The 57671-nt window shown below is 67.5% G+C and carries 51 protein-coding genes and 1 rRNA gene (1 of these 52 running past the window's edge); 23 read left to right on the top strand and 29 right to left on the bottom strand.

Features of this window, described 5'->3' with window-relative positions:
* On the top strand, positions 1–1488 hold the 3' portion of the coding sequence (locus tag ACFU4Z_RS21240) for a DEAD/DEAH box helicase (RefSeq protein WP_379065534.1). Its footprint begins 336 nt before the window's first position; only the last 1488 of its 1824 coding nucleotides appear in the window; its start codon lies beyond the left edge, outside the window; the stop codon is at positions 1486–1488.
* A complete protein-coding gene (locus ACFU4Z_RS21235) occupies positions 1488–2042 on the top strand; it encodes an SWIM zinc finger family protein (RefSeq protein WP_379065532.1) in 555 nt (184 codons plus the stop codon). The genes ACFU4Z_RS21240 and ACFU4Z_RS21235 overlap by 1 nt, the downstream gene beginning before the upstream one ends.
* An 82-nt stretch (positions 2043–2124) precedes the next feature.
* Here the strand turns inward: ACFU4Z_RS21235 and ACFU4Z_RS21230 are convergent, their stop codons facing one another.
* Positions 2125–2700 carry a class I SAM-dependent methyltransferase gene (locus ACFU4Z_RS21230; protein WP_379065530.1) on the bottom strand — a complete coding sequence of 192 codons (576 nt, stop codon included), beginning with the start codon at positions 2698–2700 and terminating at the stop codon, positions 2125–2127.
* Between the two features lie 54 nt (positions 2701–2754).
* On the opposite strand from ACFU4Z_RS21230, the gene ACFU4Z_RS21225 reads away from it, so the two are divergent.
* Positions 2755–3540 (top strand): AraC family transcriptional regulator, encoded by a 786-nt coding sequence (locus ACFU4Z_RS21225; RefSeq protein ID WP_379065528.1) that lies wholly within the window; start codon positions 2755–2757, stop codon positions 3538–3540.
* On the opposite strand, the gene ACFU4Z_RS21220 is transcribed toward ACFU4Z_RS21225, so the two are convergent.
* A complete protein-coding gene (locus tag ACFU4Z_RS21220; protein WP_379065526.1) occupies positions 3541–4281 on the bottom strand; it encodes an SDR family NAD(P)-dependent oxidoreductase in 741 nt (246 codons plus the stop codon).
* A 107-nt stretch (positions 4282–4388) separates the two neighbouring features.
* On the opposite strand from ACFU4Z_RS21220, the gene ACFU4Z_RS21215 reads away from it, so the two are divergent.
* Positions 4389–5006, top strand: coding sequence for a TetR/AcrR family transcriptional regulator (locus ACFU4Z_RS21215; protein WP_379065524.1), 618 nt, complete (start codon positions 4389–4391; stop codon positions 5004–5006).
* Positions 5007–5018: 12 nt separating this feature from the next.
* Here ACFU4Z_RS21215 and ACFU4Z_RS21210 read toward each other — a convergent pair whose 3' ends face one another.
* Together ACFU4Z_RS21210 and ACFU4Z_RS21205 are read right to left on the bottom strand one after the other, a co-directional pair.
* Complete coding sequence (locus ACFU4Z_RS21210; protein ID WP_379065522.1) at positions 5019–5264, bottom strand: hypothetical protein; 246 nt, start codon at positions 5262–5264, stop codon at positions 5019–5021.
* Positions 5265–5270: 6 nt separating this feature from the next.
* Positions 5271–7022: a DEAD/DEAH box helicase gene (locus ACFU4Z_RS21205; RefSeq protein WP_379065959.1), complete on the bottom strand. Its 1752-nt coding sequence runs from the start codon at positions 7020–7022 to the stop codon at positions 5271–5273.
* Positions 7023–7211: 189 nt separating this feature from the next.
* Between ACFU4Z_RS21205 and ACFU4Z_RS21200 the strand changes: the two genes are divergently transcribed.
* On the top strand, positions 7212–8480 hold the full coding sequence (locus tag ACFU4Z_RS21200; RefSeq protein ID WP_379065520.1) for a YihY/virulence factor BrkB family protein: 1269 nt from the start codon (positions 7212–7214) through the stop codon (positions 8478–8480).
* Here ACFU4Z_RS21200 and ACFU4Z_RS21195 read toward each other — a convergent pair.
* Positions 8453–8689 carry a DUF3039 domain-containing protein gene (locus tag ACFU4Z_RS21195; protein ID WP_328403537.1) on the bottom strand — a complete coding sequence of 79 codons (237 nt, stop codon included), beginning with the start codon at positions 8687–8689 and terminating at the stop codon, positions 8453–8455. The two genes, ACFU4Z_RS21200 and ACFU4Z_RS21195, sit on opposite strands and share 28 nt — an antisense overlap.
* Positions 8690–8796: 107 nt before the next feature.
* Between ACFU4Z_RS21195 and ACFU4Z_RS21190 the strand changes: the two genes are divergently transcribed.
* On the top strand, positions 8797–9213 hold the full coding sequence (locus ACFU4Z_RS21190; RefSeq protein WP_379065517.1) for a DUF3099 domain-containing protein: 417 nt from the start codon (positions 8797–8799) through the stop codon (positions 9211–9213).
* 17 nt (positions 9214–9230) lie between these two features.
* Here the strand turns inward: ACFU4Z_RS21190 and ACFU4Z_RS21185 are convergent, their stop codons facing one another.
* Positions 9231–10487, bottom strand: a complete 1257-nt coding sequence (locus tag ACFU4Z_RS21185) for an MFS transporter (protein WP_379065957.1) — start codon at positions 10485–10487, stop codon at positions 9231–9233.
* Between the two features lie 293 nt (positions 10488–10780).
* On the opposite strand from ACFU4Z_RS21185, the gene ACFU4Z_RS21180 reads away from it, so the two are divergent.
* From ACFU4Z_RS21180 to ACFU4Z_RS21170, 3 genes are all read left to right on the top strand, one after another.
* Positions 10781–11521 carry a VOC family protein gene (locus ACFU4Z_RS21180; RefSeq protein WP_379065515.1) on the top strand — a complete coding sequence of 247 codons (741 nt, stop codon included), beginning with the start codon at positions 10781–10783 and terminating at the stop codon, positions 11519–11521.
* A 99-nt stretch (positions 11522–11620) separates the two neighbouring features.
* Entirely contained in the window at positions 11621–13138 is a 1518-nt protein-coding gene (locus ACFU4Z_RS21175; protein WP_379065513.1) for a methyltransferase, read from the top strand.
* Positions 13139–13329: 191 nt separating this feature from the next.
* A complete protein-coding gene (locus ACFU4Z_RS21170; protein WP_379065511.1) occupies positions 13330–14298 on the top strand; it encodes a sigma-70 family RNA polymerase sigma factor in 969 nt (322 codons plus the stop codon).
* A 195-nt stretch (positions 14299–14493) separates the two neighbouring features.
* Here the strand turns inward: ACFU4Z_RS21170 and ACFU4Z_RS21165 are convergent, their stop codons facing one another.
* Both ACFU4Z_RS21165 and ACFU4Z_RS21160 read right to left on the bottom strand, forming a co-directional pair.
* Positions 14494–17313, bottom strand: coding sequence for a GNAT family N-acetyltransferase (locus ACFU4Z_RS21165; protein WP_379065509.1), 2820 nt, complete (start codon positions 17311–17313; stop codon positions 14494–14496).
* Entirely contained in the window at positions 17306–18532 is a 1227-nt protein-coding gene (locus tag ACFU4Z_RS21160) for an acetoin utilization protein AcuC (protein WP_379065507.1), read from the bottom strand. Before ACFU4Z_RS21160 ends, ACFU4Z_RS21165 begins: the two co-directional genes overlap by 8 nt.
* A 285-nt stretch (positions 18533–18817) precedes the next feature.
* Between ACFU4Z_RS21160 and ACFU4Z_RS21155 the strand changes: the two genes are divergently transcribed.
* Positions 18818–19504: an iron dependent repressor, metal binding and dimerization domain protein gene (locus ACFU4Z_RS21155; RefSeq protein WP_328413207.1), complete on the top strand. Its 687-nt coding sequence runs from the start codon at positions 18818–18820 to the stop codon at positions 19502–19504.
* A gap of 3 nt (positions 19505–19507) precedes the next feature.
* Positions 19508–20488: a UDP-glucose 4-epimerase GalE gene (gene galE, locus ACFU4Z_RS21150; protein WP_379065505.1), complete on the top strand. Its 981-nt coding sequence runs from the start codon at positions 19508–19510 to the stop codon at positions 20486–20488.
* A gap of 190 nt (positions 20489–20678) precedes the next feature.
* On the opposite strand, the gene ACFU4Z_RS21145 is transcribed toward galE, so the two are convergent.
* Together ACFU4Z_RS21145 and ACFU4Z_RS21140 are read right to left on the bottom strand one after the other, a co-directional pair.
* Positions 20679–21881, bottom strand: a complete 1203-nt coding sequence (locus ACFU4Z_RS21145; RefSeq protein WP_379065503.1) for a DUF4192 domain-containing protein — start codon at positions 21879–21881, stop codon at positions 20679–20681.
* A gap of 173 nt (positions 21882–22054) precedes the next feature.
* Positions 22055–22777, bottom strand: coding sequence for a DUF5642 family protein (locus ACFU4Z_RS21140; RefSeq protein WP_379065501.1), 723 nt, complete (start codon positions 22775–22777; stop codon positions 22055–22057).
* A gap of 253 nt (positions 22778–23030) precedes the next feature.
* On the opposite strand from ACFU4Z_RS21140, the gene ACFU4Z_RS21135 reads away from it, so the two are divergent.
* Both ACFU4Z_RS21135 and ACFU4Z_RS21130 read left to right on the top strand, forming a co-directional pair.
* On the top strand, positions 23031–23984 hold the full coding sequence (locus ACFU4Z_RS21135; protein WP_379065499.1) for a PAC2 family protein: 954 nt from the start codon (positions 23031–23033) through the stop codon (positions 23982–23984).
* Between the two features lie 61 nt (positions 23985–24045).
* On the top strand, positions 24046–26544 hold the full coding sequence (locus ACFU4Z_RS21130) for a DEAD/DEAH box helicase (protein ID WP_379065497.1): 2499 nt from the start codon (positions 24046–24048) through the stop codon (positions 26542–26544).
* Here the strand turns inward: ACFU4Z_RS21130 and ACFU4Z_RS21125 are convergent.
* Positions 26525–26671: a hypothetical protein gene (locus ACFU4Z_RS21125; RefSeq protein WP_379065495.1), complete on the bottom strand. Its 147-nt coding sequence runs from the start codon at positions 26669–26671 to the stop codon at positions 26525–26527. The genes ACFU4Z_RS21130 and ACFU4Z_RS21125 overlap by 20 nt on opposite strands.
* Between ACFU4Z_RS21125 and ACFU4Z_RS21120 the strand changes: the two genes are divergently transcribed.
* Both ACFU4Z_RS21120 and speD read left to right on the top strand, forming a co-directional pair.
* On the top strand, positions 26670–27770 hold the full coding sequence (locus tag ACFU4Z_RS21120; protein ID WP_379065493.1) for a type III PLP-dependent enzyme: 1101 nt from the start codon (positions 26670–26672) through the stop codon (positions 27768–27770). The two genes, ACFU4Z_RS21125 and ACFU4Z_RS21120, sit on opposite strands and share 2 nt — an antisense overlap.
* Positions 27771–27778: 8 nt before the next feature.
* A complete protein-coding gene (gene speD / locus ACFU4Z_RS21115; protein WP_379065491.1) occupies positions 27779–28984 on the top strand; it encodes an adenosylmethionine decarboxylase in 1206 nt (401 codons plus the stop codon).
* A gap of 75 nt (positions 28985–29059) precedes the next feature.
* On the opposite strand, the gene ACFU4Z_RS21110 is transcribed toward speD, so the two are convergent.
* Both ACFU4Z_RS21110 and ACFU4Z_RS21105 read right to left on the bottom strand, forming a co-directional pair.
* Positions 29060–30481 (bottom strand): cation:proton antiporter, encoded by a 1422-nt coding sequence (locus tag ACFU4Z_RS21110; protein ID WP_379065489.1) that lies wholly within the window; start codon positions 30479–30481, stop codon positions 29060–29062.
* 203 nt (positions 30482–30684) lie between these two features.
* A complete protein-coding gene (locus ACFU4Z_RS21105) occupies positions 30685–32088 on the bottom strand; it encodes an amidase (protein ID WP_379065487.1) in 1404 nt (467 codons plus the stop codon).
* A gap of 42 nt (positions 32089–32130) precedes the next feature.
* On the opposite strand from ACFU4Z_RS21105, the gene ACFU4Z_RS21100 reads away from it, so the two are divergent.
* Positions 32131–32733 (top strand): TetR/AcrR family transcriptional regulator, encoded by a 603-nt coding sequence (locus ACFU4Z_RS21100; protein WP_379065485.1) that lies wholly within the window; start codon positions 32131–32133, stop codon positions 32731–32733.
* Positions 32734–32788: 55 nt separating this feature from the next.
* Here the strand turns inward: ACFU4Z_RS21100 and ACFU4Z_RS21095 are convergent, their stop codons facing one another.
* The 5 genes from ACFU4Z_RS21095 to ACFU4Z_RS21075 form a co-directional block, all read right to left on the bottom strand.
* Complete coding sequence (locus ACFU4Z_RS21095) at positions 32789–32986, bottom strand: 4-oxalocrotonate tautomerase family protein (RefSeq protein WP_379065483.1); 198 nt, start codon at positions 32984–32986, stop codon at positions 32789–32791.
* Positions 32986–33726 (bottom strand): SDR family NAD(P)-dependent oxidoreductase, encoded by a 741-nt coding sequence (locus ACFU4Z_RS21090; protein ID WP_379065481.1) that lies wholly within the window; start codon positions 33724–33726, stop codon positions 32986–32988. The genes ACFU4Z_RS21095 and ACFU4Z_RS21090 overlap by 1 nt, the downstream gene beginning before the upstream one ends.
* A gap of 89 nt (positions 33727–33815) precedes the next feature.
* On the bottom strand, positions 33816–34406 hold the full coding sequence (locus tag ACFU4Z_RS21085) for a TetR family transcriptional regulator C-terminal domain-containing protein (RefSeq protein ID WP_379065479.1): 591 nt from the start codon (positions 34404–34406) through the stop codon (positions 33816–33818).
* A 122-nt stretch (positions 34407–34528) separates the two neighbouring features.
* Entirely contained in the window at positions 34529–35029 is a 501-nt protein-coding gene (locus ACFU4Z_RS21080) for a gamma-glutamylcyclotransferase family protein (protein WP_379065477.1), read from the bottom strand.
* Complete coding sequence (locus ACFU4Z_RS21075) at positions 35007–35963, bottom strand: hydrogen peroxide-inducible genes activator (protein ID WP_379065475.1); 957 nt, start codon at positions 35961–35963, stop codon at positions 35007–35009. The genes ACFU4Z_RS21080 and ACFU4Z_RS21075 overlap by 23 nt, the downstream gene beginning before the upstream one ends.
* Before the next feature lie 111 nt (positions 35964–36074).
* On the opposite strand from ACFU4Z_RS21075, the gene ACFU4Z_RS21070 reads away from it, so the two are divergent.
* The 4 genes from ACFU4Z_RS21070 to ACFU4Z_RS21055 all read left to right on the top strand — a co-directional run bounded on the left by ACFU4Z_RS21070 (position 36075) and on the right by ACFU4Z_RS21055 (position 39541).
* On the top strand, positions 36075–36662 hold the full coding sequence (locus ACFU4Z_RS21070; RefSeq protein WP_379065473.1) for a peroxiredoxin: 588 nt from the start codon (positions 36075–36077) through the stop codon (positions 36660–36662).
* Between the two features lie 52 nt (positions 36663–36714).
* Positions 36715–37254 carry a carboxymuconolactone decarboxylase family protein gene (locus ACFU4Z_RS21065; RefSeq protein ID WP_379065471.1) on the top strand — a complete coding sequence of 180 codons (540 nt, stop codon included), beginning with the start codon at positions 36715–36717 and terminating at the stop codon, positions 37252–37254.
* Between the two features lie 126 nt (positions 37255–37380).
* A complete protein-coding gene (locus ACFU4Z_RS21060; RefSeq protein WP_379065469.1) occupies positions 37381–38601 on the top strand; it encodes a hypothetical protein in 1221 nt (406 codons plus the stop codon).
* Between the two features lie 238 nt (positions 38602–38839).
* Positions 38840–39541, top strand: a complete 702-nt coding sequence (locus ACFU4Z_RS21055) for a PhzF family phenazine biosynthesis protein (RefSeq protein ID WP_379065467.1) — start codon at positions 38840–38842, stop codon at positions 39539–39541.
* 2 nt (positions 39542–39543) lie between these two features.
* Here the strand turns inward: ACFU4Z_RS21055 and ACFU4Z_RS21050 are convergent, their stop codons facing one another.
* Together ACFU4Z_RS21050 and ACFU4Z_RS21045 are read right to left on the bottom strand one after the other, a co-directional pair.
* Complete coding sequence (locus ACFU4Z_RS21050) at positions 39544–40239, bottom strand: DUF5134 domain-containing protein (RefSeq protein ID WP_379065465.1); 696 nt, start codon at positions 40237–40239, stop codon at positions 39544–39546.
* Positions 40240–40802: 563 nt separating this feature from the next.
* Entirely contained in the window at positions 40803–41840 is a 1038-nt protein-coding gene (locus ACFU4Z_RS21045) for an AraC family transcriptional regulator ligand-binding domain-containing protein (protein ID WP_379065463.1), read from the bottom strand.
* A 208-nt stretch (positions 41841–42048) separates the two neighbouring features.
* Between ACFU4Z_RS21045 and ACFU4Z_RS21040 the strand changes: the two genes are divergently transcribed.
* The gene (locus tag ACFU4Z_RS21040) at positions 42049–42777 is read left to right on the top strand and encodes an SDR family NAD(P)-dependent oxidoreductase (RefSeq protein ID WP_379065461.1); all 729 of its coding nucleotides are present in this window, start codon (positions 42049–42051) and stop codon (positions 42775–42777) included.
* A gap of 16 nt (positions 42778–42793) precedes the next feature.
* Here the strand turns inward: ACFU4Z_RS21040 and ACFU4Z_RS21035 are convergent, their stop codons facing one another.
* The 3 genes from ACFU4Z_RS21035 to ACFU4Z_RS21025 all read right to left on the bottom strand — a co-directional run bounded on the left by ACFU4Z_RS21035 (position 42794) and on the right by ACFU4Z_RS21025 (position 46647).
* Positions 42794–44434 (bottom strand): acyl-CoA synthetase, encoded by a 1641-nt coding sequence (locus ACFU4Z_RS21035; protein WP_379065459.1) that lies wholly within the window; start codon positions 44432–44434, stop codon positions 42794–42796.
* 331 nt (positions 44435–44765) lie between these two features.
* Positions 44766–45989, bottom strand: coding sequence for an aspartate aminotransferase family protein (locus ACFU4Z_RS21030; RefSeq protein WP_379065457.1), 1224 nt, complete (start codon positions 45987–45989; stop codon positions 44766–44768).
* Positions 45990–46017: 28 nt separating this feature from the next.
* Positions 46018–46647 (bottom strand): Pr6Pr family membrane protein, encoded by a 630-nt coding sequence (locus ACFU4Z_RS21025; protein ID WP_379065455.1) that lies wholly within the window; start codon positions 46645–46647, stop codon positions 46018–46020.
* A 374-nt stretch (positions 46648–47021) separates the two neighbouring features.
* Between ACFU4Z_RS21025 and hrpA the strand changes: the two genes are divergently transcribed.
* Positions 47022–51290, top strand: a complete 4269-nt coding sequence (gene hrpA / locus ACFU4Z_RS21020) for an ATP-dependent RNA helicase HrpA (RefSeq protein WP_379065452.1) — start codon at positions 47022–47024, stop codon at positions 51288–51290.
* Between the two features lie 26 nt (positions 51291–51316).
* Here the strand turns inward: hrpA and nrdR are convergent, their stop codons facing one another.
* From nrdR to ACFU4Z_RS21005, 3 genes are all read right to left on the bottom strand, one after another.
* Positions 51317–51793: a transcriptional regulator NrdR gene (gene nrdR, locus ACFU4Z_RS21015; RefSeq protein ID WP_379065449.1), complete on the bottom strand. Its 477-nt coding sequence runs from the start codon at positions 51791–51793 to the stop codon at positions 51317–51319.
* Positions 51794–51942: 149 nt separating this feature from the next.
* Positions 51943–53202, bottom strand: a complete 1260-nt coding sequence (locus tag ACFU4Z_RS21010) for a hypothetical protein (protein WP_379065447.1) — start codon at positions 53200–53202, stop codon at positions 51943–51945.
* Between the two features lie 212 nt (positions 53203–53414).
* Complete coding sequence (locus ACFU4Z_RS21005; RefSeq protein ID WP_379065445.1) at positions 53415–53891, bottom strand: hypothetical protein; 477 nt, start codon at positions 53889–53891, stop codon at positions 53415–53417.
* A 219-nt stretch (positions 53892–54110) separates the two neighbouring features.
* Between ACFU4Z_RS21005 and lexA the strand changes: the two genes are divergently transcribed.
* Positions 54111–54812, top strand: coding sequence for a transcriptional repressor LexA (lexA, locus tag ACFU4Z_RS21000; protein ID WP_379065954.1), 702 nt, complete (start codon positions 54111–54113; stop codon positions 54810–54812).
* A gap of 51 nt (positions 54813–54863) precedes the next feature.
* Here lexA and ACFU4Z_RS20995 read toward each other — a convergent pair whose 3' ends face one another.
* The 3 genes from ACFU4Z_RS20995 to rrf form a co-directional block, all read right to left on the bottom strand.
* Positions 54864–56441 carry a carboxylesterase/lipase family protein gene (locus tag ACFU4Z_RS20995; RefSeq protein WP_379065443.1) on the bottom strand — a complete coding sequence of 526 codons (1578 nt, stop codon included), beginning with the start codon at positions 56439–56441 and terminating at the stop codon, positions 54864–54866.
* 176 nt (positions 56442–56617) lie between these two features.
* Entirely contained in the window at positions 56618–57283 is a 666-nt protein-coding gene (locus tag ACFU4Z_RS20990) for a class I SAM-dependent methyltransferase (protein ID WP_379065441.1), read from the bottom strand.
* A 112-nt stretch (positions 57284–57395) separates the two neighbouring features.
* Positions 57396–57512 (bottom strand): 5S ribosomal RNA (gene rrf, locus ACFU4Z_RS20985).
* Between the last annotated feature and the right edge of the window lie 159 nt (positions 57513–57671).

The raw sequence follows: 57671 nt of genomic DNA, 5'->3' as shown, positions 1-57671 counted from the left end.
GCACACGCCGTCCCCGACGCGGTCGGCACGTCGATCTACGCGGCCGAACGCGCACTGCGCGTGCTACACGAAACCCTTTCCATCGCCGCCGAATTGCGTTCCACGCTGAAGGCGGATCTGCGGCCGTATCAGGCACGTGGGGTCGGCTGGCTGCACGAGACCGTCGCCGCGCACGGTGGCGCGGTGCTGGCCGACGAGATGGGGCTGGGCAAGACGGTGCAGACCATCGGCTTCCTGCTCGGCCGGGCCGCGGCAGGGCCGCAGCTGGTTGTCTGTCCCACCTCGCTGGTCGGCAACTGGGCGCACGAGATCACCCGGTTCGCGCCGCGGCTGCGTCCGGTCGTGTGGCGTGGTGGGGACCTCGCCGCCGAAGCGGGCGTGGTCATCGTCACCGGGTATCCGACGCTGCGCATGCACGGGGGCGCACTGAACGACCGAACCTGGGCGACAGCGGTTTTCGACGAGGCGCAGGCGCTGAAGAATCCGCGCACCCAGATCGCCGAGGCGGCGCGCGCACTCACCGTCGACGGGCGGGTCGCGCTCACCGGAACCCCGGTGGAGAATCATCTGGAGGAATTGTTCGCGCTGCTGAACCTGGTCGCGCCGCGACTGTTCGGGCACCGCACCCAGTTCCGACGCCGGTTCGTGCGGCCGATCCACGAGGGCTCTGCCGCCGCGGCGGCGCGGCTGCGCGATGCGATCGAACCGGTGGTGCTGGCGCGCAAGAAGGCTCAGGTCGCCGCGTCACTGCCGGCGAAGATCCACAGCGATCTGCTGTGCGATCTCACCTCGGAGCAGGAGACGCTCTACGACCAGTTGCTCGATCGGGCGATCGACGACGGATTCGGCCACGGCGCCCAGCGCCAGAGCCGGGTGCTCGCGGCGCTGACCGCACTCAAACAGGTCTGCAATCACCCCGGCCTGATCACCGGGGAACTCGGCGAGCTGGCAGGTCGCTCCGGCAAGCTCGACCTGTGCACCGACATCGTGGCCAACAATCTCGAAACCGGTGATCCGACACTGATATTCACCCAGTATCGGCAGACCGGCGAGCTGCTGGTGCGGCACCTTTCCGAACAGTTCGGGGTGAGCGCGCCGTTCTTCCACGGCGGACTGAACCAGTCGGAGCGAGCGGCGATCGTCTCCGGGTTCCAGGCCGAGGACGGACCGCCGGTCCTGGTGCTGAGCCTGCGTGCGGCGGGCACTGGTCTCACGCTGACCCGCGCCGCCGACGTCATCCACTTCGACCGGTGGTGGAACCCAGCGGTGGAGGCCCAGGCCTCCGATCGGGTGCACCGGATCGGTCAGACCAGGACCGTCACCATCACCACCCTCACCTCGGGCACCACCGTCGAGGAGCACATCGCGGGAATGCACGACCGCAAGTCCGCGCTGTCGGACCTCGGCGATCCGGCAGGTATCGCCGCACTGGCAAAGCTCGACGACGACCAACTGGTCGCGATCCTGCGCCGCAAGAGGGAGAACTGATGGCGGACAACGAATTCGGCTACACCGCCTGGGGCATGGACTGGGTTCGCCTTGCCGAGCCGATACGCCAGACCCGCCCCGAACCACTGCTCCCCCGAGCCCGCAGCATCGCCCGCAACCACGGCGTCCAGGCCACGATCGAGGGCCGCATCGTCCGCGCCGCCATCCATCGCGGCGGCCAGGCCTCGGTCACCCACGTCGAGGTAACGCCGCTACCTCGCGTCGCCGTTACCGCGATCGCCGAGATCATCACCGACCCGACCGTCCTCACCGACGCTATGCACCGGGCACTCGTCACAGCGAGCGCGACCCCGGCGCCCGTGCTCGCAGGCACCGACTGCTCGTGCTCGGCGCGTTCGGCCCGCTGCGTGCACGTCTTGGCGTTGTTCTACGAGATCGCCCGCCGCGTCGACGAGAACCCCCGCCTCGCCCTCGAACTCCAGGGCTATTTCCGGCCGGCGCAGGACGCGGCGGCGACCACTGTGGAAGCACCGCGATGGGTGCCGATCAACACCCTCGACCCTGCCGGCTACTTCGGACCGCACCCGAGCTGACCGGCCGACGTCGCGACCGTGCGTATTGCACTCACTGTCGACGCAGGGTTCCGAAGACCCGCCGGGATGCCGGCGCCGGTCTTCACCGGGTTCCGGGCCGATGGGCACGGAATCGGAAGCTGCCTGCGCCGGTGTCGATCTCGATGTCGGTGAAACCGACCCTGGCGAGGCGCTCGGCGGCGTCTTGCGGGGGTACCGGCAGGCAGGTGTCGCCCAGGTGCATCAGGCGGAAGACTCGGGTGTCGAGTCCATCGCTGCCCGCGAACACACCGCCCGGCCGCAGCACCCGGAACGCCTCGGCGATCAGTGCGTCCTGCTGCCGGACCGTCGGGACGTGGTGCAGCATGGTGAAGCACACCACAGTGTCGAATTCGCCGTCCGGCAGCGGCATTTCAGCGCCGTCGCCCGCGAGGACGGTCATCGCGCTGCCGTGCCGGTCACGCAGGCGATCGGCCAGTGCGGAGTCGATCTCGAGTCCGGTGAGGGTGCTGGTTCGCTCCAGCAGGGCGCGCACGTTCGCACCGTAGCCAGGACCGATCTCCAGTGCGGAGGAACCGAGTTCGAGACCCGACAGCGCCCACGGAACGATCTTCGTCGCACTGGCCCGCTCCCACATCGCCGACCGGCAGAGGATTCGGTGGAAGAAATTCATTGCCATGAGCTCACGCTAGGGGCGGGCGGGCGCGGCCACGACCGGCTACGGTGACACACTGTGTCGCAGAACGGCCAACCTTCGGTCTTCGGCCGATCCCTGGTGCTCCCGGCCACCGCAGGCGACACCGCGATGGTCTTCGGCGCCGGCGTGCTGCCCGCAGGCCACTGGTTCGACACCCACGAGCATGCGCAGCATCAGATCGCCTGGGCCGCACGGGGTGTCCTCGTGGTCGAGATCGGCGACGGCCACTGGGTACTGCCGCCCACCCGGGCACTGTGGATTCCCGGCAACGCCCGGCACCGGACCGGAACCGCCGAGGGGGCCACGATGCACGGCATCTTCGTGGAGCCGGACCGGTGCCCGGTCTCCTTCGGCGCGCCGACCATGTTGCGGGTCACCCGGCTCCTGCACGAATTGTTCGACCATCTCACCGCCCCGGGCACTGCCCCCGCGCCACGCCGCCGCGCGGAGGCAGTGGTTTTCGATCTGCTCGAACCCGTCGAGGTGATCCCGATCGGCGCGCACCCGCCGTCGGACCCACGGGCCAGGCAGGTGGCCGAGGCGCTCACCCGCGATCCGGCCGATGATCGCACCCTCGGCCAGTTCGCCATTCACGTGTCCGCCGCGCCGCGCACGCTGGCCAGACTGTTCGTCGCGGAGACCGGAATGAGCTTCGGCCAGTGGCGAACTCAGATCCGGCTCGCCGCCTCGCTGCCCCCGCTGGCTGCTGGGGTGCCGATCGCGCGGATCGCCGGACGAGTCGGATACTCCACGCCGAGTGCGTATGTCGCGGCGTTCCGGCGCGCGGTCGGCGTATCGCCCGGGCGCTACTTCGCGCGCTGATCAGGAGTTCGTACCGCCGTCGACGGTGAAGAACGCACCGGTGATGCTGCGGCCGGTTTCCCCCGCGAGGAAGGTCACCGTTGCGGCGATGTCGTCGGCGGTGCCGAAGCGGCCGAGCGCGGACAGTTCCCGCTGGTGTGCGGCGTGGTCGCCGTCGGCCGGATTCATGTCCGTGTCGGTCGAGCCCGGCTGCACCAGGTTGACCGTGATGTTGCGCGGACCGAGTTCGCGCGCAAGCGCTTTGGTGAATCCGTTCAGCGCGGACTTGCTGAGGTTGTACAGCGAAAGCCCACCGAACGGCGCATGCTCGGACAAATTGGTGCCGATGCTGATGATGCGTCCGCCGTCGGTCATATGCGCCACCGCGGCCTGTGCGCCGACGAAAGCGGCGCGGGCGTGGATGTTGAGCGCGCGGTCGACCTCCGCCACCGTGAACTCCTCGAACGGTTTGGCCGGGAAGATGCCCGCATTGTTGACCAGCACATCGAGCCCGCCCAGTTCGGCGGCGGTCCGTTCGACGGCGCCCTTGACGTCCTCGGCGTCGGCGCTGTCCGCCCGAATCGCGATGGCCCGGCGACCGAGCGCCTCGATCTCGGCGACCACGGACTTCGCCAGCACATCGGCGCTCTGGTAGGTCACTGCCACATCCGCACCGGCGGCGGCCAGTTGCCGCGCGATCGCGGCGCCGATCCCCCTGCTGCCACCGGTCACCAGCGCCACTTTGCCTGTCAGATCCGACATTGTCGCTCCCTCAATTTCTGTGTCGATCAGTACATAAATAGAAAAGCGCATACCCGGGGCTCGCGTCAAGGGGTATATTTAACGATCGACACAGAAAGGAGACCGCCATGGTGACCCGCGGACGCCCGCGCGCTTTCGACCGCACCGAAGCATTACGACGCGCCATGGAGGTGTTCTGGGAGCACGGCTACGAAGGCTCGTCCATGAGCGACCTCACCTCCGCGATGGGCATCAACTCACCGAGCCTGTACGCCGCGTTCGGCGGTAAGGAAGCGCTGTTCCGCGAGGCCGTCTCGCTGTACGGGCAGACCGAAGGCGGCTACACCGACCGCGCCCTGCGCGAGGAACCCACCGCCCGCGCAGGCATCGAGGCGATGCTGCGCGACAACGCGGTCGCCTACACCGTCGAGGACAAGCCGCACGGCTGCATGGTCGTGCTCGCGGGCTCCACCTACACCACCCGCAACGAGAGCGTGCGCGACTTCCTCATCGACAAGCGACGCGAGACAACCGAAAACATCCGCAGACGGCTCGATCGCGGTGTCGCCGAAGGTGATCTGGCTCCGACTGCCGACACCGCCGCACTGGCCAGCTTCTACACCACAGTGCTCTACGGGCTGTCCATCCAAGCCCGCGACCACGCCGATCTGGCCGAGCTGTCACGGTCGATCGACTGCGCCATGGCCGCCTGGCCCGCCGACGTCTCGGTGCCGAGCGCGCCGTAAGGACGCTCCGATCTACAGGCGCGGGTCGTGCATCAGCCGAAAGCTGTGCAGCGCAGTCGAATCGCCGATCGCGGTGAACTCCCCGCCGACCACCTCGACCGGCGAGATATCGCAGTCGTCCGCGATGTCCTCGACCGACAGCCGCATCGGCCGATCGGCCCGATGCCACGGCGTCACCGCGTACGCGGCATCCTCGACCGCCAGCATCACCCAGAGCGGAATGCGGCCGTCGGGCAGAACTCGGTAGTTGCGTGACACCGAGCGCTACTTTCTTCGCAGCGCCGCGATGCGCTCGACAAGCTGATCCGCCGTAGCCAAAGCCGTTGGCGGGCCGCCACATTCGCGGCGCAGCTCGCCATGGATGACGCCGTGCGGTTTGTTGGTGCGATGGTGGTGCATGGCGACGAGACTGTTGAGCTCGCGACGCAACTCGCCGAGCCGGTCGGCCGTGGCGACTCGCTGCGCCGCGCTGGCAACCTGCGTGCCGAGGTCGGGGGTGCTCGACTCGCCACGCTCGGCGATCTGTCTGGACTGACGATCGCGCAACAGCGCCCGCATCTGATCGGCGTCGAGCAGACCGGGGATGCCGAGATAGTCCGCCTCCTCGGCACTGCCCGCGATGGTGGCTGTGCCGAACGAGGACCCCTCGTAGATCACCTGATCGAGCTCGGCGTCGGCGGCCAGGGCGACGAACGGCTTCTCGTCCTCGCCCGGCTCGTCCTTCTGCTTGTTGGCATCGACCAGCAGCTCGTCGTCGAGGCCGTCCTTCTCCCGATGCGGCTTGCCGATGACGTGGTCGCGCTGCAACTCCAGCTGCGCGGCCAGATCCAGCAGCACCGGGACCGAGGGCAGGAATACGCTCGCGGTCTCACCCGGCTTGCGCGCACGCACGAAGCGGCCGACAGCCTGGGCGAAGTACAGCGGGGTCGAAGCACTCGTGGCGTACACGCCGACCGCGAGGCGCGGCACGTCGACGCCCTCGGACACCATCCGCACCGCGACCATCCACGGCTGGGTGTTATTGCTGAACTCGGCGATCCGCTTGGAGGAGTCGGGATCATCCGACAGCACCACTGCGGGCCGCTCCCCTGAGATGTGTTCCAGCAGCTCGGCGTAATCGCGGGCGCGCTCCTGATCGGTGGCGATCACCAATCCGCCCGCGTCGGGCATACCGGAGGCGCGCTTCTGCCGCAGGCGGGTGTCGGCGGCGCGCAGCACCGCGGAAATCCAGTCGCCCGCCGGGTCCAGCGCGGTACGCCAGGCGCGCGCGGTGTGCTCGGCGCTCAGCGGCTCGCCCAGGCGCGCGGTGTATTCCTCGCCCGCACTGTCGCGCCAGTGCGCCTCGCCGGAGTAGGCGAGGAACACCACCGGCCGCACCACGCCGTCGGCGAGCGCCTCGGCGTAGCCGTAGGCGTGGTCGGCGCGCGAACGCGGGAACCCGCCCTCATCGGGTTCGTAGGTGACGAACGGGATCTGACTGTCGTCGCTGCGGAACGGGGTACCGGTCAGCGCGAGTCTTCGGGTGGCATCGCCATAAGCCTCGGCGGCCGCGTCACCCCAGGTCTTCGCGTCGCCCGCATGGTGGATCTCGTCGAGAATCACCAGGGTCTTGCGGTTTTCGGTGCGCACCCGGTGCCGGGAAGGATGCGAGGCGACCTGCGCGTAGGTGACCACGACACCGTGGTAATCACCGGAGGTGCCGCCCGTCGCGTTGGAGAATCGCGAATCCAGCGCGATGCCGACCCGGTTCGCGGCCTGCGCCCACTGGTGCTTGAGGTGCTCGGTCGGCGCGACGACGGTGATCTGGTCAACGGTGCGGTCGGCGAGCAACTCGGCGGCGACCCGCAGCGCGAAGGTGGTCTTACCCGCGCCGGGGGTGGCCACCGCGAGAAAGTCCCGTGGCTTGGTCGTCAGATATTTGGTCAGTGCGCGACGCTGCCACGCACGCAGCGAACCACCTGAAACCGTGGCGCTCGATGCTCCCGAATCGCTCGGCGTTTCCGCTTCTCCCGCCACAGCGGCGCCCGACCCAGTCACGCAGAAGACCCTACTGGCCCGGTATGGCGTGTCGCCAAACCGACGCGGCCGAGGCGACCGGCATCACATGTCGGCCCTGGAGTTCCCGCCGCGTTCACGTGCCGCACGCCGACACGTTGCACCGCCGAAGCGGTGCCGAACCGACTTGTGCGCGATGCTGTAGAGACCATGACCGACGACAGTGCCCTATCGAGCCCCACCACCGCGATCCACAGCGGCGGCGGCGCGGAACCCGCCGCGGCGGCCCGCTATGTCCGCGGCACGGCCGCCTGGCTGGCGCGCGCGGGCCGGCAGAGCGGCAGGCTCGTCGCCCGCGTCGCGGTGAAGGCATGGAACGATTCCATATTCGCGAAGTCCGCGGCCGCGGCGTTCTGGCAGACGATGTCGCTGGCGCCGCTGCTGCTCGGCGTGCTCGGCAGCCTCGGCTACGTCGGCGAGTGGTTCGGGCCCGACACGGTGGAGATCGTCGAGCAGAAAATCATCGTGTTCAGCCGGGATCTGTTCAGCACGACCGTGGTGTCGGACCTGATCGAACCGACGGTCACCGATGTCCTCGGGCGCGGGCGGGCCGCCTTCGTGTCGGTGGGTTTCGTGTTGTCGCTGTGGGCGGGATCCTCCGCGATGGCGACGTTCGTCGACTCCATCGTCGAGGCGCACGGACAGCAGGATGCCCGGCATCCGGTGTGGCAGCGGATCTTCGCGTTGCTGCTGTATGTGCTGTTCCTGATCGCGGCGGTGTTCATCCTGCCGCTGATCGCACTCGGGCCTACGCTGATCGGGCGGGCGCTGCCGGACTCGTGGCGCGAGCCGGGACTGCGCTTGATCGACGCGTTCTACTACCCGGGTGTCGGCTTGCTGCTGATCATCGGCCTCACCACGCTCTACAAGCTGGCATTGCACCGATCGCTGCCGTGGCACCGGCTCTTCGGCGGAGCCCTGGTCGCCGGTGTGTTCTTCATGGCCGCCAGCGAGGGATTGCGCCGATATCTGTCCTGGGTGACCAGGACCGGTGTCAGCTACGGCGCACTCGCCACCCCGATCGCGTTCCTGCTGTTCACGTTCTTCCTCGCGTTCGCGGTGATCCTCGGCGCGGAATTCAATGCCACGGTCCAGGAGTTCTGGCCTGCCGGCAGCACTCGCATCGACCAGGTGAAGGAGTGGCTGTCCAACCAGATTCTCGGTGATGTGGCAGCCGCCGAGGAGTCGGCAGCCGACGTTCCCACCGCGGACGCCGCGAGCGCCGGGACCGAATCCGCGCCGAATCGCACGGCGGAGACGGAATCCGTGCGCCTGGCGAAAACGCCGAGCCCCGAGACAGCACAAAGCCCCGAGCCGAACCCGGGGCCGCAGGCACCATCGAATTCCCGGACGGCATCGATCACGACGCCGCCGGGTGGGGCCGACTCGACTCAGTCGCCCTTGCGTAGCCCGTCGTAGACCTTCTTGCACTCGGGGCACACCGGCGAACCGGGCTTCGCGGAACGGGTCACCGGGAAGACCTCACCGCACAGTGCGACCACGTGGGTGCCCATGACGGCGCTCTCGGCGATCTTGTTCTTCTTCACATAGTGGAAGAACTTCGGGGTGTCGTCGCCCGTCGTCTCGTCGGTAGTCGTGTCCGGCCGAACCAGAGTCTCGGTACTCACGGATTCCATGATGCCGCATCCGGGCGCGAGTGGCCGAATACGGTCGCGGCAGAAGTCGCTGACCAGGTCATGTGCGGTTGATCGCCGACAGTGGAAGACTCGAGGGTATGCAGCAGTACGGCGATTCCTCCGACGCCGACGACATCGGCCGCGGTGATCGCCCGGACGTGACGGTGCCCACTCCCGAACGCTCCTCCGGCTACTTTCCCGGCAGCGACGACAAGCACCCGGTGCTGATCACCGAGGCCGCACCGTCGCTGGAAGATCAGCATCGCGCCCGTGTCCGCAGGTACACGATCATCATGGCCTTCCGCATCCCCTGCCTGGTGCTGGCCGCGTTCGCCTACAGCGCCTTCAGCAATGCCCTCATCTCGATTCTCATCATCGCCGCATCCATCCCGCTGCCCTGGATCGCGGTGCTGATCGCCAACGATCGCCCGCCGCGCCGCAAAGACGAGCCGAGCCGCTGGGACGAGCGCCGCGCCGCCATCGAATCGCGTCCGCACAAGGCCATCGACAGCTGAGTTCCGCCCGAACGGGACTACCCGGGAATAGCGGCGGCCGTGCGCCGCATTCGCGCTGAGAGCAGTGCCGCGATGCCACAGAGCCCGCCCGCGATATACCAGGCCGTGGTGTAGCTGCCCTGGAGATCGCGGATGACGCCCGCCCCGGTCGCGGCGATCGCCGAACCGATTTGGTGTGCGGCGAACACCCAGCCGAACGCGACCGGACCATCCGTGCCGAACAGCTCGCGGCACAGCATCACCGTCGGCGGCACGGTGGCGATCCAGTCGAGGCCGTAGAAGATGATGAACACCCACATGCTGGGCTGCGTGTGCGGCGAGAACAGCGACGGCAAGATGAGCAGCGACAGTCCGCGCAGGGTGTAGTAGCCGACCAGCAGGTAGCGGGGGTCGACCCGGTCGGTGAGCCAGCCCGAGGCGATAGTGCCCGCGACGTCGAAAATGCCGACCAGCGCGAGCAGGCCCGCCGCCGTGGTGGACGGCATGCCGTGGTCGTGTGCGGCGCTGACGAAGTGGGTGCCGACCAGGCCGTTGGTCGATGCGCCGCAAATCGCGAATCCGCCTGCCAACAGCCAGAATCCGGGTCGGCGCGCGATGGTGGCCAGCACGGTCAGCGCGCGCATCGCACCGCCGGTCGCGGGCGTGCGCAGGCCCACCGAGCTGCCCGCTTCGGCGCCGTAGGCGGAAACGCCTGCGTCACTGGGGAAATCGCGGATGAACAGCCACACCAGCGGCACCACGGCCAACGCGGCGCCTGCGACGATCAGTGACGGCGCCCGCCAGCCGTGATCGTGTGCCACCGCCGACACCAGGGGCAGGAAGATCAGCTGCCCGGTCGCGCCCGCGGCGGTGAGCACTCCGGTGATCAGTCCACGCTGGCGCACGAACCAGCGGCCGGTGATGGTCGCCACGAACGGCATCGACATCGAGCCGACACCGACGCCGACCAACAGACCCCAGGTCAGCACGAGATGCCAGGGCTGTGTCATGAACACCGTCAGCCCGCTGCCCGCCGCGACGAGCAGCAGTGCGCACGCCACCACCCTGCGGATGCCGAAGCGGTCCATCAGCGCGGCGGCGAACGGCGAAATCAGGCCGTACAACAGCATATTCAGCGAGACGGCCGCGCCGATGGTGCCGTGCGACCACCCGAATTCCTCGTGCAGCGGATCCATCAGCACGCTCGGCACCGACCGGAAAGCCGCGGCGCCGAGCAGTGCGACGAACCCCACACCCGCCACGGTCCATGCGGGATGCAGCCACGGCCGGTTCATGGAATCGATATGTCCCTGCGCCGGGGGCGTCTGCAGTTCGGTCACCTGCTGAGCGTGCCGGAATCTCCCTTGGGGAACGAGTGGCCGGGATGCCATTAACCGCCAAGATCGTGCCACCCCGGCGCGACCGGCGCCGCCTCGACAGCGCACCGGCCGCCCTTTACTGTGTGGCGGGGAATTCGAGAGAACGTCGTTGTGGCGTGGCGCACAGTCACGCGACAGGCAAGAGGCGCAGTGCCGCACCAGTGTTCACGCGGTCGTCGGGGTCTACCCCGCAGGACAGAGGAGACAGCATGATTCGGTGGGCCTGGGCCTTCCTCGATCGGCCCGCGCAGCGTTTCGACGACTGCGCGACGTTCTGGTCCACGATCACCGGCACCCAGCTCTCGCCCCGCCGCGGCGCGAACGACGAATTCCTCACGCTCCTACCGGATCCCGCGCTGTTCGCGGCCGCAGGGGTCAAAATGCAGTCGGTCACCGGCCTCGGCGGGGTGCACATCGACTTCGATGTCGACGACATCGCCGCCGCCGTTCGCATCGCGCTCGACCTCGGCGCCGACCTGGTCGCCAACCACCCGGACTATGCCGTCCTGCGCTCGCCGTCGGGCCAGACGTTCTGCTTCACCCCCAGCGGCCGCGCCAAGGGCCAGCCCGCTCCCGCCGTCAGCGCGCCGGACGGCACGCTGACCCGTTTGGACCAGGTCTGCCTGGACATCGGCGCCGCCGATCACGAGGCCGAGTCACACTTCTGGAGCGTCCTGACCGGCTGGGAGCAGCAGCAGGGCAGGCTGCCGGAGTTCTCCCGGCTGCGCGCGAAAAACCGGCTGCCCATCCAGCTGCTGCTGCAGCGCCTCGGTGCGGATCGCCCGACCAGCGCGCATATCGACCTGTCGTCGTCGGATATCAACGCCACCGCCGACTGGCACGAATCCCTCGGCGCGACCCGCATCCAGAATCACGAACACTGGATCGTCATGTCCGACCCCGGCGACGCCACCTACTGCATCACCTCCCGCGACCCGGACGGAGTCTGACGGCGGCTGCGGCACCCGACCGAGTCTCGACGGCAAGCGGATGTGTGACACGGCGAACACCTGGCGAGCGCTGCGCGGTCGCGGTGGCAGAGTACCGATGTGCCTACGAACCAGACGACGACCGGATCGCTGCTCAGCGCGTTGTGCCCGGATCTGCGGACCGCGCTGACCCGTGTCCGCTATGACGCGGACACGCTGCTCGAGGTGCTCGGAGTCGAAGTGCACGCGGCGCTCGGCCGGTCGGAGCCGGTGCCGGTGCGTCGCGCCGCACGGGACGCGGGCGAACTCGGCACCCTGATCCGGTTGCTGTTGCTCGGCGACGCACTGCCCCGGCGGGACGTGGCCGCCGCGCTCGCACCCGTGGATATCGAGCGCGCCGTCGCGGCCGGATTGCTGGACCGGGACGGTGATCTGGTGCGCGCGGCATTGGACCTGCGCCCCCTGGACGTCGGCGTCGGCACCCGGTGGATCCTGTCCGATCTCGACGACTCGATGCGAAGGCGCACACTGACCGAAGAGCATGTGCTCGGCGTCGGCCACGCTTCGCTGTCGCTGCTGCGCGCGACGCCGACCCGCAAGGTCGGTTCGGTACTCGATCTCGGCACCGGCTGTGGCGTGCAGGCCGTGCACGCGACCTCCTATGCCGACCGGGTGACCGCCACCGACGTGAACCCGCGCGCGCTGTGGCTTGCCGACGCGACCGCGGCACTCAACGGCCTCGACATCGAGCTGCTGGAAGGTTCCTGGTTCGAGCCGGTGGCCGGACGCCGCTTCGACCAGGTGGTGGCCAACCCGCCCTTCGTGGTCGGCCCCGCCCGCATCGAGCACACGTACCGCGATTCCGGCCTCGCCCTCGACGGCGCAAGCGAACTGGTGATCTCCCAGGCCCCGGAGTTGCTCGCCCCCGGCGGCACCGCCGCGATGCTCGCGGCGTGGGCGCACGTGGACGGCGAGGACTGGCGGCACCGCGTGTCGTCCTGGCTGCCCGCGCACGGCGTCGACGCCTGGGTGGTGCAGCGCGACGTCGCCGATCCCGCCTTGTATGTGGGCACCTGGCTGCGCGACGCCGGACTCGATCCGCGCGACCCAGCCGCGCAGGCCCGCGCCGAACAGTGGCTCGACGCCTTCACCGCGGCCGATGTCGAGGGCATCGGCTTCGGCTTCGTCTATCTGCACGCCATCGACGGCCCGACCGAGTTGCTCGCCGAGGACCTCACGCATGGCTTCGACGACCCGCTCGGCGACGAGGCGACCAGGTATTTCGAGCGCTCGGCCTGGCTGCGCGCCGCCGCAGGCGACGAAAACCTTGCCTGGTCTTCACGTTTCGCGGTGGATCCGGCGACCGCGCTGGAACGTGTCTATCTGCCGGGAGAGGACGGCTGGGCCCAGCAGGTCGCACGGCTGCACCGCGGCGACGGACCGCGCTGGCAGCACGAGGTTGACGAATCCACCATCGCCCTCGTCGCGGGAATGCGGGCGGATGGGATGCCGTTGTACGAGTTGATCGAACTGCTGGCGGTTGCCACCGGATCCGACGAGGTGACCACGGAGTTCATGGCCGACGCACTCTCGGTGGTGGCCGGATTGGTCCGCCACGGATTGGTGCGACCCGTCTGACCGACGGCCGCACCGGTGGGCGGCGGACGCGCTCGGCAACGAGTGTTCCGATTCCGAATGCTTCTCAGGAACTTCTCAGACGGAAGCGCTGGAAACCGCAGTTCAGAGCGGTTTATCTGGGCGGTAGCGGGGAACTTTCTCATTGTCGGGTCCGTTGTTCGGAGTGAGACACCACCGACAGGAGGCAAGTCATGACCAGCCCCGCCACCACTCGTGTGCGCCCCAGCGATATGGACCTCGACGCCCAGAGCCCCGCCGCCGACCTGGTACGCGTGTACCTGAACGGGATCGGTCGCACGGCACTGCTCACGGCCGCCGACGAGGTCGAGCTGGCCAAGTGCATCGAGGCGGGCCTCTATGCCCAGCATCTGCTGGAGACCGGCAAGCGGCTGTCGGCCACGCGGAAACGCGATCTGGCCATTGTCGTGCGCGAAGGCCAGTCCGCCCGGTCGCATCTGCTCGAGGCCAACCTCCGCCTCGTGGTCTCACTTGCCAAGCGCTACACCGGCCGCGGCATGCCGCTGCTGGACCTGATCCAAGAGGGCAACCTCGGCCTGATCAGGGCGATGGAGAAGTTCGATTACGCCAAGGGCTTCAAGTTCTCCACCTACGCCACCTGGTGGATCCGGCAGGCCATTACCCGCGGTATGGCCGATCAGAGCCGCACCATCCGGCTGCCGGTCCATCTGGTCGAACAGGTCAACAAGCTGGCCAGGATCAAGCGCGAGCTGCACCAGCAGCTCGGCCGCGAGGCCACCGACACCGAGCTCGCCAACGAGTCGGGCATCCCGGTCGAGAAGATCTCCGATCTGCTCGATCACAGCCGCGACCCGGTAAGCCTCGATATGCCGGTCGGCAATGACGAAGAGGCCCCGCTCGGCGATTTCATCGAGGACTCCGAGGCCACCTCGGCCGAGTCCGCGGTCATCGCGGGTCTGCTGCATCACGATGTGCGCAGCGTGCTCGCCACCCTGGACGAGCGCGAACAGCAGGTCATCCGGCTGCGCTTCGGCCTGGACGATGGCCAGCCGCGCACCCTCGACCAGATCGGCAAGCTCTTCGGACTCTCCCGCGAGCGGGTGCGTCAGATCGAGCGCGAGGTCATGTCGAAGCTGCGCAAGGGCGAGCGGGCCGACCGGCTGCGCGCCTACGCCAGCTGATCGCAAGGTAATTCGCGCCGGCGACCCCGGCACGCCCATGGCGCCGAGCCACTTCGAGGCCGGCGCCCGGCTCGGTGACCGTAACGGTCACCTGGAAACGCCGACCGGTGTCCGCGCGCCCCGTCCCCTCCGGGTTCGCGCGAGCCGGTCGGCGATGCTTGTTTCCCGCGGCCGTAGTGCTCGTTTGTGTCCCGCTCAGCCCAAGCGACGCGGGCCCGCGTCGAAACGGCTGGGTTCCGGGCCTATTCGGGCTCGGGCGTAGAGGATCGAGGCCGACGCCGCCGAGGCGAGAACCGGATCGAAGGACAGTTCACGAAGTTCGGGGATGTCGTCGAAGAGGGCCGAAATGCGTTGGGCCAGTTCGGCGAGGGCAGCCTTGTCGACGCGCGGGCTGGCCGGGGTGCCGGACAGCAGTGGCGCGGCGCGCGGTGCGTCGATCAAGGCGGTGGCCTCATCCTCGGTCAGCGGCAGGGCGCGGTAGGCGCGGTCGCCGAGGAGTTCGATGATCAGACCGGACAGACCGAATTCGATCACCGAGCCGAACGACGGGTCGTCCTGCACGCGTAGCACGCAACCGACGCCGGGGGTCGCCATCTTCTGGATGTGCAAGACGGGGTCGCCACTGAGTTCCGCCAGATGGGCGTAGGCCTGGCGCACCGCCTCGGGCCGCCACAGATCGAGTCGGACACCACTGAGGTCGGGCCTGCGCCGCCACAGTTCACCGGTGGCCTTGGCCGCCACCGGATAACCGAGTTCTGCTGCCGCAGCGACGGCCTCGTCAGCGTTGTGCACTTCGCGATATTCCACAACGTGGATGCCGTAACAGTCCAGCAGGTCGACGGTTTCCTGGTCGGTGAGCCTGCGACCGGCAGGGTCTGCCATCCATTGCGCCACCAGTCCTCTGGCCCGCTCGGTGTCGATGTCGTTCGGGCGGCGGACCACCGAGACCGGCTTGGTGCGCCACTGCGCGTAGCGCCGCACCCTGGCCAGCGCCCGCGCGGCACGTTCGGGGTCAGGGTACGACGGTATCGAGCCGCGCACTGCCGTTCCGCCTCGCCCGCGCATCGCCAGCAGGTTCGGAATCCCTTGTTCGGCAACAAAAGTGGTCAGGATCGGCTTGCCGGAGTCGGGCACGGCCATGGCGGCCTCCCGGATGGCGTCGGCGAATCCGGCCATCGGCAGCGGCACCGGAGGGGCGAAAACCACTATCACCGCGTCGATCTCATCCGAGCGCAGTGCCGCGACCACGGCGTCCAGGTAGGCGCCCGGCGTCGCCTCCGGGCCCAGGTCCACCGGCTCGCCCACCGACTGCTCATCGACGCCGCGCTCGGTCGGACGGGGGCGTCGAATGCTCTCGGTCGCGCCACTCGTCGGCCGTCGCACCTCCAGTCCTTCCCCACGGGCGGCATCGACGGCCAGCCAGTTCAACGCGGCACTGTTGCCGACCACCGCCACCCGGGGACCGGCGGGCAGCGGCTGGTAGCCCAGCAGCGCAGCGCAGTCGAACAGCTCCGAGATCGAGTCGACCTGAACGATGCCCGCCTGCGCGAACAGATCCCGCACAATGGAGCGGTCCATATCGCCGGTCGGCTGCGCCCGTGCCGCGAGTCTGCCGCTGCTCACCGCGACGATCGGTTTGGTCCTGGCGACCCGGCGCGCAATGCGGGAAAACTTCCTCGGATTTCCGAAACTCTCCAAATACAGCAGGATGACCTCGGTGGCGGCATCGGTGTCCCAGTACTGCAGCAGATCATTGCCGGACACGTCGGCGCGATTGCCCGCCGACACGAACGTCGACAATCCCAGGTTGCGTGCGGCCGCCTCACCGAGAATCGCGGCGCCCAACGGTCCGGACTGACAGAAGAATCCGATGCGCCCGCGTCCCGGCAGCAGCGAGGCAAGGGTTGCGTTGAGCGCAACCGCCGGATCGGTATTGGCGATGCCGAGCGCGCTGGGACCGACCACGCGCATCCCGTGCCCGCGTACGGCGGCCACCAACTCGCGTTCGGCGGCGACACCGTCCGCGCCGGTCTCCCCGAAACCAGCGGTCAGCACCACCAAACCCTTGACGCCCTTGGCCATACAGTCGTCGAGGACCGAACCGATGGCCGCGGCGGGCACGGCGACCACCGCCAAATCCACCTCGTCCGGAATATCGCGCACGGTCGGATAAGCCCGCACCCCGCGCACCGACTTCCGATTCGGATTGACTGGAAACACCGGCCCCTGGAACGCACCGGAGAGCAGATTAGCCAGCACAACGCCACCCACCCGCCCGGTGCCAGGGGTCGCGCCGATGACAGCCACCGAACCCGGCGCGAGCAGATTGCCCACACTGCGCGCCTCCGAGGCCCGCTCACGTGAATCACGCACCGAGAGCAGGGCTTCGGTCGGGTCGATGGCGAATTCCAGGTGCAGCACCGAGCCGTCCCTGCTGCGCTCGACCTGATAGCCCGCGTCGCGGAAGACCGTCACCATGACGGTGTTCTCGGCGAGCACCTCGGCGACGAACGTCTCGATCTTGTTCTCCGCGGCGGCGCCTGCCAGATGTTCGAGCAGAATCGAGCCGAGGCCGCGGCCCTGGTGCTCGTCGGCTACCACGAACGCGACCTCGGCGGCGCGCGGCCCGGTGCGCGCGAGCAGCTCGTAGCGGCCGACCGCGATGATCGCCTCGCCGAGTTCGAGCACCAACCCGACTCGGTCGTGGTGATCGACGTGGGTGGAGCGGTAGAGGTCCTTGGGCGAAATACGTGGGTACGGACCGAAATAGCGCAGATACCTGGTGCGGTCGGACAGCGCGGCGTGGAACTGCTGCAGTCGATCGGCGTCGTCGGGAGTGATAGGGCGAAGCCGCACCACGCCACCGTCGGAGGCGAGCACGTCGGCGAACCAGTGCTGGGGCGGCAGGGGCGGCACCGCGGGGGCGTCCGGGGAATCCGGGGAATCCGGGGAATCCGGGGAATCCGGGGAATCCGGGGAATCCGGGGAATCCGGGACAAGTGTCGGCTCAGTCACGGGGGTCCTCCGGATCCAGGCCGAGCAACCCGAAGGTGGCCCGGCGCGTGGCCAATACGGCCGTGTCGATGGCACGTTGAGCGCGGTCGATCCGCGCGTCCCCAGTCTCCCCGGTGCCGCCCGGCCCGTCCCACCGGCGGTAGGCGATGTCGCCGCCATCACTCATGGTCCGCGGCAGGTCGACGGCGGGCGCTTCGATGCCGACGCGGTCGATCCAGTCCTGCGGCACTGCGGTTTCCGGTGCGACGGTGCGGTCGAGCGCAGTCGCCAGCAGGTGTGCCCAGGCCCGCGGCACCACCCGGACCAGGCCGTATCCGCCGCCGCCGACGGCCAGCCAACGACCTTCCGCATGCCGGTCGGCCAACTCTCGCATCGCGAGGAAGGCCGCGCGCTGGCCGTCGACGGTGAGCTCGAGATCGGCCAGCGGATCCTCCCGATGGGTATCGACGCCGCATTGGCTGACAATGATCTGGGGCCGGAATGCCGCCACCGCGCCGGGCACCACCGCGTGGAAGCCGCGCAGCCACTGGGCATCCCGGGTACCGGGCAACACCGCGAGATTGATCGCGGTGCCCTCGGCGGGACCACTACCGGTCTCCTCCGGCCATCCGGTGTTGGGCCACAGCGTGGCCGGATGCTGATGGATCGATATGGTCAGCACCCGCGGATCGGAGTAGAAGGCCCGCTGCACGCCGTCGCCGTGGTGCACATCCACATCGATGTAGGCGATGCGGTCGAAGCCGTGATCGAGCAGCCATGAGATGGCCACGGCCGCGTCGTTGTAGATGCAGAACCCGGCAGCCGAATCGGCCATCGCGTGATGCATGCCGCCGCCGATGCTGACCGCCCGCCGCGTGCGACCCTCCGCGATTTCGCGGGCCGCGGCCAGGGTGCCGCCCACGATCACCGATGCGGCCTGATGCATCCGCGGAAATATCGGGTTGTCCGATGAACCGAGTCCGTAGTCCGGCGCCAGCGGCGAGCCGACCGGCGCGGTGGCGTGCGCCACAGCCTCGATGTACGCCGGGGTGTGGATGCGCAGCAGATCCGCGATATCGGCTGCGGCGGGCTCCAACCGCTCGACACCGTCGAGCAATCCGAGACTTTCCGCCAACGCCATGGTGAACTTCAGCCGCGCCGGTTTCATCGGATGCTGCGGCGTCCAGGCGTAGTCGAGGAACCGGTCGGTCCAGACGACGGTTCCGGTAGCGGTGGCCATGGTTGCCACGCTAGAGCGTTTCGAGCCACTTGTCGGTGCCTGCTGGTATAGAAGCGCAGGTGTCGATCGAGTTGTCGACACGCTACGGCGGGAAGCTAACAACCCCACAGGTTGTTCGTATGCAGTAGAACTACAGGCGAGTGCGAACACGGCGAGACCGCCGTGCGCCGACAGGATTCCCGCAGCACAGTGCATTGGATCGTGACACCAGAGCGAGAGACGGTCCGGCACACGGTGGTGCCGCTGTGCGTGGGTAGAATTCGTGCCGACGAAGGGGTTATACAGGTGAAGGATCTGGTCGACACCACGGAGATGTACCTCCGTACCATCTACGACCTCGAGGAAGAGGGCGTGGTGCCCCTGCGCGCCCGGATCGCCGAGCGCCTCGAGCAGAGTGGTCCGACGGTGAGCCAGACGGTCGCTCGCATGGAGCGCGACGGTCTGCTGCTGGTCGCCGGTGACCGTCATCTCGAGCTGACCGACAAGGGACGCAGCATGGCTGTCGCGGTGATGCGCAAGCATCGCCTCGCCGAACGCCTGCTGGTCGACATCATCGGCCTGGACTGGCAGAACGTGCACGCCGAGGCGTGCCGCTGGGAACACGTCATGAGCGAGGATGTCGAGCGGCGACTGGTCGAGGTGCTCAACCATCCGACCACCTCCCCCTACGGCAACCCCATCCCCGGCCTCGACGAGCTGGGCATCATTCCGCCCACAGGGTCCGAGGAGACCCTGGTGCGACTGTCGGATCTGCCGCACGGACAGGTGCACGCGGTCGTCGTGCGCAGGCTCGCCGAGCACATCCAGACCGACCCCGAGGTCATCGGCCAGCTGCGTGAGGCCGGCGTGGTGCCCGACGCGCGCGTAACGGTCGAGACCAAGCCGGGTTCGGTGGTCATCACTGTGCCGGGCCACGAGGGTTTCGAGCTCTCGGACGAAATGGCCCACGCCGTCCAGGTGAAGCTGGTCTGACACGTGAAACTTCTGGTTACCGGCGGCGCAGGCTATGTCGGTGGGGTATGTGCGCAGGTCCTGCTCGAAGAGGGTCACGAGGTCGTGGTGGTCGACGATCTGTCGACCGGCAATGCCGACGGCGTCCCGGCCGACGTCCGCTTCGTCGAGGGTGATGTCGCTGTGGCCGCCCCCGCGCTGCTCGCCGCCGAAACCTTCGACGGCGTCCTGCATTTCGCCGCGCAATCGCTGGTCGGCGAGTCTGTGCAGCAGCCGGAGAAGTACTGGCAGGGCAACGTGGTGAAGACACTGGAGCTGCTGGAGGCGATGCGCACCACAGGCACGCCACGGCTGGTGTTCTCCTCGACCGCGGCCGTCTACGGCGAGCCCGAGCAGGTGCCGATCACCGAGGATGCGCCGGCCCGCCCGACCAACCCGTACGGCGCGTCGAAACTTGCCATCGATCACGCCATCACCTCCTACTCGAAGGCGCACGGGCTGGCCGCGACCAGCCTGCGCTACTTCAACGTCGCGGGCGCGTACGGCGGTCTCGGCGAAAACCGGGTGGTGGAAACTCATCTCATCCCCCTCGTGTTGCAAGTCGCTCTCGGGCACCGCAAGGCGATCTCGGTCTTCGGCACCGACTGGCCCACCCCCGACGGCACGGCTGTCCGCGACTACATCCATATCCGCGACCTCGCCCAGGCCCACCTCCTGGCGCTGGACACCGCCGAATCGGGCACGCACCGGGTCTTCAACCTCGGCAGCGGCACCGGATTCTCCGTCCGCGAAGTGATTTCGGCCTGCGAACGCGTCACCGGCCTGCCGATCGCCGCACAGGATGCCCCGCGCCGCGCGGGCGACCCCGCGACCCTGATCGCCTCCAGTGATCGCGCGGTCGCCGAACTCGGCTGGCTCCCGAAGCACAACGACCTCGACGAGATCGTCGGCGACGCCTGGGGGTTCCTGTGCGCCTTGGGTTCCCGCGCCCACTCGGCACCTTAGGCGAGCGCCCGGAAGCGGAACCCGACCGGCTCGTCCGATCCGGGGCCGCGTGCGCAACCATCCACCTGCTGCCCCGGCGAGCGTTCGCGGACCCGGCGCACTGGCGCACGCCATCAACAGCCCCAGCGCAGCTGGGCTCTGCCGTCGTCGACGCAACCAGCCGGCGGCCGCGGTGGCCCGCCGCGATCGTTCAGCACAACTCGATGCCGAGATCGGCGGCGGTCTCCAGACCGGAGCGCGCCAGTCTGCGCAGCTGACCCGGGCGCATACCCGCGTGCAGCGCGGTTTCCAATAGGATCGCCATCGGGTGTGACGGGTCGGCCTCCAGGGCCGCCTGGAAGGCGATGCCCGCCAGCGGGCCGTCGCCGCGGACATAGGCACTGTAACCGAGCAGCGCGGCGGCATCGGCGCGATCGGAATCCGACAGCACTCGGACCAGCTCCGCCCACAGCCGCTCCGCCGAAGCGGCGTGGTCCCCGACCGCCAGCGCGAACAGCGCATCACGCACCACTCGATCACGCAGTGCGGCAGCAAGTTCCGCCAGTTCTCGCGCTGTGAGCCTGGTGCCGAATTCGGTATTGGCGATCTGCCACAGCACATGCTCGAGCATTCGGCGGTGGTAGCCGTCCGGGTCGCCGCGCCGGACCGCCCTCGCATATCGGTCGCGGGCGGCGGTGACCGCGTCCTCGAGCTGGGCCGCGACCTGTGCGCGCAGTGGGCCGTCCGCGGCCACCATGGCGGTCAGCTCCGAGCGGGCGCGGTGGATGGGTCTGCCGTCGAGGACATGCGCCACCGTCACCATCGAGGTGGCCGGATCCGGCAGCGCCCCATGTCGTTCCGCGTCTGGCAGGCTCCACCATCGCTCATCCTTGTCGATCGCGCGGACGGCCCAGGCGCCCCCGAGAATGACACCGTGATCGTCGACGAGCTGCCGGGCCAAGGTGGCGATCAGTGCTCCGTGCGACCCGGTGCGGGTGACGCGGCGAGCCTCGGAACGACGTTGTGCCGGTGCACGAACGCGGTCATCGACGATCACCGCCAGCACCTCACTCGCGTTCTCGCCGTGGCAGATCCGTCCGACCTGCTCCGCGAACACCGCTGCGGGCCCGCAGCTGCCGCGGGCGCCCTGGTCCAGATCGAACCGGACCACCGCGTCGATGATCGGGATGTCGACGTGCTCGGGAGCGGTGCGCAGCACCGCGACGACGAGCGAGCGCTCCGGCACGAATCCGACCATTGCGGGCATCGCCGCGATCAATTCACCGGGATCGTCGATGCGTAGCTGTATCGGCGCGGCAGACTCGAACCGCGGGGGTTGCTCCGCACAAGTGACGGTGCGGCGCATGCGATCGCCGGAATCCTCGACTGCGGCGGGGTCAACGGGAGTGGTCATGCGTCGAGCGTGCGCTCGCCCATCACCATGTCCGGGTGACCGACCAGGGCTTTCCACTGCCCTGGGGAAAACCCTTGTCCTGTGGGCGAATAGGCCCTGGCGCCGAGACAGTTGCCCGGCCTTGTCGGTGCTGCCTGCTATTGTCCATCGCCGTCCTGCTGCGCGAACGCGGCCTACGCCTGCCTGACCCGCTGCACCGCCGTCGTGAACAGCTCGTCCAGCGCGGCCGTATCCGGCTTCGCGTCGCTGAAGGACATGTACGTCACCGTAATCCGCACATCACCGACCTGACCGGTCAACGTCTGCATGGATTGGGTCAGCCCGGCTCCGCCGACCTCCGGCGCCACGGTGCGCCGCAACGCCAGCGTGTCATCGGCGTCGATCGGCGGCGGCTGCTGCAGTCGGGTGGTGACGGTGGTGGTGGCGCCTGCCCGGGCGACCTGCAGCGTTTCGCACCGCTTCAGCTGGTTGCGCAGCGCGGCCAACGGCTGGTCGGTCCTGGTCAGTTCGACGGTGACGGTGGCGCGGCCGCTGTTGTCGGTGCCGACCGCGATGGCCGTCTGATCGGGCCCGAACCGCTGCTCGGGCGGCAGGCAGCCCTCGGGCCGCACGGTCGAGCCCCGCCCGATGCCGGTGAGATCGCCCGCGGCCTGCGCGGCCGCCTCCGGTGGTAGCACGACCGCCGGATACCGGACCGGGAACTGCGCGGGATCCGGTAACAGCGCCGAGAGTTGGGCGCCGATGTGGCGCTGCACAGCGGTCGGTGTGGACGCGACCGGGTGACCGGTCACCGTCGATGCACAGCCTGCAAGCAGCAGCGCACCCGCGACGGCAGGCAGACAGCCCGACACCGCGGATTCGAGTTGCCCCCGGCGCATCGAATCGGGCACAGTCACCCGACCACTGTGCCAAATTCCCGGTGCCCGACTGCGATGCCACGCCGTGCGCGGCCGGCGCGGGAATGCGGAGGGCAGCACGGCGGTTGGCTGTTGATATGGGTCGGTGTCCGGCCGTGAGCGCGACCGTCTGCGCCATGGGGGACAATGGACAGTGGTTCGCCCGCTGCGAGGCGGCAACACGCCGAAGACCTGGAAGTTCTTCGGATAGCTTGCGGCTCGCATCGGTGGACCGCGCAGGAAGGAGTACGCGATGGACCACGAGTCGCGAATGTACGAGTTGGAGTTTCCCGCTCCGCAGCTGTCATCCGACGACGGCTCGGGTCCGGTCCTGGTGCACGGACTGGAAGGCTTCACCGATGCCGGACATGCGGTGCGGCTGGCGACTACGCACCTGCGCGAGAGCCTCGAAAGCGAACTGGTCGCCTCGTTCGATGTGGACGAGCTGTTGGACTACCGCTCGCGGCGCCCGCTCATGACGTTCAAAACCGATCACTTCTCGGACTACGCCGAGCCCGAGCTCAACCTGTGGGCGTTGCGCGACACCGCGGGCACGCCGTTCCTGCTGCTTTCGGGCCTGGAGCCGGACCTGCGCTGGGAGAAGTTCACCACCGCGGTGCGGCTGCTCGCCGAACAGCTCGGCGTGCGGCGCTGCATCGGGCTGAGCGCGATTCCGATGGCGATCCCGCACACCCGTCCGCTCGGCATCACCGCGCATTCCTCCGACAGCGACCTCATCGCCGAGCATCAGCGCTGGCCGGGCGAGCTACAGGTGCCGGGAAGCGCGTCCTCGCTGCTGGAGTACCGGATGGCACAGCACGGGCACGAATCGGTCGGGTTCTCGGTGCATGTGCCGCACTACCTCGCACAGACCGCCTACCCGGAGGCCGCGCAGACGCTGTTGGAGAACGTCGCGGGCAATGCGGGTCTGGAGATTCCGCTGGCCGCGCTCGGTGAGGCCGCCGCGCGGGTGCGCGAACAGGTCAACGAGCACATCGCGGGCAACTCCGAGGTGGAGACGGTCGTGCATGCGCTGGAGCGCCAGTACGACAGCTTCGTGACCGCGCAGGAACGCCAGTCGAGCCTGCTCGTCGGCGACGGTGAACTGCCCAGCGGCGACGAGCTCGGTGCGGAGTTCGAGCGCTTCCTCGCCGAACAGGGCGGCTACGACGGCAACGGCGACGCCGGGGGCGACGAGACCAAGTAAGGGATTAAGCGCCGATCACCGGGCGGTCGGCCACCCGAAGGCAGCCCGTAGGGTGGTCGGAGTGGATCTGACCGAACTGCTCGAGATACCGGGAACCGACGCCGACGCGCTGTATGAGTCGTTCGGGGCGTGGGCGGCCGAGCAGGGCACGCCGTTGTATCCCGCACAGGACGAAGCGCTGCTGGAGCTGGCGTCCGGATCGAACGTCATCTTGGCCACCCCGACCGGCTCCGGCAAATCACTGGTCGCCGTCGGCGCGCATATGTTCGCACTGACCCGAGGTCAGCGCACCTACTACACGGCCCCTATCAAGGCGCTGGTCAGCGAGAAATTCTTCGCGCTGTGCGAGGTGTTCGGCGCCGACAAGGTCGGCATGGTGACCGGCGACGCCGCGGTGAACCCGGAGGCGCCGATCATCTGCGCGACCGCCGAGATCCTGGCCAACATGGCGTTGCGCGAGGGCGCGGCCGCCGATGTCGGCCAAGTGGTGATGGACGAGTTCCATTTCTACGCCGACCCCGATCGCGGCTGGGCCTGGCAGGTGCCGCTGCTGGAGCTGCCGCGCGCCCAATTCCTGCTCATGTCGGCCACCCTCGGTGAGGTCGACTTCTTCGCCGCCGATCTACAGCGCCGCACCGGCAACCCGACCGCCGTGGTCGCGGGCACCGAACGCCCGGTGCCACTGAGCTATTCGTATGCGCGCACACCCATCACCGAGACGCTCGAAGACCTCGTCACCACCAACCAGTCCCCCGTCTATGTCGTGCACTTCACCCAGGCCGCCGCGCTCGAACGCGCCCAGGCGCTGACAAGCGTGAACTTCGCCACCCGCGCCGAAAAAGACGCCATCGCCACCGCATTGGGCGATTTCCGCTTCTCCTCGGGTTTCGGCAAGACCCTGTCGCGACTGATCCGCCACGGCATCGGCGTGCACCACGCGGGCATGCTGCCCAAGTACCGCCGCCTGGTGGAACGCCTGGCCCAGGACGGACTGCTGAAGGTCGTGTGCGGCACCGACACCCTCGGCGTCGGCATCAATGTGCCGATCCGCACCGTGCTGCTCACCGGCTTGACCAAATACGACGGCGTGCGCACCCGCAGGCTCAAAGCCCGCGAATTCCATCAGATCTCCGGTCGAGCGGGCCGCGCCGGATTCGACACCCTGGGCACGGTCGTGGTGCAGGCGCCCGACCACGAGGTGGAGAACACCAGGCTGATCGCCAAGGCGGGCGACGATCCGAAGAAGCAACGCAAGGTGGTGCGACGCAAACCGCCGGAGGGCTTCGTGTCCTGGAGCGAGGAGACCTTCGACCGTCTGGTCACCGCGGCTCCGGAACCGATGGTGTCGCGCTTCGCGGTCACGAACTCCATGCTGCTCAACGTGATTGCCCGACCGGGCAACTGCTTCGAGGCAATGCGTCACCTGCTCGAGGACAATCACGAGCCGCGCCCCGCGCAGCGCCGCCACATCCTGCGCGCCATCCGCCTCTACCGGGCGCTGCGCGATGCCGGTGTGGTGCAACAGCTTCCGGAGCCCGACGCACAAGGCCGCAGAGCCAGGCTCACCGTCGACCTGCAACGCGACTTCGCCCTCGACCAACCGCTGTCGCCGTTCGCACTCGCGGCATTGGAGCTGCTGGACAAGGAATCTCCCGCCTACACCCTCGAGGTCGTCTCACTCATCGAGTCGACGCTGGAGGATCCGCGCCAGCTGCTGATGGCCCAGCAGCACAAGGCCCGTGGCGAGGCGATCGCCGAGATGAAGGCCGACGGTATCGAATACGACGAGCGCATGGAACTGCTCGAAGAGGTCACCTGGCCCAAACCGCTTGCCGAGCTGATCGATCCGGCCTTCGAGACCTACCGCGGCGGACATCCGTGGATGTCGGAGTTCGCGCCGTCGCCGAAGTCGGTGGTGCGCGACATGATCGAGCGTTCGATGACTTTCGCCGAGCTCATCTCGCACTACGAGCTGGCCCGCTCCGAGGGCGTCGTGTTGCGCTACCTGGCCGACGCCTACCGCGCATTGCGCCGGACCGTGCCGGAATCGGCCCGCACCGAGGACCTCGACGACATCACCGAATGGCTCGGCGAACTCGTGCGCCAGGTGGACTCGAGCCTGCTCGACGAATGGGAGCAGCTCACCAACCCGGGCGCGGAGACCGACGCCGACCAGCTCGCCTTCGGCGCCGAGACGATCCGCCCGATCTCCGCCAATGAACGCGCATTCCGGGTGATGATCCGCAACGCCATGTTCCGCCGCGTCGAGCTGGCCGCCCTGCGTCGCTGGGACCTGCTCGCCGACATGGGCACCGGCCCGGACTGGGAAGCCGACCTGGCCCCTTATTTCGCCGAATACGAACGCATCGGCACCGGTCCCGACGCGCGCGGTCCGCAACTGTTCCAGGTGGAACTACGCCCCGAGTTCTGGCACGTGCGCCAGGTACTCGACGACCCCGCGAACGACCACGGTTGGGCCCTGGAAGCGGTCGTCGATCTGGCCGAGTCCGATGCCGCAGGTGAGGTCGTATTCGACGAGGTCACAGTGTCCGCAGGGTGATCATGGTCAAGGTGTCGTCAACGAGTTCGTAATCGGGGCCGTCGCGCTGATACTCTCTCGCGCGGTGCCTGAACGACGGCACAGCCAAAACCTTGGAGAGTTCCCTTAGATTGATCGGTTCAAACATGCCCGAATCACCCTTCTTGGTCATCGACCCCGAGCGGGTGCGCGATAACTTCCGCGCACTCCATATCGCGCTGCCCACGGCGCGAATTCGGTTCGCGGTCAAGGCAAGCCCGGTTCCGGAGCTCATCCGGCTGCTGGCGGAGGAGAGCGCGGAGTTCGACGTCGCCAGCATCGGCGAGATCGAACTGTGCCTGCGTGAGGGCGTCGACCCGGCACGGATGTGCTACGGAAACCCGATCAAAAAGACCGCCCACATCGCGGCCGCCTACGCCGCGGGCGTGCGCCGCTACGCCTTCGACACCGAGGACGACCTGCTGCGCATCGCCGCACACGCACCAGGCTCCGAGGTCGAATGCCGCTTCCTGTCCGCGGCCCCCGAATCCGAGACGCCGTTCGGCACCAAGTTCGGCTGCAGCCCCGCCGAGGCGTTGCGCCTGCTGGTGCGCGCCCGCGATCTCGGGCTGATCGTGGCGGGACCGTACTTCCACGTCGGATCCCAGCAGCTGGACCCCGAGGCCTGGCGGATCGGCATCGAACAGGCCGGAAGTATCGCTGCGGCGTTGGCGGACAAAGACATTCGGGTCGAGTCGGTGAACATCGGCGGCGGCCTGCCCATTTCCTACGTCGAGGCGGCGCCCGCGCTCGACGACATCGCGGCCGTTGTCGCGGCCGCGACCGCTGAATTCCTGCCCGAGACCGCCGGACTCGTCATCGAGCCGGGCCGTGCGCTCGTGGGGTCGGCGGGCACTATTCACGCCGAGGTGGTCGGCGTGCGCATCGCGCCGGATGGACGGCGCTGGGTGTATCTCGACATCGGCCGCTACAACGGGATGGCCGAGACAGAGAACGAGTACATCGCTTACCGCTTCGTCACCGAACGTGACGGTGATCCCGTAGACGAGGCGGTGGTGGCCGGTCCGACCTGCGACGGCGACGATGTACTGTATCAACGCACGCGAGTCCTCCTTCCGACCACGTTGCGAGCCGGTGATCGCATCCAGATCCTCGACACCGGCGCCTATACCGCGAGCTATTCGTCGGTGTCCTTCAATGGTTTTCCGCCCTTGACCGTTCATGTCTCGGGCGCTGAGCGAGAGTGAGTTGCCCCATGACGGCGGAATTCACCGGCTGGCACGTGCTAGCCGAGTTCGGTGGTGTCGACGCGGCCCTCTGCGATGACCTCGAACGACTCGAAGCGGCGATGCGAAAATCGTTGATCGCCGCGGGAGTCACGATCTGCGATGTCGTGCACAAGAAATTCGAGCCGCAGGGCGTCACCGTGCTTGCGCTGCTGTCGGAATCGCATGCCTCGATCCACACCTACCCGGAGTCGGGCGACATCTTCGTCGACGTCTTCACCTGCGGGAGCATCGGCGAGGGCGCCTCGAAGGCCGTCGAGCTGCTGCGGGATGAGTTGTCGCCCAAGGAAGTTCGCATGTCGACCATCCGACGCGGCCGGGCCGGGCATCGGGTCGAGGAGCCGGTCGGCGAAGGCCTGACCCGTATCTGGGATGTCTCCGACGTCATCGTCGACATCCATACGCCCTTCCAGCACATGCTGATCGCCAGGACCGAGCAGGGCATCAGCCTGTTCTCCGACAACGATCGGCAGTCCACCGAGTTCTCGCAGCTCACCTACCACGAGGCGATGATGGTTCCCGCCTTCGTGCTGGCCGAGAAGCTGGAAAATGTGCTGATCATCGGTTCCGGTGAGGGCGTGGCAAGCCAGATGTCGGTGGCGGCGGGCGCGACCCACGTCGACCATGTCGACATCGATCAACTCGAGGTCGAACTGTGCGCCGAGCACCTGCCCTACGGTTACACGACCGCGGAGCTGACCGCGGCCGTCGAGGGTGCGGGCCCGATCACGGTGCACTACGCCGACGGCTGGGACTTCCTCGCCGATGCGGCCGCGGCGGGCACCCGCTACGACGTCATCGTGATCGACCTGCCCGACGAGCGAGTCGAGGACGCGCAGCACAACCGCCTGTACGAGGCGGAATTCCTGCAGCGATGTCGGGCCCTGCTCGCACCCGGCGGTGTGCTGAGTGCACAGGCCGGTTGCGCGACCATGTGGCGCAACGAGACCCTCAAGCGGTCCTGGCAGCGCTTCCACGAACAGTTCGGCACGGTCGTGCACTATGGCAGTGACGAGCACGAGTGGTCGTTCCTGTTCGGACTCGTCGAGCCGATCGCCGACCCGGTGCAGGCCATGACCGACCGGCTGGTCACGCTGCCCTACCGTCCGGAGACGATCGACGATCGTGCCCTGGTGCGCGGCGCCATCGAGCCGCACGCACTGCGCACGCAGTAGTTCCTCGATAAACCGAGACGCACCGGCTCCCTGCGGAATTCACCGCGGGCGCCGGTGCGTTCGGCATATCGGCCACTAAGAGACGGTCGCCTGCCCTGCCGGGTTCGCTCTGGATACCGTCGCCACCGGCACGGCATGTTTCGACTCCCCAGCCGGCGTCGGCTCCGCGATCGGATTCGGCTCCTCGCCGGTGGGTCCGAAGACCCGGCCGTTCTTCCAAGCGCTGCGCTCGAACATGCGCTGCACCGGCGTCGCGATGAACGTCGTGACCGTGGTCATCACCGCGAGAATGGTGTAGAGCTCCAGCGTGATCAACCCGGCGGTCAGGCCGATGTTCAGCAACACCAGCTCCATCAATCCGCGGGCGTTGGCCAGTGCGCCCATCGCACCCGCCTCCCGCCAGCCCATGCCCTGAGTGCGGGCGACCAGGCCCACCGCACCGAACTTGCTGACGAACGACACCACCAACACCACGGCTGTCATCACCAGCACGGTGGGTTCGACGATCAGACCGAGTTTCGTGTTGAGTCCTGTGTAGATGAAAAAGGCAGGCAGCAGCAGATATCCGACCAGCGGCTCGAAGCGCTGCCGGATCTGCTCCATGAGTTCGCCGCGCGGCATCACCAGACCCACCACGAACGCACCGAGCACCGAGTGGATGCCGACGAAATCGGTGAAGCAGGCGGCCAGCAGGATTACCAGCAAGACGACGGTCAGCGGAGCGACCGGCAGCCCGCCCGCGCGCTCGGGATCCCCGCGGCGCGGCACCCAGACGTCGAGCCTGGCCAGCCAGCGCCGCGCGATCACCGTCATGAACAGCAGATAGGCCAGGCCGCCGCCGATCGCGAGGAACGCACCGCCCATGCTGTCCTTGGCAGTGGCGACGACCACGGCAAGCAGCACCCACGCGCACGCGTCGTCGACGGCCGCGCAGGCCAGCGACATCGTGCCGAGCCGGGTGTTCAGCAGGCCGGAGTCGTAGACGATCCAGGCCAGGATCGGAAAGGCGGTGACCGCGACCGCGGCCGCAAGGAACAGTGCCCCTTGCCAATTCGCTACCTTGTCGGTGAAGTACCTGCCCTGGCCGACCATCCACCAGCCGACGAGACCGCCGAGCACCATGGGCACCGCGACGCCGGTCGCCGAGGTGGCGCCCGCCTGTCGCAGGTGTTTGCTCAGAATGTCGAGCTTGAACGAGGAGCCGACCAGGAACATGTAGAGCACCAAGCCGAGCTGGCCGACCACATAGATAGCAGTCAGGTTCGGATGCATGATGCTCGTGCCGCCGATCTCGATGTTCGTCGGGAACAGCCACTGCTGGGCCTGCGGCCATGCCCAGCCCAGGACAGACGGCCCCAACAGGAACCCGGCGACCATGATGGCCACCACCTGCACCTGCCCCAGCCTGCGGAACACCGGCCAGAGCAGTCGATAGGTCAGCAGAATGACCGCGACCTGTAAGAAGAAGTGTGTCGTGATTTCCAGAAGCGATGGCATCGCAGCTCCCCTCCGTCGAGCTGTAGCGAGCACGGACAGTCGAAGATCGCCGGAACGGCCCCGAGCGCAACTGGCGTCTTCCCCGTATCCGCAGGGTAACCCGCGCGACTTACAGTTTTCTTGTCGCGCACCTGGCAGCGACCGCGAGCGGCTGAATGCATTGCGGTGCAGGTCAACTCGCTTCGTCAGACCGCTACCGCCGGCTATCGACACGGGTCGACGGGCGTCACAACCCCCATCCCGTTCTCGATGACACCGGCCGCGGCGAGACACAGGTCCTCTCGGTACATTCCGCCGATGAGCTGCACGCCCTGCGGCAATCCATCGGTCACACCGACGGGAACCGCCACCGCGGGGACCCCCACCAGGGAGCTCGCCGTGCACAATCGCACCGGCCCCATCATCCGCTCATGCTCCTGCGCATCGGCCGGGACCAGTGGAGCCGGTGGCAGCTCGGTCGACACCGGCCCCAAGAGCAATGGATAGCGCGCGAAGAAGCTCGCCCACTGTCGCTGCACCCCCAGCCGGGCGGCGGTCAGCTGGACGTATCCGGCCAGGTCCAACGGCGGTCGCCGCTGCATGATCAGCTCGAGGTGCCGACGGCCGGTCACGCTCAACAACGGTCGGATATTCGGCCACACCAAGGAGAACTCGGTGCTGATCAGTCCCGCATAGACCTCCAACGCTTCGGCCAACGCGGGTGTCTCCACCTCGTCGACCAGGTATCCGGCCTCCCGCAAGACCTCCGCCGCGGTCTGCACCGCACCTCGGACGTGAGGGTGTACCCCGTGGCCGCCCGGATCGACAACCAGTCCGATCCGGACCGGTCCCGTGCGCGCCGCGCCGTCCACGGGCACTGGCACCGCTCGCGGGTCCTGCGGGTCGGCTCCCGCCAACACCTCGTACACCAGCCGCAGATCTGCCACCGACCGCGCCATCGGCCCATCGACGGGCAGCACCTGCGAGGCCAGCGTCGGCTCCTGCCCACCGAGGCGGTGATCCGCCGCGAACCGACCGTAGCTCGGCTTGAGCGCGGCGACGCCGTTGAACGTCGCCGGAATGCGCAGTGAGCCACCGGAATCGTTGCCGAGCCCCAACGGCGTCATCCCGGTGGCCACCGCGACGCCGTCGCCACCGCTGCTGCCGCCCGGGCTTCGGCCTGCCGGGTCCCATGGGTTGCGGGTGTCGCCATAGAGCGTGCTCGTCGTGTGCATGCCCGCGATCGTCAAGTCCGGCAGGTTGGTTCGGCCGATCGGTATCGCACCCGCGGCCCGCAGTCGCCGGACCGGTGGCGCATCCTCCGAAGCCACCAGGTGACGTAACCGCGGCACCCCCATCGTCGTCGCCGACCCCGCGACGTGGATGTTCTCCTTCACGGTGAAAGGAACCCCGGCCAGCGGCCCCACCCGTGCACCGGAAGCCAGCCTCCGGTCGAGCTGCTCGGCCGCGGTCAAGGCGCTCTCGGCCAGCACATTCGTCACCGCGTTCACCACCGGGTCGACCGCCTCGATGCGCGCCAGGTGCGCGGTCATCACCTCGACCGCGCTGACCGCTCCGGCCGACACCGCCGCCGCGATTTGTTTCGCGGTTGCTCTCCATATCTCCACGCCCAGGAAGATACATACCTGTATCCAGATACACTACTGAATATGAAGGAGCGACTCACCCGCGAGCAGAGCCGACAGCAGACCCGCGACCGACTGCTCGCCGCAGCCGCCGAACTGTTCGCCGAGCGGGGAGTCAACGGCACCTCGGTGGAACAGATCGCCGAACGCGCCGGCTACACCAGAGGCGCGGTCTACGGCAATTTCACCGACAAACACGAATTGATCGTCGAACTGCTCGTCCAGCGAACGCAGCGCGAAATCGACGAGGTCAGCCGGCTCGACCACACCACCCGCGAGCCGCTACGCCAGTTCAATCGCGATCGCGCCGAACATCTCACCGACTGGCTCGCACTGCGCCTCGAACTCATCCTGCACATCCTGCGCAATCCAGACCTACGACCACGCCTCGCCGAACGCGAACTGCTCGCTCGTGCCGCTATCACTGCAGGCGTCGCCGACGAGTTGCCACGGCCGCCGGCCGATCCCGCCTTCCTCGCGCTGATCATTCACGCACTGGAGGACGGCCTGCTCATCCAGAAATTGCTGACACCCGAAGGGATTCCGGACGACGTCGTTGTGGCGGCCGGCGAGCTGCTCATCAGTTCTTGGGCCGCACTGTCCTACGACTCCCGCGATAGGCGGTAGCGCCGCCGGGACACGTTCGGGCGCCCGGCGCCGGCGCCCGAACGTCGTCCCGAGCCTATTGCGCGCGGTACTGCTCGACGTTCATGCCGCCGATCCCCCAATTGGTCAGCTCGACCTCGTCGATCACCACAAACGTCGTCGCGGGATCCTTGCCGAGCACATCCCGCAGCAGATCGGTGACTCCCTTGATCAACTGCGACTTCTGCTCCCGGGTCACGCCCTCGTTGGTGACTCTGATGTTGACGTAAGGCATTACGCCGCCCTTCCCGAGATGAACCCGCCGTCGACGGGGAGGATATGACCGGTTGTGAACGCGGCATCCGCGAGATACAGCACGGCGGCGGTTGTCTCGCTCACCTCACCGATCCGATTCAGCAAAGCCAGCTTGCCCGAAGAGCTTTCGTCGCCGTCACCGAACAATGGGGTGCGAATGATCCCTGGCGCAACAGCATTCACCCGAATGCCGTCGCTCGCGAGCTCGGCGGCCAGGCTGGTGGTCAATGCATGAACGCCGCCCTTGCTGACCAGCGCCGCGGACGCGGGCAGCCCCGCCAGCGCGTGATTGATCAGCACGGTGCCGATATTGACGATGCTGCCGCCGTTACGCTGCGCTCGCAGCTGCCGGACCACCGCCTGGGTGGTGAAGTAGGTGCCCTTCAGGTTCCCGTTCAGGTAGCTGTCGAGGTCTGCCTCGGTGACGTCGACGAACGGCTTGGCTCCGAAGATCCCCGCGTTGTTCACCAGCACGTCGACGCTGCCGAACCGCTCGACGGCGACCCGAACCAACTCGGTTCCCGTTGCGGGAGAACCGATATCGCCTGCGGACACCGCCACCCGATCCGCTGCGGCCAGCTCGTCGGCCACTGCCTCGAGCTTGTCCGCGTCACGCCCGTTGAGCACGACATTGTCCCCACGCTGCACGAAGGCCCGTGCGACGTCGCGCCCGATCCCACTGGAGGATCCGGTCACGATGACCGTTTTCGATGTGGACATACCTTCTCGCTTTCTCGTGAACTCATTTGATACGACCGGTCGTCTTGAAATGGGCGTGCAGCAACGCGCCGTAAGCACTGCGGAGGGAACTACGGCCGGAAGTAATCGTCCAGCAATCGGCGCAAACACTTCTGCAGCGGTTCGAGCGAGCGGTCGATCTTCATCCGGATCACCGCCCCCTCCCAGGACTCCAACAGCAGGTCCGCGAGATCCACCGCGTCGATATCGGCGCGAATAGCACCCGATTGCTGCGCGTGGCCCAGCGCCTCCGCCACCCCGTCACGCCACGAATGCCACGCGCCGGCAAGCGATTCGCGCAGCACATCGCTGCCTTCCAGCTCACCACCGAGGTTCGCGATCAGACACCCGCCCGTGTACTCGGCCTCGACGAACTCCTCCATCAGTCGCCCGAAGAACGCCCGCAGCCCCGCCACCGGATCCGGCGCCGCGCCCAGCGCCTCGGACAGATTTCGCTGCACACACAGCGAATGATGGTCGATGATCGCCTGCCCGAAGGTTTCCTTGCTGTCGAAGTAGTTGTAGAACGAACCCTTGGGCACGCCGACCGCATCGAGCACCTGCTTGATTCCGGTGCCGTGATATCCGTTGGTCAAGAACCCGGCAGCACCTTCCTCGACCAGAAGCTGCCTGGTGTCGTCACTCCGTCGCGGTCGGGCCATTCGATGAATATACGACCGGTCGTCTTGGAATGGCAAGAGCGAATCCGGCCGAAACAAGCGCTCGTCGGTGACGACCGCAGCACAACCCGCGCGCTCGACCCGACATGCCCTGGTAGGTCCGGTCAGAACGCGGACAAGCCTGCACGCCACCGCGCGCACCGGGCGGTGAACTCGGCCAGATGATCGAGTGCGAACCGGTCGGCATCCCAGTCCCCCGGCGAGACCTCCGCCGTCCACACATAGGCCAGGACTCGCGGATGCCCGGGGATCACCAGCGGACCGAGGTCGTACTCGGCATCCTCGAAGGCGTCCAGCACTGCCCACTCGGCGGCGGTGAGTCCGGTGAGCAGCACGCCGCGCGCGACGGAAGAAGGCCGCGACACCAGTCCGGGATACACGCGACCCGGCAGCGCCGCCACCCGCCAGCCGGGCACCTCCACCGGCTCCGAACTCGGACAGCGACCGAGCAGTTCGATCAACACGGCAGGAAACTGCAATGACCCGTATACGAAGAGCACATCGTCCGCGGCGCGCACAAACCCGAGCCGCCGCGGATCTGCCGCACCCTTGCCGATCGGCGCCACCGCGAGCGCATCCGCGTCAGGCGTCTCGAACCGCCGCACCCCTGCCTCCTTCTGCCGTACCCTCGGCCGCTGGACCTATGTCGCGAATAATCTCGGCCAGTCGCTCGTAGTCCTCGGTGCGCGCCGTCGAAGCCCGGAAGGCGAGCCCAAGGGTGCGGCCCGGCGCCGGCGCCGCAAAGCGCGCGGTTTCCAGTGTGCCGCGGGCAGTTTCGGCGGCCACCGCCATCTCGGGAATCAGCGTGACACCCAAACCTCCTGCCACGCATTGCACTACGGTCGCCAGGGACGCCGCACGTGTGTCGCCGACGCCAGCGGGATGCACATCGGCAGTGCGACACAACTCCAGCGTCTGGTCGCGCAGGCAGTGCCCCTCGTCCAGCAGCAGCAGCGGCAACGCATCGAGGGCTGTCGGCGCGATGTCGGTACGCCCGGCCAGTTCATGACCGCGTGGGGTGACCAGCACGAATTCCTCTGTATACAGCGGTATCTCGACGACTCCGGACATTTCCGTCGGCAGTGCGAGCAGCGCGACATCCAGCACTCCGGTGCGCAGACCGTCGAGCAGTCGCCCGGTCCGGTCCTCGATCACCTGGGGCGCCAACGCGGGCACCCGCGTACGCAATTCGGGCAGCAGCGCAGGCAGCACATACGGGGCAACCGTCGGAATGATGCCGAGACGCAGGGTGCCACCGAGCCCGTCACCAGCCGCCGAAGCGACGAATCGGTCAGCCGCTTCGAGGGTCGCGATCGCCTGCGGCAGTAGCCGCATGCCAGCGGGGGTGACGAGCACGCGTCGCGTGCTGCGTTCGATCAGTTGCAGCCCGAGGCCGTGTTCCAGCGCCGCGAGCGCCTGCGATAGCGTGGGCTGGCTCACACTGAGCCTGGTTGCCGCAGTGCCGAAATGGCGATATTCCGCGATCGCGACGAACGCACGCAGCTGCGACAGGGTCGGCTGATAAGTCTGATCAGTCACGCCTATCAGTCTAGTGCGACTGATCACGTTTACCTTTCACCGGCCTTTGGGCAAGATCACAAGTGAGCTTTTCGCACAGCGCTAGCAAACCAACATGACGAGGAGAAAAGCATGGCCTTGCTGACCATCGGCGACCAATTCCCGGCATACAACCTCACCGCGGTCATCGGCGGTGACCTGTCGAAGGTCGACGCTCAGCAGCCTGACGATTACTTCACCCAGATCACCTCCGACGACCACGCGGGCAAGTGGCGGATCGTCTTCTTCTGGCCGAAGGACTTCACCTTCGTGTGCCCCACCGAGATTGCCGCCTTCGGCAAGCTCGACGAGGAGTTCGCGGACCGCGACGCGCAGGTGCTCGGTGCCTCGGTCGACAACGAGTTCGTGCACTTCCAGTGGCGCGCCCAGCACGAGGACCTCAAGACCCTCCCGTTCCCGATGCTCTCGGACCTCAAGCGTGAACTCGCTTCCGCCACCGGCGTTCTCAACGCCGACGGCGTCGCCGACCGCGCCACCTTCATCATCGACCCGAACAACGAGATCCAGTTCGTCTCGGTGACGGCGGGTTCGGTCGGCCGCAACGTCGACGAGGTGTTGCGGGTGCTCGACGCGCTGCAGTCCGACGAGCTGTGCGCCTGCAACTGGAAGAAGGGCGACCCGACCATCAACGCGGGCGAGCTGCTCGCCGCCAGCGTCTGAGTCCCATCGTCCGAACACACCGAAAACAGAGCATGAGTAGAGGATTCGCCGAATGAGCATCGAGACCCTGAAGAACTCCCTCCCCGGGTACGCCAAGGACCTCAAGCTCAACCTGTCGTCCATCGCACGCACCACCGTGCTGAACGAGCAGCAACTGTGGGGCACACTCCTCGCGTCGGCGGCCGCAACCCGGTCGGCGACCACGCTGCGCGAGATCGCCGAGGAAGCCGCCGACACGCTGTCGTCGGAGGCGTACAACGCCGCACTCGGCGCGGCCTCGATCATGGGCATGAACAATGTGTTCTACCGAGGCAAGGCGTTCCTCGGCGGCCGCTACGACGACCTGCGGGCCGGCCTGCGCATGCAGATCATCGGCACGCCGGGCGTCGACAAGGCCGATTTCGAACTGTGGTCGTTCGCGGTGTCCTCGATCAACGGCTGTGCGCACTGCCTGGAGGCGCACGAGAACGTGCTGCGCGAGGCGGGCGTCTCACGCGAGGTGATCTTCGAATCGCTGCGTGTGGCCGCCATCGTCGCCGGTGTCGGCCAGGCGGTCCAGTCCACGGAGGCGCTGGCCGTAGCCACGGTCTGACAGTTCGTACCTCGACGGCCCCGTCCACCAGGACGGGGCCGTCGTTCGCTCGCACGGCCGGGAGTTGTCGGACGCCGTCGCTAGTCTGTCGGCGAAACACCAAGCGCCAATGAGGGAGACCGGCCGATGGCCGTCCGCACGCCGACGACGAACGAAGACGACTGGGCAGCACCGACCGCCTGGTGGTCGAAGTCCGATCCGTTCCGCGGGCTCGGTCCCGCACGAAGAACCACCGTGAACGCGGCAGCCGCCGCCGCTGTGGCCGATACGCTGGCGCGGTCGGCCGACAAGATTCGCACAGCGCTACAGCATCCGCGCTCGCACAACGTATTCCGGCAGCGCGGCCTGGCCTATCTGTCCGCACCCGACGCCGATCCGATCGGCGCCGCCGTCTGCGCAGCAGTGGGGATCGACGCCTACATTCTGAATCCCGACGGCCTCGGCAGGTACTACGACGACAACACGGATCTAGCCGACTATCTGGTCCACACCCACGGCTTCGAACTCGCCACATCGATGACGGCCGCGGTCGCGGGCATCCACTGCGAGTTCGACTCACTCATACCGAATGAGTGGTATCGGAATTCGGATCCCGCGAACTACCGAGTTGCGACCGGTGTCACCGATCCGCCCGTCACCGTCATCCGACGTCTGCGCGCCCTGCTCGCCGCGGCCAACGATGCCGAGTATGCAGGCGCACTCACGGTGGCGGCCCGGCTGCGGCGCGGCGGTAGTCTGCCGATCCGATTGCTGACCTCGTATTTGTTTCCCACCGAACAGCATTGGGTAGCGGACGACCTCGCCGACCCCTCGTTGTCCGCACCGAATTCCGACGCGATCTTGCTGCTCGCCTCCGTCACCGATCCATCGCACGCCCACCGCATCGTCGACCTGCTCGGGCAGCGTTGGTCCGGGCTCCACCACAACCCCTCGCTGCTATTCAACGTCGCCACCCAGCTCGGACCGTCCGCCGCGGACGTCATCATCCGGATCTGGAAGGAAGGCTGGGGCAATGCCTACGCCCCGAAAGCGGACAAGCTCGGTCGCATACTCGCTCATCTGCCCGACGACGCGGCCATGCATTTCCTGGCCGACGAATCATGGCGTGGTTCCACCACGGCGGCGCTGCAGGCATCGACCGAGCGATTTCCGGCTCGCGCCCTGCGGGTACTCGCCGAGCGCGCAGGCCGCCTCGGCACCGAGGATGCATTCCTCGAGCATGCGCAGCGCCATCTCGAACTTGCCGCGGCGGTCCGCCACCAGTTGCCCATACTGGCACAACAGCTGCTGACCGAGATCCTGCCCGACCCGATCGTGAGTCCGGCATCGGATACGGCGCTGATGTAGGCGACCTCGGTCCCTACAGCGCCACGGGCAACCGGAATATCCCGGTCACAATAGCGTGACCAATCCCCCGTCAATGCGCGACAATTCGGACTAATGGGACGAACCTCTGCCGGTCCGCCGGGTCACACCCACGTCAGCGCAGATAGATAGCGAATCAGTTGCCAGATCGCCGACCCGGTCGGACCTCGGCCCTATCCATGCCTGGGAGCACGTCCGAAGTCCCGGTAGGCTCACGACCATGGGCACACAGGATGAGCTGGAGGTCACGAGCACGCGGGTCGAGGTTGTGCGGGTGTTCACCGACGCGGCCGGACGGTTCGGAAACGAGCTGGGAATTGCCCGTGCGGACGAGGTTGCCGACGCAGACCGGCAGGCGCTCGCGGCGCGTGCCGGTTTCAGCGAGACCGTCGTAGTCGACGACCCCGTCGAGGGGTCCGCCCGGGTGCGGATCTTCACCCCCGCCGTGGAGCTGCCGTTCGCGGGTCACCCATCGGTGGGCACCGGGTGGTGGTTCGCCGAGCAGGGCATCAAGGTGCAGGTGCTCGATATGCCCGCGGGACCGGTGGCCGTCGAACTGACCGACGGACTCACCTGGATCACGGCCCGCGGTGAATGGGCACCCGAATTCACCTTCCATCAGCTCGCCGATATCGAGGAGCTGGCGGCGCTGAACCCGGACGACTTCCCCACCGGACACCACTACCTGTGGGTGTGGACCGAGGAACACCGCGGCGCGCTGCGCTCCAGGATGTTCGCACCCTCCATGGGCATCGCCGAAGACGAGGCCACCGGTGCCGCTGCCGTCGCGCTGACCGCACTGCTGCGCCGCGGCCTGGTGATCACCCAGGGCGAGGGCTCCCAGCTGTTCACCGAATGGGACTCCGACGGCTGGGTGCGCCTCGGTGGACGCGTCGTCGCCGACTCGGTCATCGACATCTGAGGTCACCCGTAGACCACGGCGATCAGCATGTAGGCGGTCCCCACGTCCATCACGACGTGGGGCACGATCGCCGAGGAGAGCATTCGACCGGTCCGCGCACCGGCCGCTGCACCGACCGGATGACCGAGCCAGTGATACCGCCACCCCGCGCTCACCGCGACTATTGCCGCAACCGCGTCCACGGCGAAAAGCGCCGCCAAACCCAGGATGGGGCCGGGTTCGGGTCCGCCGCCGTGCCCGCCGTCCCGATGCCCTGACATCGCGTACAGCATCGCCCCCGCGGCCACGACGTGGTATCCGAGCGCGACCATCCGATCGGCGGGCATCGCTCGACCCTCGCTGTGCCACTCTGCGATCCGGCCGAGCAGCAACACCACGAACACCACCGTTATCGCGGTCAGCACCCCACGTAACGCAAGCGGATTCGCCCCCGTGGGAAACACCAGCATGGTCAACATGACCAGGCACATGATCAGATGCGCGGCATCGGACTCGTGACAGGTATTCGGCCCGTCGCCGTCGCTCGACGAATCGTCTCGCCGCCGCGCATATTCAGCCAGCGCATCCCCGGCCGAACGCGGCATCACACCGGCTGCCGACGGCGTCGCCAACCGGACAACCACGATCGCCGACGTACACAAGAACGCCATCACCACCGACCACCGCAACGCGGCGTACTCCTGAACGAACTCCGCCACACCCCACCACCTCTCGTCGCGGGTAGCACCTCCATGCTCGCACCCACGCACCCTTAGGGCACCCTTTTCCGACGGAGGCGATTCAGCCGCGCGGCTATGATCCGATCCGTGCATCCCTTTCGCCGCACCCTCACGCAGCTGCTCCAGGCGCGGTGGCCACTGCTGTAGCTCGAATCGTTCGAAGAACAACGCGCGCTCGACGAGATCGTCGCCACCACGACCGCGCTGAAGACGCCGCGGCCGGTCTGGCGGTGGTCGGCCACCGACGGCCTGTGCCGGGCGGGCCAGGCGCCCGAGCGCGCCACTACCGACCCGGTCGCCGCGGTGCGCGCGGCGCACCGGGTCACCGAACGGGCGGTATTCGTATTCCACGATCTGCACGGCTTCCTCGGCGACGGGTCGCCTCGGACAGCTGGAACGACATCGACGCCCTCGATGACCTTCTCGTCGACCTGGGCGCGCGCCGACCGTCCGCGCCGACGCTCCTGCGAGCCGCAGTCGTACCCGATACATCGCACGCCCACAATCCAGACACAGTGGCGTGATCACCTGGCTTCGACCGATCAACGGCGAACGGCGGGGCGGTTGCGATCTGTAGCGGTGCGGGCGAATCGGCCCGGTGAGATACCACGCCACTGCTTGAACGCGGTCGAAAAGCTCGGTGCGCCCGAGTAACCCATCCGAAAGGCGACATCCTCCACGGTGAGCCCGGTGGCCAGCAGCTCCTCGGCCAGATTGCCGTAAGTCTCGACGCACAGCTGCCGATAGGACGTCCCTTCATCCGCCAGGCGACGACGCATGGTGCGCAGACTCATATGCAGGCTCGCCGCCACATCCTCCTGTGTGAGGCGACCGTTGAGCCGGTGCATCAGCAGCTCGCGCACCGAACCGGAAAGCCCGTGCCGAAGACCGCGCCGTTGCAGCAGATCGGCGCATTGCTCTTCGAAAAGCAGGGCCGTGAGGGGGCTGGCCTGTGGCATCGGGTTGTCCATGCCGGTGGCGTCGAATACCGCGATGTGCGGGCCAGTGGCATCGGTACTCGGTATCTCGAACTGCTCCAGCAGCGGCAGCAGCCGCTCCCGGTATCCGCCTCCGATTTCGCCGCGCAGCACCGGCGGCGCGACGCCGTACACCAGCGCCCAGTTCGTCAGCAGCGCGGCGACGTCACGCTCGCCGAGGAAACCGCGCACATCCGCGGGCACATCCTGATCGTCTACGTAGAGCCACAGTTCGTCGTCGTGATAGACATGCCAGGCTCGCGAGAACGAGGTCATCAGGCTGAAGTACCGCATGGCGACCTCGGTGGCCGAACGCATCGTCGGACTGCTCATGACGGCAAGCCCGAACACGCCGTGGGTGGTGATGTGCGTGCGCACACCCGCCTCGATGCCGAGACCCCATGGATCGCCGAGTGCGGTGACGATGTTGCGGGCGAGTTCCAGTTCCTGCGCCGCGGTGACCTCGGCGCCGGGCGTGATCAGCACCTGTGGCGCGATGCCCGTGCCGCGCAGGCACTCCGCGAGACGGAGTCCATGGCTTTCGGCGACTTCGACGAGGATCGCCGAATTCGTGATCGAGCGCCGCCACTCCCACGAGGCCACCGGCTCATCGTCATCCAGGTTGTCCGAAGCCCGCAAGAAAATGGCCAGAGTTCGTATGGCCGAATTCTCGTGCGGTCGAACGGCCTTCGCACCGCAACCCCCGCAAACTTCCAGCTGGCCGGTATCCGCAAGGCCATGACCCGATATCGCATGGAGTGCCGCCGGTCGACGCCATACTGTCGAAGCAAGACGAAAGCGGGCGAACCACATGTCGAAGAAGACACTTGCCGGCAAGCGCGTCGCGATCACCGGTGGCACCGGCGGCATCGGCAAAGAAGCGGCGTTGGCCTTCCTGGCCGCGGGAGCCGAGATCGCGATCGGCGACTCCGATGCCGGACGAGTTCGTGCCATCACGAATCAGTTCAACCGTGTCCACGGCGGCACCGCGCTCGGCTTACCGCTCGATGTCACCGACAGTGTCCGATTCGCCGAATTTCTATCCACCGCGGAACAGAGACTGGGTGGGTTGGACGTGGTGGTGAACGCCGCAGAAATCCTTCCGACCACTTCGTTTCTTTCCGAGTTCGACACGGACACCGACCGCCAGATCGAAGTCAATCTGCGTGCGGTCATCACCGGGTCCCGACTGGCGGGCGCACGCTTCATCGAGCGGGGGCACGGCCAGATCGTGAACATCGGCTCGGCAGTCGGAGTCACCGCCGCACTCGGAGCCGCCGTCTACAGCGCGACAAAGCATGCGGTGGTCGGACTCGGCACAGCTCTGCACCGCGGACTCGCCGAGCAGGGCGTCATCGTCAGCACCGTCGCGCCCGGTTTCGAGCCCGACGCCGAGGCGGTGGCCGACGCCATCGTCGATTGCGTCGAGCACCAGCGCGGCGGGCTGCTGGTGGTGCCGCCCTCGGGCTGGTTCCGCACCGCCGTGCCTGATCCCGTACATCTGCGCTACACGATGCGCCGCATGCTCGGCATCATGTAGCGGTTCGGGTCACCGATCAGGCAGACAGTTCACGTAGCACGCGCTTGAGCACCTTCCCGGTCGGATTGCGCGGCAGTTCATCGATGAACAGCACGTCGCGAGGGACCTTGAAGCGGGCGAGATGGGACTTGACGTGCTCGCGGACCTCGTCTGCGGTCAGGGTGTGCCCGGCACGGACCACGACCACCGCGCGCAGGCGCTGGCCGTACTTCTCGTCGGCGACGCCGAACGCACTGACCTCGGCGACGGCCGGGTGCGCGGCGAGCAGTTCCTCCACCTCGCCGGGGAAGACGTTCTCGCCGCCGGAGACGATCATGTCGTCGTCGCGGCCGTCGACGAAAAGCCTTCCCGCCCTGTCGAAGTGGCCGACATCGCCGGTCGACATCAGGCCGCCGATGCGGGCCTTGTCGCCGCCGCCGGTGTAGCCCTCGAACTGGTAGTTGTTGCCGACGAAGATGCGGCCGGGCACGCCGGGCGGCACCTCGGCGTCGTTGCTGTCGACGATCTTCACGACGGTGCCGGGCACCGGGGTGCCGACACAGCCGGGCTCGACGGCAAGATCGGCGGGCGTGGCAATGGTCGCGTAGGCCACCTCGGTGGATCCGTAGACGTTGTAGACCACCGGGCCGAAGGCCGCTGTCACCCGAATGCACAGCTCCGCACCCAGCTGCGAGCCGGCGACGAAGATAATGCGTAACCGCGGGAAGCGGTGCCCGGCGAAGCCTTTCGGACCGGCATCCACGAGACGCTGCAACATGACCGGCACCGCGATCAGCGCGGTGGCGCGATGCCGGGCCATGCTGTCGAGCACGGCCTGCGGATCGAAGCGACGCCGGATCACCAGGGTGGAGCCGAAGCCGACGGCCAGGATGGCGTGCGCGAAGCCGAGCGTATGAAACAGCGGCGCAGGGCATTCGGTGATCTCGCGGGCCCGGAACGGCACTTTGCCGAGGATGGCGCCCAGCGGCGCGAGCGAGCTCGGTTCGCTGCGCGGCGCGCCCTTCGGAGTCCCGGTCGTCCCGCTGGTCAACAGGATGATCTTGGCGGTGGTGGTGGCCCGACGCGGCGGCGTGCGCGCACCGCCCGCGATCAGATTGTCGAGGGTGTCGACGCCGGGCTTGCCGACCCAGGCGCGATAGCGCCCACGCCGCGGCGTGAGATCACCGAGCATGCCGGAGTATTCGTCGTCGAAGACCAGCAGATCCACGCCCTCGCGGGCAACGACCTCACGGAGCTGTGGACCGGCGAAATCGGTGTTCAGCAACACGATTCGGGCACCGCACTTGGCCGCGGCGAACACCGCGTAGTGGAAGCCCCGATGGTTGCGCGCCAGGATCGCGACACCCTCGCCATCGCGCAGACCTCGGGCGCGCCACGCATTGGCGAGCGCGGTGCTGCGCGCGTCGAGTTCGCGGAACGTGACGGTACCGATTTCGTCGATGATGGCGGCGCGATCCCCATAGCGCAGGGCGGCCACCGTCGTGAGCCCGCCGAGCATGCCCGAGCGCAGCACCGCGACGCCCATCCTGGCGAGCCGGTCCGGGCGCTCCGGCGCCGCCAGTCCGGCGCGGACCGCGAGCGCGGCGTAATAGGTTTCCTCGGCGGCCCGACGCGCCGCGGTAGCGGCCAGCGCCCCGACTTTGCTGGTCAACTTCATGATTCAGCTCTCCTGCTGGGCAGTGCCCGACCGAACACCGTCGACCGCGCCGTGCTCGTGGCCGAGGTCTTGCTGATCCGCAGCCGTCGAGGCGGGTGTTGCATGCTCGGCTGTACCCAAGGTGAGGGCGAGCGCCCTCACAGTAAAGCGTGCCGAACGGGTTCGTCGAGTGAGCGGCACCCACCCCACCCACATGACCCGACTATCCAGTCACATGATGGACCAATGGATATCGCCGATATATCGCTCCCCGATCGGGCAGTGCCGAGCGCAGATCACCCCGCGGCCGCCTCGTAGGTTCCCGCACTGACCCGCCACGAGCCGGCGAGGGTCAGCCGAGGGCGGCGGTGAACCCGACGACCAGCTCGGCGACCTGATCGTCGGTCATCACGAACGACGGCGAGATCTGCATCGCGCCCTGGCCCGCCGCACGACCCGAAACACCGTGTGCACGAAGGGTTTTCACCAGCGGAAGCGCTTCCGATGGGTCGGCGAGCTGGATCGCGGCGACCGCACCGAGACCGCTGCGCACTTCGGCGACGCGCGAGTGCCCGGCCAATGGCGCCAACTTGTCATGCAGGGTCGATTCCAGGCGCTTCGCCTCGTTCAGCAGACCCTCGCGCTCGATGATCTCCAGATTGGCCAGCGCGGCCGCGGCGGCGCCGGCATGGCCGCCGTAGGTGTAACCGTGACGCCACCACACGCCCCCGCTGAAGAACGGTTCCGCGACGCGCGGGGCGATGAAGACCGCACCCATCGGAACGTAGCCGGAAGTCAGGCCCTTGGCGGTGGTCATGAGGTCGGGCGCGAGATCGAATCGGGACGAGGCGAACCAGGATCCGCCGATACGCCCGAACCCCGTGACGACCTCGTCGACCACGAACAGGATGTCGTTGTCGCGGCAGATACGGCGGACCTCGGCCAGATAGCCGTCCGGCGGAAGATAGACACCGCCCGCGCCGATGATGGGCTCGCAGAAGAACGCCGCGACGCGTTCGGCGCCGACTTCCTCGATCAAGGCAAGCAGCGATTTCGCGTCATCCCACTCGACGGTGCGCGCATCGGCCATCAGTTCGCCATAGCCTTCCCGGTTGACCGGGATGCCCGCCAACGCCGTTCCCGCGACATGCATTCCGTGATACGCGCGCTGACGGCCGACCACGATCGTCTTGTCCGGCCGCCCCATCTCGTGCCAATACCGCCGTGCCAGCTTCGCCGCGGTGTCGACCGAATCCGAGCCACCGGAAGTGAAGAAGATCTTGCTGCCGGGCACCGGTGCAATCGTCGCCAGCTTCTCCGCGAGCAGTTGGGTGGCGGGTTCGGCGAAGTCGCCGAAGTTCGAGTAGTGCGCGATGGTGCGCAGTTGCGCGGCGACGGCATCGGCGATCTCGGCGCGCCCGTGCCCGACATTGGTGAACCACAGACCCGCGGTCGCATCCAGATACCTGGTGCCCGCCTCGTCCCAGATGTAGGCGCCCTCCCCGCGCGCGACAACGAACGCCCCGTCCCGTTCGACGGCACCCATATCGGCGAACCCATGCCATAGCGCACTCATACCAACCACCTTTACCTCGAGAACCGAATCATTCGTCCGCACCCCGCCAGCGGCTGCTCAGATCGCCGAGGGCGGCGACGGCCACCGCGAGCAGCGCGAACGCCACAACCAGAACCACCAATCCGATGGTCATCGACACATACCCCTGCTGCCGCGGGTCCATGAACGGGTACGGGTACCACTTCACGAACACACCACGGAACAGGGTGTAAGCGCAGTATGTCACCGGGTAGGCCAGCCAGCCCGCGATCAGCGGACCGTTGACCCTGATCGCCACCGGGACCAGCGCCCAGTCCGCGATCATCACGATCGGCATGATCCGATGCAGCACGTCATCGGCCCAGTGCTGTTCGTTCCCGGCGTCGATGTGCGCGAGCAGTACCGCGTACACGATGCCGGTAATGACCAGATACAGCGTGCCGGCGCCGCGGACCAGCTGCCACCGCTGATCGATCGGATCGAGCAGCGCGCCGACCAGCAGCACGATCACCCCGAGAATGTTCGATTGGATCGTGAAATAGCTGAAATGGTTGTCCAGCGAGTAGCCGAACGATCCATGGTCGTGGATGGGACCACAGATCAGCGCCACCAGGCCCAGCGCAGCGAACCCGATACGCAGGACACGAACCCACCATGGAGCCATCCCGACGGCGTTCACGGTGCGATTGTTGCATAGCCTGGGAACTGCCAGACCATTGCTCAGGGGGATGCCGGTGCCGGCCGATGCACCCGCGTGCCGGCCGTTGGCAGTGCCGACCAGCCCAATGTCCGGCGCGCCCAGCCGAATTCGAATGCCTCCGAGGGTGAGTGACCACGCTCAGTCCGTCGAGGCAGGTCCGCGCCGGCGGGCACTGAGTGCGCCGGCGGTCATGTCTGGAACGTCCCACATCAGGATGGCTTTTACGGGTGAACCCGGCGCGCCGACATCGCGGTGTCAGCGCCGGCGCGCACGGTGTGCTCGCTGGATGCCCGGGCCCGCCCCGGGGTTCGACGAGCGGTCCGCAGAAACGTTTCGCTACGCTGGTAGACGCAATGACCAGGACAGCCGACCCGACTCTCCGCGAGCTTCGTGACCGCCTGGCCGCCGTGACCCTCCGCGACGAACACCGGTTGCGCCGACGCCTGGACCGGGCCCGCGGCGACGATCTCACCGCCGTCGCGGTCGACATCGCGGCTGCCGAGGGACGCATCGAGGCCCGCCGCGCGGCAGTACCCGAAATCCGCTACCCCGAACAGCTGCCGGTATCCGCGCGCCGCGAAGACATCGCGAAGGCGATCGCCGAGAACCAAGTGGTGATCGTCGCGGGCGAGACCGGCTCCGGTAAGACCACCCAGATCCCCAAGATCTGCCTGGAAATCGGCCGCGGCATCCGCGGGACGATCGGGCACACCCAGCCGCGCAGGCTGGCCGCACGCACCGTCGCCGAACGCATCGCCGAGGAACTCGGCACCGAACTCGGTGACGTCGTCGGCTACACCGTGCGGTTCACCGATCAGGCGTCCGATCGCACGCTGGTCAAGCTGATGACCGACGGCATCCTGCTCGCCGAAATCCAGCGCGACCGGCTGCTGCGCCGCTATGACACGATCATCATCGACGAAGCGCACGAACGCAGCCTCAATATCGATTTCCTGCTCGGGTATCTCAAACAGTTGCTGCCGCGCAGGCCGGATCTCAAGGTGATCATCACCTCCGCGACCATCGACCCGGAACTGTTCGCACGCCACTTCGGTGACGAATCCGGCACTCCCGCACCGATTGTCGAGGTCTCCGGCCGGTCCTATCCGGTGGAGATCCGCTACCGGCCACTCGCGCTCGAACTACCTGGTTCCTCCGACGACGAAGACGACGAAGACACCAGGATCGTCGACCGCGACCCGGTCGACGCCATCGGTGAGGCGGTCCGGGAACTGTTCACCGAGGGCGACGGCGATGTCCTGGTGTTCCTGTCCGGGGAGCGCGAAATCCGCGACGCCGCAGACGCGCTGCGTGACCTGAAGCTCCCGCGCACCGAGATCCTCCCGCTGTACGCGCGCCTGTCGACCGCCGAGCAGCACCGGGTATTCGCCCCGCATCCCGGCCGTCGTGTGGTGCTCGCCACCAATGTCGCGGAGACCTCGCTGACCGTGCCCGGCATCCGCTACGTCATCGACCCCGGCACCGCGCGCATCTCCCGGTATTCGATGCGCACCAAGGTGCAGCGCCTGCCCATCGAAGAGGTCTCGCAGGCCTCGGCCCGTCAGCGCGCCGGGCGCTGTGGTCGCGTGGCCGACGGCATCTGCATCCGCCTCTACTCCGAGGACGACTTCGAATCCAGGCCGGCTTTCACCGAACCGGAGATCCTGCGCACCAATCTGGCCGCTGTCATCTTGCAGATGACCGCGCTCGACCTCGGTGACATCGAGAACTTCCCGTTCGTGGAGGCGCCGGACCGTCGCGCCATCCGCGACGGCATCGCGCTGCTGGAGGAACTCGGAGCGCTCGCACCACGCGCTACGGCGAAACCCACGCGGCGACCCCCATCGACCGAGATCGACGACCGAACACAGCGCGGTTCCGACCTGGACGCAGGCGAGGAGCGGCAGCGTGACGACAGCGCCGCACACATGCCGGTTCTCGACAGTGCGCCGACCGGCGACGCCACGCTGACGCTGACGCCGGTCGGGCGCGAAATGGCGCAACTACCGGTCGATCCGCGCATGGCGCGCATGCTTGTCGAGGCGAACCGCAACGGCTGCCTGGCCGATGTCCTGGTCATCGTGGCCGCCCTATCGATCCAAGATGTGCGTGAACGCCCCGCCGACCATCAGCAGGCTGCCGACACCAAGCACGCACGGTTCGTCGTGGAAGGCTCGGATTTCCTCGCCTACCTACGGCTGTGGGAGTACCTCACCGAACAGCGGAAATCGCTGTCCGCCAACCAATTCCGCCGGATGTGTCGCGACGAGTACCTGCACTATCTGCGAATTCGGGAATGGCAGGACCTACACGGGCAACTACGGACCATCACGCGGGGACTCGGCTGGTCGGCACAGGCAGACAGCGGCGCGCCCAGCGGCGGGATCTCCGATTCCCCAGCAGATGGCGAGCGCCGCCCGCGCCGCGGACGGCGCGACAGACGTGCATCGAACCCCAAGGCCGACAACGCTTCCACTGCTGCCGCATCCGGACAGCAGACCGGATCGCGGCGCGGTAGACAGCCCGAGTCCACAGTGCAGGCTGCACCCCTCGACGAGGACGGCACCGCCTGGGATTCCACCTCGATCCACCAGGCACTGCTGGCAGGCATGCTGTCGCATATCGGTGTCCGAGAAGCGGAATCACGCGAATTCGTCGGCGCGCGCAACGCCAAGTTCATGATCTTCCCCGGCTCCTCCCTCGCGAAGAAGCCGCCGCGCTGGGTGATGGCCGCGGAACTGGTCGAGACATCGCGGCTGTGGGGCCGGATGGCCGCAAGAGTGGAACCGGAATGGGCCGAGCGCCTAGCCGGCGATCTGGTGAAACGCACATACTCCGAACCGCATTGGTCCGCCAAGCGCGGCGCCGCCCGCGCTTACGAGCGCGTCACCCTTTACGGCGTCCCGCTGGTGACCAGCCGCCCCGTCGATTACGGCCGTATCGATCCTGGGCTATCGCGCGAACTGTTCATTCGGCACGCACTGGTGCAGGGCGAATGGCAGACCCACCACGAGTTCTTCCACCGCAACCGCGCTCTGCTGGACGACGTGGCCGATCTGGAACATCGTGCCCGCCGCCGCGACATCCTCGTCGATGACGAGGTGCTCTTCGAGTTCTACGATCGGCGCGTCCCAGCCGACATCGTGTCGGTGCGGCATTTCGACAGCTGGTGGCGTACCGCGAAGCGCAAAGATCCCGCGCAGCTGGACTTCTCGACCGACACCGTCGTCAACGAGGGCGCGGGGACCCTCGATCCGACCGATTTCCCCGATGCGTGGCGTCAGGGCGAGCTGAGCTTCCCGCTCACCTACCAATTCGAGCCGGGCAACGACGACGACGGCGTCACGGTCCGCATCCCGGTAGCACAGCTGGCCCACGTTCGGCCGGTCGGGTTCGACTGGCTGGTGCCGGGCATGCGCGACGAGCTCGCCGCCGCCATGATCAAGACACTGCCGAAGACATTGCGCCGCACCGTTGTTCCGGCGCCCGACTTCGCCGCTGCCGCGCTCGCCGCGCTCACTCCGCGCGCCGAACCGCTGCGCACCGGCCTGGCACGGGAGCTGTCGCGCCTCGGCTCGGTCACGATCACGCCGAAGGATCTCGACCCCGCCGCTCTGCCCGACCATCTGCGCATGACCTTCGCGGCCACGGACGCCTCCGGGCGCACCCTGGCCAGCGGCAAGAGTCTCTCTCAGCTGAAAACCCAACTGGCCACAGAGGTTTCCGCCTCCGTCGCCCGCGCCACCGCAGGCGCCGAGCGGGCCCCCACCACGGTGTGGACCTCGGAGTCCCTCGGCACGGTCGAGTCCACCGTACGCCGCGAAGTGGCCGGGCAGACGGTCACCGGCTATCCGGCGCTGGTGCCGGAGGGCGACGGTGTCGCCGTGCGGGTGCTCAGCTCCCCCAGAGAACAGGCCGCAGCGATGCGGGCGGGCACACGCGCGCTGGTGCTGCGTGCGATTCCCACCTCGCCGCGTGCGGTGACGGCCGGACTGTCGGCCGCGGATCGTCTTGCGCTGAGCCAGAACCCGTACGGCTCGCTGGAGGCCCTCGTCGAGGACTGCCGGGCCGCCGCCGCCGAGGAACTCATCGCCGCCGCGGGCGGTCCTGTTCGCAGTCCCGACCGTTTCGACGCCCTCGTCGCCGCCGTCCGGCCGAAGCTCGCCGACGCCGTCACCCGCTTCGTGCGCGTGGCTGTCCCGGTCCTCGCCGGGGCACACCAACTTTCGGTGGCACTGGCGGCGGCCACCGACCGCGATATCGCCGACGATGTCCGCCATCAGCTCGGCGAGCTGGTGTTCCCCGGCTTCATCTCCGAATGGGGCGGCACCCGGCTTCGGGAACTGCCCCGGTATCTGCGGGCGGCGACCGTGCGCCTGGAGTCGCTGCCTGGCTCGGCCGTCCGCGATCGTCAGGCCACGATCGAGCTCGACCGGGCGCTGGCCGCCTACGACCGGCTCATCGCTGCCCTTCCGGAGAACCGCAAGCACGCCAGCGCTGTGACCGAAATCTGGTGGATGATCGAGGAATTCCGGGTCAGCCTGTTCGCCCAGAAGCTCGGCACACCCTTCCCCGTCTCGGCCAAGCGCATCGAGAAGGCGATCGACGCGGTACGTCGCTAGCTAATGTCGCTTCGTTCGGCCCGGCGTCACTCGACGGTTGCCGCGACAGTCGATTCGTCCCGATGCCGGCGCAAGTCCGCGATCTCGCGCTCGAAATCGTCGGCTGAAGTGAAGGACCTGTAGACCGAGGCGAAGCGCAGGTAGGCGACCTCGTCGAGATCACGCAGCGGGCCGAGGATGGCCAGTCCGACTTCGTGGCTCGGCACTTCCGGCGAACCCTTGGCCCGCACGGCGTCCTCGACCTGCTGGGCCAGCAGGTTCAGCGCGTCCTCGGCGACCTCGCGTCCCTGGCAGGCACGACGCACGCCTCGGATGACCTTCTCGCGGCTGAACGGTTCGGTGACACCACTGCGTTTGACCACGGACAGAATGGCGGTCTCGACCGTGGTAAAGCGTCTGCCACACTGCGGGCAGGAACGACGGCGGCGGATGGCCGCACCTTCCTCGGCCTCACGCGAGTCGACGACCCGCGAGTCAGGGTGTCGGCAGTACGGGCAATGCATCCGGGAGATCCTTCGTCGATGCGCGCGCTCGCGTCCGGGCCGGCTCCGATTGGGGTGACCATTCCGGCGAGCACGTGTACAGGGGTCTAGACCTATACGTCCATAGCACTTCGAGGATACCCGGGCCGGGTCGGCGGCCCTCCCTCGCGTCACTCGCCGATCCGCCACCGCGTTGTCATGTCCGCGATCAGTTCGGGGATTCGCTGGATCATCCGGCCGTGGGCGAGCTTGTTCCAGAACGACTCACCGAGCCAGGCGGCGGCGAACGGCGGATTGCGTTCCATGTCCACATGGCGCGGCACCAGGTCGCCCGTGATGTAGGTCCAGCGGGTGTCCCGGTCGGCCCAGTTGAAGTCCGGCAGCGGGGTGCGCAGCGCCACCGTGCATCCGGCAATGTCGGCGCGAACGGTCGCCGGAGCGAACACGCCCGGCGCCAGGACGCCCGGCACGGCAGGCTTGCCCGCCACGGTGCTCACGTAGGTGAGGACCCGGCCGATGGCACCGCGGCCTGCGGAGGTCGCGTCCCACTGATCGGCAATGACCCGATTCTGTTCACGATCGGTCATCCGGACCAGCGCGTCCTCGTACCCGCCCTGCGTGTGCGAGTCGATCGACTGCCAGGCGGCACGGATGTCCGCGTCGATCACCCCTGCGGCATACATCTCGTCGATCCCCGCCATCCCCAGCGCGACATAGGCTTCATGCATGGGCACCAGGTCGGTGAAGATGTGCTTCTGCATGATCATCAGCCGGGTCTGATACCAGGCGACATCCTGGGCGCTCAGGCGTGCGCCCTCGGTGGCGAGCAACCTGATGTCCGCAGGCACCTTGCGTACCAATTCCTCTGGGGTAGCTCGCAACAGGTCGGCCACCGCATTGCCGAGCTGATGGACGCCGGACACGTCGAGCACCACACCGATATCACCGAGATCGAAGAAGCCCGAGGCGAAGGAGCCACCCGCGATGCCGGCGAGGCCAGCCCACCAGAACTCTGGATGCTGGTTGGCGAGCCGGAAGTAGTTGACGTACACCAGAGTGAAAGTGTTCTGGTTGGCGCGCACGCCGCGCGCCGGATCCCAGGTCGCCAGATCTATCGCGGCGTTGCGGGTGGAGACCACCAGCCAATACTGATGCAGCAGCGTGGCATACCGTTGCGGCGCTACCCCGTCGGCTCTGGCCGCGTCGAGCGCCGCGCGCAAGGCCGGTTCATCCAGCGGGACAACCGGGTTCAGTCCGCCGCCCGCACCGCCGTCGCCGTTGATCGTGGGCAGGTCCAAATATGCCGCATACGCGGGAGCGGCATACGCGGTGGGAATCGCGGTGAACCCGACGACAAGACAGGCGAACAGCCCGACGGCCCGGACGAACAGCCGGGGCAAGTGTCCGGCCGAACCGAACCGCTTACTCACGCCGGGCCGATCGGATCCGCCTGATCGTCCGTCGACGCCCGACCGGTCGGTGCTACCGAAAGTTCGAGCGGTACTGAGGTGCGTCATCGCATGGAATCCTGTTGCCTGAGTCACGTTTTCAGGACAGTAGCAACATGTTCTACTTTGCGATCAACAAATTCGGCCACCATTCGTGGCGGATCGGCCGATGCCATCCGCCACAGCGGCCCGCACTAGCGCGGCACCCCGGCCCCAGCAACGTCAGGAACGAGTTGCCCGTCGACGCCCCGCTGTTCGAACACCGCAGGCACCGTCGTCGGCCCACCTTTGTCGAGAGTGCCCGCCCGCAGGTGCGCGAGTCCGATCAATGCCGTCACAACCAGCGCACTCAGCAGCGCAGCCACCGCGAGCACCGCGAAACCGACCTGAGCCTGCTCGACCATCTCCGTCGGGTGCGGGCCCCGCGCCTGCCGGACCAGCGGCGCCGTCCGGACGCGATGCTCGTACAACGCCACCGTGCCACGCGGCCGGCTTCCACGCGGGCGTCGGTCCGCGATGGACCGCTGCGCCGAATCGAACGCCCGCACCGCACCGCGATGCTGACGCTGCACGCGCGGAACAGAATCGAAGCCGAGATCGGCCCCGCCTTCGACCGAATCGACGGCGCCGGTCGCGCCGATGGTGCTGATGTCGCTGATCGCTGTGCTCATCGGACAAACCTCCGTGGTGGGCTGCTGGCTGGAGACTCGACGGGGTAGCTATTCGATCACGTGTTCGAAGAACTTGTGTTCGATTTCTACCACGCGACGCCGACAAAGTCAGCAGAAACGCCCGACATGCCTCGAACAGATGTTTGAAACATCGGCTCGACCGGACTAGATTCGTAAGACGAAATCAACGACAGGTGAAGGGCGGTTGCGGTGAGCCACATAGACGACACGGGCGACGAGAGCGTAGGAGGCACCGACCCATCCGGGGCCTGGGCGGATCTCACCGTGCGTCAGCGCAAGGTACTGGAGGTCATCCGCACCTCGGTGAGCGACCGTGGCTACCCGCCGAGCATTCGGGAGATCGGCGATGCCGTCGGGCTGACCTCCACCTCGTCGGTGGCCCACCAACTCAGGACGCTGGAGCGCAAAGGCTTTCTCCGGCGCGACCCGAATCGTCCACGCGCCGTGGACGTTCGCGGTCTCGACGAGGCGGTCCGCGCGGTAACCAGCCTGTCCACGGCCGAGGAATCCGATCCGAACAGGCCGACACCGACCTTTGTCCCGGTTCTCGGCCGAATCGCCGCCGGTGGCCCGATCCTGGCCGAACAAGCGGTCGAGGACGTCTTTCCGCTGCCCCGCGAATTGGTCGGCGACGGGTCGCTGTTCCTGCTCAAGGTCGTCGGTGAGTCGATGATCGACGCGGCCATCTGTGACGGCGACTGGGTGGTCGTGCGTCAGCAGAACGTCGCCGACAACGGTGACATCGTGGCCGCGATGATCGAGGGCGAAGCGACGGTCAAGACCTTCAAACGCACCGGCAAGGATGTCTGGCTGATGCCGCACAACCCGCTGTTCGAGCCGATCGCGGGCAACGACGCGCGGATCCTCGGCAAGGTCGTCACCGTCATCCGCAAGATCTGACGCGAGAGTCATAGCGGTGCGCGAGGCCACGAGGCCCGCGCACCGCGTCGGCTACCACCGCTTCGGCATGGCCGACCAGAAGTCCGCCTGATATTCAGCGGCATAGTTGTCAACGAGCTTGCTTCCGCCGGGCCGGAACGACATGACTTGCGGCGCAGCCGAATCGTAGGCCGGAATGGGCTGGAGTCCGGCCGGATCTGGGCCGCCTGCGATCGTGAAACGACTCCAATACCTTCGCATTTCGCCGGCGAGGCGCTGCTGATCCGGACTGGTCACCGGGTTGTAGACCCAGCTCAGGTCGCGCATGCTGAACAGCCCGAACAACTCGCTCGCGTGATACGCGCCCATCGGGAAATTGGACGGTGGCGCGAGCGGCGCGGGATCGTCGAACGAGTACACGTAGGTCGGGTTGGTCCGGCTCAATTCCCCATATTCGTCGATCAGCCCGGACAGCATCCGATCTGTCCACGCCCTCGTCAGTGCGAGTGCGGGCTGCGCGTAGTCCGACACCGGGTATTGGCGTTCTACGCTGGTGATCTGCTCCGGCGTCAGATCCGGCATGGCAGCGACCAACGCGTCGTGATACCCCTCGGCGGTCAGCGGCATGCCCAGCCCGTACATCGTGTACACCCGTAGTGCCATCTCATCGTGGTTCGCGCCGACCAGAATCGGCAGCCGCGGTATGACTCCGCCACGCACGGCAGCCCGTGGACCACTGGGCAGGAAGGCGCCACCGGACACGGTGCCGGTGACCGGATCCGACACCAACACATCGTCGGGCAGCCCACGCAGACAGGCCGCGACATCCGGTCCGGAGCAACCGTGCCGCGCCGCATAGGCGTCACCGTCGCTCATCGCTCGAGCCACCGGCACCGCATCCGCGCACGGCCCGCTCTGCATGATCGCGGCGTGGAACAGTCCGCGCGAGCTCGGCGCGGCCAGCTGCGAGCACACCGAACTGGCGCCCGCGGACTCGCCGGCCAGGGTGACCCGACCGGGATCGCCGCCGAACGCGGCGATATTGCGCTGCACCCACCGCAACGCGGCCTGCTGATCGAGCAGACCGTAGTTGCCGGAACCGGAGCCGTCATCCAGCGCCGTCGCGGCGAGAAATCCGAGCGTCCCCAGCCGATAGTTGATGGTCACGACGATGACGTCGCCATCGCCGCTGGTGATGAGCGGGCCCGCGCCATACACCTCGCTGGACCCGCTGGTGAAGCTCCCACCGTGAATCCAGACCAGCACCGGCAACTGCTGCCCATCTACCGGCAGCGTGCGCGGCGTCGAAACATTCAGGTACAGACAGTCCTCCGACTTCGCGGTGCCAGAAGTCAGTACCTCGAACGCACCGTTTCCCTGCGGACAACTCGGGCCCGCACTGGTGGCATCCCGTATGCCGGACCACGACCCCGGTAACGCGGGAGGTCGCCAGCGCAGCTCACCTACCGGTGGTGCCGCATAGGGAATCCCCTCGAACAACCGCAGATCGGCAGACTGCCTGCCGCGCAACTGTCCGGTGTCGACGGCGACCACATCCGATGCGGCTGCCATAGGCGTTGCCGAGGCCGGTAGGGCGAACCCGACCAGCACAATAAGCAGACCAGTGATGGCCGACCAGGCATGTTTCATCACAGACACACTAACCAGCCTTCCCGCGCCCGCGCGGCCGCCGCACCGCGCAGCTTCCAGCAGACGCGGCCCTCCGCCACCGTCCCGGGCCGCGGCCCCCGGTCGCGGCGAGGACACCCGCTTCATCTGGCTCAGCACATGACCGCGACACCGCCTGCGCCGCTCCGCATCGCCCGCTATCGCTTCATTGCAACGAACTGGGCGAGAGATCCGTTGCGGTAGAAGTCATCTCGACGCAGACCTGCTGCGTCGAGCCAACCGAGAAGTTCCTCGGCGGTACACGGCGGACCGAACACTCCAACCGCACCGAGGGCCTGGATCTGCCGGTCATAGCGAGCGGAGACGCCAGAAACCACGCAGCTGCCCACCACAGTGCCACCGGGGCGAAGGACTCGGGCGAGCGACGCAATCGCTGCGCCGGGGTCGGGCATACAGTGCAGGCCCGCGAAGGTCACCACAAGGTCGAATTCGTCATCAGCGAAGGGCAGCTCGACGACGTCCGCTCGCACGTACTCGATCTCGGACAGACCATTGCGCTCGGCAACACGCCGAGCCGCGTCGAGCTGGTTGTCGGAGATGTCCGTGGCGACATAGCGAACCTTCTGACGTGGATCGAGACGGCGCAATGTGACGCCACCGCCGACTGGCAGATCCAAAATGCTTGCGCCGTCCGAGATCCGGTTCACAACATCCATCGCCGCATACATCCGGTCGGTGTCGCACCCCCACAGTGCCCGACCGACCGGCCTGGCGATCGACGGGCGGTCGAGGACCGCGTCGTAGACCCGGGCGCCGACAGCGCCGAACACCGGATTCTGCCAAACCTGCCTGACGTCAACCATTTTCACTCCCTCGGCGCGGTGCGGTCAGCATAGTCCGGGAAAGTGTCTGCGTGTGTCCGGTGTAGAAACGACGAAAGCCCCCGACCGAAGTCGGGGGCTCTCGCGAATGATGTTCCGGCGGTGTCCTACTCTCCCACACCCTGTCGAGTGCAGTACCATCGGCGCTGGCAGGCTTAGCTTCCGGGTTCGGAATGGGACCGGGCGTTTCCCTGCCGCTATGGCCGCCGTAACTCTATGAAACTGTCACACAAAGAACACACCAAACAATCACCAGTATCACCGGCTCATGCAAGGGCGCTTCTGTATCTGTGTGTTGTTTCAGATACCGCACAGTGGACGCGTAGCTTCTTTGTTGGTAAGTCCTCGGCCGATTAGTACCAGTCACCTA

The organism is Nocardia sp. NPDC057440 (assembly GCF_042802915.1).
Lineage (GTDB): Bacteria > Actinomycetota > Actinomycetes > Mycobacteriales > Mycobacteriaceae > Nocardia.
Note: the sequence above shows the minus strand (reverse complement) of the source record. Positions and strands in the feature narration are given on the sequence as shown.

Coding starts and splice junctions, on each gene's coding strand:
- ACFU4Z_RS21235 (WP_379065532.1), top strand. CDS start 1,488: ATGGCGGACAACGAATTCGGCTACACCGCCTGGGGCATGGACTGGGTT.
- ACFU4Z_RS21230 (WP_379065530.1), bottom strand. CDS start 2,700: ATGGCAATGAATTTCTTCCACCGAATCCTCTGCCGGTCGGCGATGTGG.
- ACFU4Z_RS21220 (WP_379065526.1), bottom strand. CDS start 4,281: ATGTCGGATCTGACAGGCAAAGTGGCGCTGGTGACCGGTGGCAGCAGG.
- ACFU4Z_RS21215 (WP_379065524.1), top strand. CDS start 4,389: ATGGTGACCCGCGGACGCCCGCGCGCTTTCGACCGCACCGAAGCATTA.
- ACFU4Z_RS21200 (WP_379065520.1), top strand. CDS start 7,212: ATGACCGACGACAGTGCCCTATCGAGCCCCACCACCGCGATCCACAGC.
- ACFU4Z_RS21190 (WP_379065517.1), top strand. CDS start 8,797: ATGCAGCAGTACGGCGATTCCTCCGACGCCGACGACATCGGCCGCGGT.
- ACFU4Z_RS21185 (WP_379065957.1), bottom strand. CDS start 10,487: ATGAACCGGCCGTGGCTGCATCCCGCATGGACCGTGGCGGGTGTGGGG.
- ACFU4Z_RS21180 (WP_379065515.1), top strand. CDS start 10,781: ATGATTCGGTGGGCCTGGGCCTTCCTCGATCGGCCCGCGCAGCGTTTC.
- ACFU4Z_RS21170 (WP_379065511.1), top strand. CDS start 13,330: ATGACCAGCCCCGCCACCACTCGTGTGCGCCCCAGCGATATGGACCTC.
- ACFU4Z_RS21160 (WP_379065507.1), bottom strand. CDS start 18,532: ATGGCCACCGCTACCGGAACCGTCGTCTGGACCGACCGGTTCCTCGAC.
- ACFU4Z_RS21145 (WP_379065503.1), bottom strand. CDS start 21,881: ATGACCACTCCCGTTGACCCCGCCGCAGTCGAGGATTCCGGCGATCGC.
- ACFU4Z_RS21135 (WP_379065499.1), top strand. CDS start 23,031: ATGGACCACGAGTCGCGAATGTACGAGTTGGAGTTTCCCGCTCCGCAG.
- ACFU4Z_RS21120 (WP_379065493.1), top strand. CDS start 26,670: ATGCCCGAATCACCCTTCTTGGTCATCGACCCCGAGCGGGTGCGCGAT.
- ACFU4Z_RS21125 (WP_379065495.1), bottom strand. CDS start 26,671: ATGTTTGAACCGATCAATCTAAGGGAACTCTCCAAGGTTTTGGCTGTG.
- speD (WP_379065491.1), top strand. CDS start 27,779: ATGACGGCGGAATTCACCGGCTGGCACGTGCTAGCCGAGTTCGGTGGT.
- ACFU4Z_RS21110 (WP_379065489.1), bottom strand. CDS start 30,481: ATGCCATCGCTTCTGGAAATCACGACACACTTCTTCTTACAGGTCGCG.
- ACFU4Z_RS21100 (WP_379065485.1), top strand. CDS start 32,131: ATGAAGGAGCGACTCACCCGCGAGCAGAGCCGACAGCAGACCCGCGAC.
- ACFU4Z_RS21095 (WP_379065483.1), bottom strand. CDS start 32,986: ATGCCTTACGTCAACATCAGAGTCACCAACGAGGGCGTGACCCGGGAG.
- ACFU4Z_RS21090 (WP_379065481.1), bottom strand. CDS start 33,726: ATGTCCACATCGAAAACGGTCATCGTGACCGGATCCTCCAGTGGGATC.
- ACFU4Z_RS21085 (WP_379065479.1), bottom strand. CDS start 34,406: ATGGCCCGACCGCGACGGAGTGACGACACCAGGCAGCTTCTGGTCGAG.
- ACFU4Z_RS21070 (WP_379065473.1), top strand. CDS start 36,075: ATGGCCTTGCTGACCATCGGCGACCAATTCCCGGCATACAACCTCACC.
- ACFU4Z_RS21065 (WP_379065471.1), top strand. CDS start 36,715: ATGAGCATCGAGACCCTGAAGAACTCCCTCCCCGGGTACGCCAAGGAC.
- ACFU4Z_RS21060 (WP_379065469.1), top strand. CDS start 37,381: ATGGCCGTCCGCACGCCGACGACGAACGAAGACGACTGGGCAGCACCG.
- ACFU4Z_RS21055 (WP_379065467.1), top strand. CDS start 38,840: ATGGGCACACAGGATGAGCTGGAGGTCACGAGCACGCGGGTCGAGGTT.
- ACFU4Z_RS21040 (WP_379065461.1), top strand. CDS start 42,049: ATGTCGAAGAAGACACTTGCCGGCAAGCGCGTCGCGATCACCGGTGGC.
- ACFU4Z_RS21035 (WP_379065459.1), bottom strand. CDS start 44,434: ATGAAGTTGACCAGCAAAGTCGGGGCGCTGGCCGCTACCGCGGCGCGT.
- ACFU4Z_RS21030 (WP_379065457.1), bottom strand. CDS start 45,989: ATGAGTGCGCTATGGCATGGGTTCGCCGATATGGGTGCCGTCGAACGG.
- hrpA (WP_379065452.1), top strand. CDS start 47,022: ATGACCAGGACAGCCGACCCGACTCTCCGCGAGCTTCGTGACCGCCTG.
- nrdR (WP_379065449.1), bottom strand. CDS start 51,793: ATGCATTGCCCGTACTGCCGACACCCTGACTCGCGGGTCGTCGACTCG.
- ACFU4Z_RS21005 (WP_379065445.1), bottom strand. CDS start 53,891: ATGAGCACAGCGATCAGCGACATCAGCACCATCGGCGCGACCGGCGCC.
- ACFU4Z_RS20995 (WP_379065443.1), bottom strand. CDS start 56,441: ATGAAACATGCCTGGTCGGCCATCACTGGTCTGCTTATTGTGCTGGTC.
- ACFU4Z_RS20990 (WP_379065441.1), bottom strand. CDS start 57,283: ATGGTTGACGTCAGGCAGGTTTGGCAGAATCCGGTGTTCGGCGCTGTC.